The organism is Mycobacterium fragae (assembly GCF_002102185.1).
In the GTDB taxonomy this organism is placed as follows: domain Bacteria; phylum Actinomycetota; class Actinomycetes; order Mycobacteriales; family Mycobacteriaceae; genus Mycobacterium; species Mycobacterium fragae.
The window spans coordinates 1-57671 of the sequence record NZ_LQOW01000018.1; the positions used below are offsets into that span (position 1 = coordinate 1).

At 66.7% G+C, this 57671-nt stretch carries 44 protein-coding genes and 1 tRNA gene (1 of these 45 running past the window's edge); 22 read left to right on the forward strand and 23 right to left on the reverse strand.

Annotated elements, in window-relative coordinates; genetic code table 11:
• Positions 1–81 precede the first annotated feature (81 nt).
• Both AWC06_RS09490 and AWC06_RS09495 read right to left on the reverse strand, forming a co-directional pair.
• A tRNA-Ser gene (locus tag AWC06_RS09490) sits at positions 82–168 on the reverse strand.
• Between the two features lie 21 nt (positions 169–189).
• A complete protein-coding gene (locus AWC06_RS09495; protein WP_085196741.1) occupies positions 190–693 on the reverse strand; it encodes a MarR family winged helix-turn-helix transcriptional regulator in 504 nt (167 codons plus the stop codon).
• A 49-nt stretch (positions 694–742) separates the two neighbouring features.
• Between AWC06_RS09495 and AWC06_RS09500 the strand changes: the two genes are divergently transcribed.
• Entirely contained in the window at positions 743–1723 is a 981-nt protein-coding gene (locus AWC06_RS09500; protein WP_085196743.1) for an NAD(P)H-quinone oxidoreductase, read from the forward strand.
• A 72-nt stretch (positions 1724–1795) separates the two neighbouring features.
• Here AWC06_RS09500 and AWC06_RS09505 read toward each other — a convergent pair whose 3' ends face one another.
• A complete protein-coding gene (locus AWC06_RS09505) occupies positions 1796–2992 on the reverse strand; it encodes a cysteine desulfurase-like protein (RefSeq protein ID WP_085196745.1) in 1197 nt (398 codons plus the stop codon).
• Between the two features lie 110 nt (positions 2993–3102).
• Here AWC06_RS09505 and AWC06_RS09510 point away from each other — a divergent pair, with 110 nt between their 5' ends.
• The 14 genes from AWC06_RS09510 to AWC06_RS09575 all read left to right on the forward strand — a co-directional run bounded on the left by AWC06_RS09510 (position 3103) and on the right by AWC06_RS09575 (position 23734).
• A complete protein-coding gene (locus AWC06_RS09510; protein WP_085196747.1) occupies positions 3103–5073 on the forward strand; it encodes a DUF6541 family protein in 1971 nt (656 codons plus the stop codon).
• Between the two features lie 89 nt (positions 5074–5162).
• Positions 5163–5624, forward strand: a complete 462-nt coding sequence (locus AWC06_RS09515; RefSeq protein ID WP_227371126.1) for a bacterial proteasome activator family protein — start codon at positions 5163–5165, stop codon at positions 5622–5624.
• Between the two features lie 11 nt (positions 5625–5635).
• Positions 5636–6445 (forward strand): galactan export ABC transporter ATP-binding subunit Wzt/RfbE, encoded by an 810-nt coding sequence (wzt, locus tag AWC06_RS09520; RefSeq protein ID WP_085196749.1) that lies wholly within the window; start codon positions 5636–5638, stop codon positions 6443–6445.
• Complete coding sequence (gene glfT1 / locus AWC06_RS09525) at positions 6442–7335, forward strand: galactofuranosyltransferase GlfT1 (protein ID WP_085196751.1); 894 nt, start codon at positions 6442–6444, stop codon at positions 7333–7335. The genes wzt and glfT1 overlap by 4 nt, the downstream gene beginning before the upstream one ends.
• The gene (gene wzm / locus AWC06_RS09530; protein WP_085196753.1) at positions 7332–8162 is read left to right on the forward strand and encodes a galactan export ABC transporter permease subunit Wzm/RfbD; all 831 of its coding nucleotides are present in this window, start codon (positions 7332–7334) and stop codon (positions 8160–8162) included. Before glfT1 ends, wzm begins: the two co-directional genes overlap by 4 nt.
• Before the next feature lie 128 nt (positions 8163–8290).
• Positions 8291–8776, forward strand: coding sequence for a GreA/GreB family elongation factor (locus AWC06_RS09535; protein WP_085196755.1), 486 nt, complete (start codon positions 8291–8293; stop codon positions 8774–8776).
• Between the two features lie 26 nt (positions 8777–8802).
• On the forward strand, positions 8803–9237 hold the full coding sequence (locus AWC06_RS09540; protein WP_085196757.1) for a GtrA family protein: 435 nt from the start codon (positions 8803–8805) through the stop codon (positions 9235–9237).
• A gap of 39 nt (positions 9238–9276) precedes the next feature.
• Positions 9277–10659: a decaprenylphosphoryl-beta-D-ribose oxidase gene (gene dprE1 / locus AWC06_RS09545; RefSeq protein WP_085196759.1), complete on the forward strand. Its 1383-nt coding sequence runs from the start codon at positions 9277–9279 to the stop codon at positions 10657–10659.
• On the forward strand, positions 10660–11424 hold the full coding sequence (gene dprE2, locus AWC06_RS09550) for a decaprenylphospho-beta-D-erythro-pentofuranosid-2-ulose 2-reductase (protein WP_085196761.1): 765 nt from the start codon (positions 10660–10662) through the stop codon (positions 11422–11424). It begins immediately after the preceding gene.
• Positions 11425–13287 (forward strand): galactan 5-O-arabinofuranosyltransferase, encoded by a 1863-nt coding sequence (locus tag AWC06_RS09555; RefSeq protein WP_085196763.1) that lies wholly within the window; start codon positions 11425–11427, stop codon positions 13285–13287.
• Positions 13287–16583 carry an arabinosyltransferase domain-containing protein gene (locus AWC06_RS09560; protein WP_085196764.1) on the forward strand — a complete coding sequence of 1099 codons (3297 nt, stop codon included), beginning with the start codon at positions 13287–13289 and terminating at the stop codon, positions 16581–16583. The genes AWC06_RS09555 and AWC06_RS09560 overlap by 1 nt, the downstream gene beginning before the upstream one ends.
• Before the next feature lie 69 nt (positions 16584–16652).
• The gene (locus AWC06_RS09565) at positions 16653–19928 is read left to right on the forward strand and encodes an arabinosyltransferase domain-containing protein (RefSeq protein ID WP_085196766.1); all 3276 of its coding nucleotides are present in this window, start codon (positions 16653–16655) and stop codon (positions 19926–19928) included.
• Positions 19925–23146: an arabinosyltransferase domain-containing protein gene (locus AWC06_RS09570; protein WP_085196768.1), complete on the forward strand. Its 3222-nt coding sequence runs from the start codon at positions 19925–19927 to the stop codon at positions 23144–23146. The genes AWC06_RS09565 and AWC06_RS09570 overlap by 4 nt, the downstream gene beginning before the upstream one ends.
• A gap of 87 nt (positions 23147–23233) precedes the next feature.
• Complete coding sequence (locus AWC06_RS09575; RefSeq protein WP_211281940.1) at positions 23234–23734, forward strand: RDD family protein; 501 nt, start codon at positions 23234–23236, stop codon at positions 23732–23734.
• Here AWC06_RS09575 and AWC06_RS09580 read toward each other — a convergent pair.
• The 11 genes from AWC06_RS09580 to glf form a co-directional block, all read right to left on the reverse strand.
• On the reverse strand, positions 23731–25284 hold the full coding sequence (locus AWC06_RS09580; protein ID WP_085196770.1) for an acyl-CoA carboxylase subunit beta: 1554 nt from the start codon (positions 25282–25284) through the stop codon (positions 23731–23733). The genes AWC06_RS09575 and AWC06_RS09580 overlap by 4 nt on opposite strands.
• A complete protein-coding gene (pks13, locus tag AWC06_RS09585; RefSeq protein WP_372458176.1) occupies positions 25281–30515 on the reverse strand; it encodes a polyketide synthase Pks13 in 5235 nt (1744 codons plus the stop codon). The genes AWC06_RS09580 and pks13 overlap by 4 nt, the downstream gene beginning before the upstream one ends.
• Before the next feature lie 67 nt (positions 30516–30582).
• Positions 30583–32475, reverse strand: a complete 1893-nt coding sequence (gene fadD32, locus AWC06_RS09590) for a long-chain-fatty-acid--AMP ligase FadD32 (protein ID WP_085196774.1) — start codon at positions 32473–32475, stop codon at positions 30583–30585.
• A gap of 245 nt (positions 32476–32720) precedes the next feature.
• The gene (gene culp6 / locus AWC06_RS09595; protein WP_085196775.1) at positions 32721–33740 is read right to left on the reverse strand and encodes a carboxylesterase Culp6; all 1020 of its coding nucleotides are present in this window, start codon (positions 33738–33740) and stop codon (positions 32721–32723) included.
• 110 nt (positions 33741–33850) lie between these two features.
• Positions 33851–34750, reverse strand: coding sequence for an esterase family protein (locus AWC06_RS09600; protein ID WP_085196776.1), 900 nt, complete (start codon positions 34748–34750; stop codon positions 33851–33853).
• A 148-nt stretch (positions 34751–34898) separates the two neighbouring features.
• On the reverse strand, positions 34899–35936 hold the full coding sequence (gene ag85A, locus AWC06_RS09605) for a diacylglycerol acyltransferase/mycolyltransferase Ag85A (RefSeq protein ID WP_085196778.1): 1038 nt from the start codon (positions 35934–35936) through the stop codon (positions 34899–34901).
• Between the two features lie 308 nt (positions 35937–36244).
• Positions 36245–38275 carry a terminal beta-(1->2)-arabinofuranosyltransferase gene (gene aftB / locus AWC06_RS09610; protein ID WP_085196780.1) on the reverse strand — a complete coding sequence of 677 codons (2031 nt, stop codon included), beginning with the start codon at positions 38273–38275 and terminating at the stop codon, positions 36245–36247.
• Entirely contained in the window at positions 38253–39167 is a 915-nt protein-coding gene (locus tag AWC06_RS09615) for a decaprenyl-phosphate phosphoribosyltransferase (protein WP_085196782.1), read from the reverse strand. Before AWC06_RS09615 ends, aftB begins: the two co-directional genes overlap by 23 nt.
• Positions 39164–39721, reverse strand: a complete 558-nt coding sequence (locus AWC06_RS09620; RefSeq protein ID WP_085196784.1) for a phosphatase PAP2 family protein — start codon at positions 39719–39721, stop codon at positions 39164–39166. The genes AWC06_RS09615 and AWC06_RS09620 overlap by 4 nt, the downstream gene beginning before the upstream one ends.
• On the reverse strand, positions 39702–41618 hold the full coding sequence (locus AWC06_RS09625; RefSeq protein WP_085196786.1) for a glycosyltransferase: 1917 nt from the start codon (positions 41616–41618) through the stop codon (positions 39702–39704). Before AWC06_RS09625 ends, AWC06_RS09620 begins: the two co-directional genes overlap by 20 nt.
• Positions 41611–42807 (reverse strand): UDP-galactopyranose mutase, encoded by a 1197-nt coding sequence (glf, locus tag AWC06_RS09630; protein WP_085196788.1) that lies wholly within the window; start codon positions 42805–42807, stop codon positions 41611–41613. The genes AWC06_RS09625 and glf overlap by 8 nt, the downstream gene beginning before the upstream one ends.
• A gap of 295 nt (positions 42808–43102) precedes the next feature.
• Here glf and AWC06_RS09635 point away from each other — a divergent pair, with 295 nt between their 5' ends.
• Together AWC06_RS09635 and AWC06_RS09640 are read left to right on the forward strand one after the other, a co-directional pair.
• Positions 43103–44095 carry a hypothetical protein gene (locus AWC06_RS09635; RefSeq protein WP_085196875.1) on the forward strand — a complete coding sequence of 331 codons (993 nt, stop codon included), beginning with the start codon at positions 43103–43105 and terminating at the stop codon, positions 44093–44095.
• 189 nt (positions 44096–44284) lie between these two features.
• Entirely contained in the window at positions 44285–45877 is a 1593-nt protein-coding gene (locus AWC06_RS09640; RefSeq protein WP_085196790.1) for an N-acetylmuramoyl-L-alanine amidase, read from the forward strand.
• Positions 45878–45889: 12 nt separating this feature from the next.
• Here the strand turns inward: AWC06_RS09640 and AWC06_RS09645 are convergent, their stop codons facing one another.
• From AWC06_RS09645 to AWC06_RS09665, 5 genes are all read right to left on the reverse strand, one after another.
• Positions 45890–46705 (reverse strand): Cof-type HAD-IIB family hydrolase, encoded by an 816-nt coding sequence (locus tag AWC06_RS09645; protein ID WP_085196792.1) that lies wholly within the window; start codon positions 46703–46705, stop codon positions 45890–45892.
• Positions 46706–46736: 31 nt separating this feature from the next.
• Entirely contained in the window at positions 46737–47531 is a 795-nt protein-coding gene (locus AWC06_RS09650) for a lysophospholipid acyltransferase family protein (RefSeq protein WP_085196794.1), read from the reverse strand.
• 49 nt (positions 47532–47580) lie between these two features.
• The gene (locus tag AWC06_RS09655; protein WP_085196876.1) at positions 47581–48420 is read right to left on the reverse strand and encodes a lysophospholipid acyltransferase family protein; all 840 of its coding nucleotides are present in this window, start codon (positions 48418–48420) and stop codon (positions 47581–47583) included.
• 73 nt (positions 48421–48493) lie between these two features.
• On the reverse strand, positions 48494–49243 hold the full coding sequence (locus tag AWC06_RS09660) for a lysophospholipid acyltransferase family protein (RefSeq protein WP_085196796.1): 750 nt from the start codon (positions 49241–49243) through the stop codon (positions 48494–48496).
• A 3-nt stretch (positions 49244–49246) separates the two neighbouring features.
• Entirely contained in the window at positions 49247–50029 is a 783-nt protein-coding gene (locus tag AWC06_RS09665) for a lysophospholipid acyltransferase family protein (RefSeq protein WP_085196878.1), read from the reverse strand.
• 122 nt (positions 50030–50151) lie between these two features.
• Between AWC06_RS09665 and AWC06_RS09670 the strand changes: the two genes are divergently transcribed.
• A complete protein-coding gene (locus AWC06_RS09670; protein WP_085196798.1) occupies positions 50152–51702 on the forward strand; it encodes a Rieske 2Fe-2S domain-containing protein in 1551 nt (516 codons plus the stop codon).
• Positions 51699–52034: a hypothetical protein gene (locus AWC06_RS09675; protein WP_085196880.1), complete on the forward strand. Its 336-nt coding sequence runs from the start codon at positions 51699–51701 to the stop codon at positions 52032–52034. The genes AWC06_RS09670 and AWC06_RS09675 overlap by 4 nt, the downstream gene beginning before the upstream one ends.
• On the opposite strand, the gene AWC06_RS09680 is transcribed toward AWC06_RS09675, so the two are convergent.
• Entirely contained in the window at positions 52031–53608 is a 1578-nt protein-coding gene (locus tag AWC06_RS09680; protein ID WP_085196800.1) for a phytoene desaturase family protein, read from the reverse strand. The genes AWC06_RS09675 and AWC06_RS09680 overlap by 4 nt on opposite strands.
• 49 nt (positions 53609–53657) lie before the next feature.
• Positions 53658–54281, reverse strand: a complete 624-nt coding sequence (locus AWC06_RS09685; RefSeq protein WP_085196802.1) for a TetR/AcrR family transcriptional regulator — start codon at positions 54279–54281, stop codon at positions 53658–53660.
• A 68-nt stretch (positions 54282–54349) separates the two neighbouring features.
• Between AWC06_RS09685 and AWC06_RS09690 the strand changes: the two genes are divergently transcribed.
• Positions 54350–54838, forward strand: a complete 489-nt coding sequence (locus AWC06_RS09690) for a DUF2834 domain-containing protein (RefSeq protein ID WP_085196804.1) — start codon at positions 54350–54352, stop codon at positions 54836–54838.
• On the opposite strand, the gene AWC06_RS09695 is transcribed toward AWC06_RS09690, so the two are convergent.
• A complete protein-coding gene (locus AWC06_RS09695) occupies positions 54835–55209 on the reverse strand; it encodes a winged helix-turn-helix transcriptional regulator (RefSeq protein WP_085196806.1) in 375 nt (124 codons plus the stop codon). The two genes, AWC06_RS09690 and AWC06_RS09695, sit on opposite strands and share 4 nt — an antisense overlap.
• 58 nt (positions 55210–55267) lie before the next feature.
• Here AWC06_RS09695 and AWC06_RS09700 point away from each other — a divergent pair, with 58 nt between their 5' ends.
• Positions 55268–55798 carry a carboxymuconolactone decarboxylase family protein gene (locus AWC06_RS09700; RefSeq protein WP_211281941.1) on the forward strand — a complete coding sequence of 177 codons (531 nt, stop codon included), beginning with the start codon at positions 55268–55270 and terminating at the stop codon, positions 55796–55798.
• 165 nt (positions 55799–55963) lie between these two features.
• Here AWC06_RS09700 and serS read toward each other — a convergent pair whose 3' ends face one another.
• Entirely contained in the window at positions 55964–57217 is a 1254-nt protein-coding gene (serS, locus tag AWC06_RS09705; RefSeq protein WP_085196808.1) for a serine--tRNA ligase, read from the reverse strand.
• Positions 57218–57314: 97 nt separating this feature from the next.
• On the opposite strand from serS, the gene AWC06_RS09710 reads away from it, so the two are divergent.
• Positions 57315–57671, forward strand: partial view of a septum formation family protein gene (locus AWC06_RS09710; protein ID WP_085196810.1) — the 5' portion only. It continues 1017 nt past the right edge of the window; only the first 357 of its 1374 coding nucleotides appear in the window; its start codon is at positions 57315–57317; the stop codon falls past the right edge of the window.

Consider the following 57671-nt stretch of genomic DNA (forward strand, 5'->3'; position numbering starts at 1 on the left):
TCTCCAGCGGCAGACCAAAAAGAAAACCCGAACCCTAAACGAGGGTTCGGGCTATTCCTATGTCCTGAGACATCACACGCGCGGTGGCGGAGGGATTTGAACCCCCGGACGGTTTTAGCCGTCTCTCGCTTTCAAGGCGAGTGCATTAGGCCGCTCTGCCACGCCACCGCCGACAAGCCTAACGGGGTGCTAGTTCTTCGATGACCGGCCGGATGGTTTCAGCGCGGCGCTGATGCGTCGGCAGTTCTCCCCCATCGCCGCGATCTGCGGACGAGTCATCTGGCTGAGGAAATAGGTCCGCACGCCTTGGGCGTAGGTGATCATGGCTTGCCTCGCCGCCGCCCGGCCGTTGTCGGTGATGCTGGCCATCACCCCACGCCGGTCATCTTGGCTGGCTTGGCGGGACACGAGTCCCTGCATCTCCAGGCGGCGGATCTGCCGGGTGAGCCGGCTCGGCAGCGACGGCAGCGCTTCGGCCAGATCACCCATCCGCACCGATCCGTCGGGTGCGTTGTCCAGCATGTCCAACACCCGGACGTCAAGCAGCGACAGCTGGTGTGCATCCGTCAGTCGTCGGTTGAGCGTCGCCGACAGGCGCAGAGCGGAATCCAAGAAGTTCTGCCACGACTTCTGTTCCGCGATATCCAGCCCGGGCATTTCACTGGCTGTCCGGCCGGCGATGAGGCCGCCCATTACGTCATGCTATGCGACACATCGTCTTTGAAACAGTAGCGTGACGACCATGCGTGCCATTGTCGCCGAATCCGCCGACCAGCTCTTGTGGCAACAAGTTCCCGACGTCACGCCGGGCCGCGGCGAGGTTCTGATCAAAGTCAAAGCGGCCGGCGTCAACCGGGCTGATGTGCTGCAGGCTGCCGGGCGCTACCCGCCGCCGCCGGGCGCCAGCGAGATCCTCGGCATGGAGGTCGCCGGCGTCGTCGCCGCGGTCGGCGACGATGTTCGCGGATGGGCCGTCGAGCAAGAAGTCTGCGCTTTGCTGGCCGGCGGCGGATACGCCGAATACGTTGCCGTTCCCGCTGGTCAGATCCTGCCGATTCCCGGCGGCGTCGACCTGGTCGACGCGGCTGGCCTACCGGAAGTGGCGTGCACGGTGTGGTCGAACCTCGTGCTGACGGCCCACCTGAGCGAGGGGCAGCTGGTCCTGATCCACGGCGGCGCCAGCGGCGTGGGAAGCCACGGCATTCAGGTCGCCCGGGCAGTGGGCGCGCGGGTGGCCGTCACCGCGGGGACGCCGGCCAAGCTGGACCTCTGCCGCGAACTGGGCGCCGAAATCACCATCGCCTACCGCGATGAGGACTTCGTCGCGCGGATATCAGAGGCCACCGACGGGGCCGGCGCCGACGTGATCCTGGACATCATGGGCGCGGCGTATCTGGACCGCAACCTCGATGCGCTGGCCAGCGACGGCCAGCTGATCGTCATCGGAATGCAGGGCGGAATCAAGGGCGAGCTCAACCTCGGCAAGTTGATCGGCAAACGGGCACGGGTCATCGGAACCGCGCTGCGGGGCCGACCGACCGCCGGTCCGAGCGGCAAGAGCGCGATCGTCGAGGCGGTGACGAAATCGGTCTGGCCGATGACTGCCGACGGACGCGTCCGGCCGGTCACCGGCGCGCGGATGCCGATCGAGCAGGCCGCCGAGGCGCATCAACTGCTGTCGTCGGGACATGTCACCGGAAAGATCGTGCTGACCGTCGACTGAGTGCGCCGAACGTCGACTAGTTGGGCGGTAAGCCCGTTGTTTTGCACAACAACTCGACGTTCGGCGGGGGGGTTACCCAAGGGAGGCGAGGGCCCGCACCAACTGGTCGACCTCTGCCATTGTCGAGTAGTGCGCCAGTCCGACGGTGACCGCGCCGCCGACGTCGTTGACACCGATCACGTCGAGCACTCGCGAGTTGGCGTTGGCAATCGCCAGAATCCCGTTGTCCGCCAACCGTTGCACCACCCGCGCGGCCGGCACCTCATGGACCGCGAAGCTGACCACGGGTATCCGAGACTCAGGCCGGGCGATGACCATCACCAGCGGCAGCGACCGCAATGAGGTCATCAGGTAGTCGAATATCCGGTCCAGGTAGGTCATCGCCGATTGCATTGAGACAGCTAGTCTTTCGCGGCGGGTTCCACGAGCCGACTCATCGAGTGAAGCAAGGTATTCGACGCTGGCGACAAAGCCTGCAAGCAACCCGAATTGATGCACGCCGACCTCGAGGCGCGCCGGCCCGGTCGCCTGCGGGTCCGTCGACACCGATCCGAAGGAGTTGATCATCGCCGGATCGCGAAACACCAACGCCCCGATCGGCGGACCGCCCCACCCGACGGCGTTGACCGCCACCACGTCCGCGTCGATTTCTTCGAGGTCGATCAGTCGATACGGTGCAGCGGCCGAATGGTCGACCACCACCAGACCGCCGACATCGTGGATCAACTTGGTCACGGTACGCAGATCGATGACTGTTCCCAGGGTGCCCGACGCCGAGGTGACAGCTACCAGTCGCGTCGCCTGGCCGATCAGGCTCTCCCACTGCCACGACGGCAGGTCACCGGTTTCGATGTCGACCTCGGCCCACCTCACCCTGGCCCCGAAGCGGTTTGCTGCGCGCAGCCACGGCGCGATGTTCGCCTCGTCGTCCAGGCGCGTGACGATCACCTCGTAGCCCAGTCCGGCTCGCGTGGCCGACGCGTCGGCCAGCGACGACAGCAAAACCGCGCGATCGGCGCCCAGCACCACGCCACGGGGGTCGGCGTTGACCAGGTCGGCAGCCGCCTGGCGCGCCGCCTCCAGGATGGTGGCGCTGCGCTGAGCCGACGGATGCGGACCGATGGTGCTGGGGAACGACCCGCGGAAGGCCGTGGACACCGTCGTTCCGACCGAGTCGGGAATCAGCATCCCGGAGGGCGCGTCGAAGTGGACCCAACCGTCCCCGAGCGACGGATGTAGTCCGCGCACTCGGGCGACGTCGTAAGCCATGCCAGCCACCTTAAGAATCCCGCGAATTCGCCCAGATTGTGACGGTTGCGGGCGCCCAGATACGTCCCCGCCGTCCCGAGCCAGGTCACCCGGCCAGCCATACTAGTCCAGTGGGGTTGACGTTCGGAACGCTCATCGCATTGTTTTTGCTGATCATCCCCGGGGCAATCGTCGCACGCAGCGCTCAGCTAACTTGGCCCATCACGATAGCGGTGGGCCCCGCGCTGACTTACGGGGTCATCGCGTTGGCCATCATCCCGTTCGGCGCAATCGGAATCCCTTGGAACGGTTGGACAGCGCTGGCGGCGCTGGTTGTCGTCGTCGTGGTGATCGCCGGTTTGCGGGTGCTGCTGGACCGCTACCGCGACGCCGATGGCGAATCGCGAGCGGCCGGCGGGTGGCCGGCGGTGACGGTGGCCGCCGGGGTGATGCTGGGCGCTGCGCTGATCTTCTGGGCGGCATACCGCGGGTTGGTGCACTGGCAATCCATCCCCAGCACCTGGGACGCGGTCTGGCACGCCAACACCGTGCGCTTCATCCTCGACACCGGCCAGGCGTCGTCCACTCACATGGGCGAGCTTCGCAACGTCGAGACCCACCAGCCGCTGTACTACCCGTCGGTGTTCCATGCCCTGGCCGCGGTGTTCTGCCAGCTGACCGGCGCGGCGCCCACCACCGGCTACACGCTGAGCTCGCTGGCGGCCTCGGTCTGGCTGTTCCCGGCAAGCGCGGCCATGCTGACCTGGCATCTGCTGCGCCCGGTGACCACCACCTGGCTCACCGCAGGCGCGTCGGCCACCGCGGCGGCGCTGTCGGCGTCGTTCACCTCGGTGCCCTACGTCGAGTTCGGTGTGGCTGCGATGCCCAACCTGGCGGCCTACGGGGTGGCGATCCCGACGTTCGTGTTGATCACCTCGGCGTTGCGGCACCGCGACCGCGTCCCGGTGGCCGTGCTGGCGCTGGTGGGCGTCCTGTCGGTGCACCTCACCGGAGGGTTCATCGTCATCCTGTCCCTATTGGCGTGGTGGCTTTTGGACGCGGTGTGGCATCCGGTGCGCGGCCGGCTCGCCGACGTCCTGACCCTGGCCACCATCGCGGTGCCGACCGCGCTGATACTGGCGCCGCAGTTCATCGGTGTGCTGCGCCAGGCCGATATCATCGCCGGGCACGCGTTCCCCAGCTTCAAGAGCGCCAAGCAAGGCGTCATCGACGCGCTGCTGCTGCACACCCGCCACCTCAACGACTTCCCGACCCAATACGGCCTGGTTGTGCTGTCGGCCATCGGCATGGCGATCCTGCTGTACAAGAGAATCTGGTGGCCGCCGGCGGTCTGGCTGGTGCTGACCGTGGCCACCATCTACTCCGGGGCGCCCTTTCGCAACCCGGCGGGCCGCGCGATCGAACAGTTCAGCCAGTTTTTCTACAACGATCCGCGCCGGCTGACGGCTGTGGTGACGATGCTGTTGACGCCGATGGCGGGTATCGCGTTGTTCACGCTGGCGATGGTGTTGGTCGCAGGTGCCAAACGGGTGAGCGAGCGGTCGAGGCCGTTGCCCCAACCGGTCTGGGTCTCGGCCACGGCGGTACTGCTGGTGGTGGCCAGCGTGCTCACCGCCCGGCATTACCTCTGGCGGCACCTCGTGCTGTTCGGCGACAAATACGACTCGGTGATGATCGACCGGAAAGACCTCGAGGCCATGGCCTATCTGGCCAGCCTGCCCGGCGCGCGGGACACCGTGATCGGCAACGCCAACACCGACGGCACGGCGTGGATGTACGCAGTGGCCGACCTGCATCCGCTGTGGACCCACTACGACTACCCCCAGCAGATCGGTCCCGGCTACTACCGCTACATCTTCTGGGCCTACGCCGGGCGTGCCGACACCGACCGGCGGGTACCCGAGGCGGTGCGCGCGCTCGACATTCGCTACATCCTGACCAGCACGCCGACGGTCCGGGGGTTCACGATGCCCGACGGACTAGTGTCACTAGACAAGTCCAAGTCGTGGGCGAAGATCTACGACAACGGTGAAGCCAGGATCTACGAATGGCGTGGTGCGCCGACAACTCCGAAAACGTGAAAGGGCTAGACGCAAATGAGGGGAGCACCGGATTGAGTAACGGCAACAACGACGACAACATCGAGATCATCGGTGTTGACCCACGCCTGATGACCGCCAAGACGGACGAGGACTCCGACTCCGATGACCAGTCGCTGACCGACCTGGTCGAGCAGCCCGCCAAGGTGATGCGGATCGGCACCATGATCAAGCAGCTCCTCGAGGAGGTGCGCGCCGCGCCGCTCGACGACGCCAGCCGCAACCGGCTGCGCGAGATCCACGCCACCAGCATCCGCGAGCTCGAAGACGGGCTGGCCCCCGAGCTGCGTGAGGAGCTGGACCGCTTGACGCTGCCGTTCAGCGAGAACACCCCGTCGGATGCCGAGCTGCGCATCGCGCAGGCGCAGCTGGTCGGCTGGCTGGAAGGGCTGTTCCACGGAATCCAGACCGCGCTGTTCGCCCAGCAGATGGCCGCCCGCGCGCAGTTGGAGCAGATGCGTCAGGGCGCGCTGCCGCCCGGAATCAGGGGCGGACACGGACCCGGGCAGTCCGGCACCGGGCAGTACCTGTAAGCAGACCTTCGGTGAGCGGTCCGCACAGTCCTCATATCGAGACGCACAACGCGTGGGTGGAGTTTCCCATCTTCGACGCCAAGTCGCGCTCGCTGAAGAAGACGTTTCTGGGCGGCACGATCGGGCGTAACGCCTCCAACGTGGTCGTGATCGAGGCGCTGCGCGACATCACCATGTCGTTGGAATTAGGTGACCGCGTCGGGCTGGTCGGCCACAACGGTGCCGGGAAATCGACTCTGCTGCGGCTGCTTTCGGGCATCTACGAGCCGACGCGGGGCTCGGCCATGGTGACCGGACGGGTGGCCCCGGTGTTCGATCTGGGCGTCGGCATGGACCCGGAGATCTCCGGCTACGAGAACATCATCATCCGCGGCCTGTTCCTCGGCCAGACCCGGCGGCAGATGCTGGCCAAGGTCGACGAGATCGCCGAGTTCACCGAACTCGGCGATTACCTGTCGATGCCGCTGCGCACGTATTCCACCGGGATGCGGGTGCGGCTGGCGATGGGCGTGGTCACCAGCATCGACCCGGAGATCCTGTTGCTCGACGAGGGTATCGGCGCCGTCGACGCCGACTTCTTGAAGAAGGCCCAGACCCGGCTGCAACGACTGGTCGAGCGCTCCGGGATCCTGGTGTTCGCCAGCCATTCCAACGAGTTCCTCGCGCGGCTGTGCAAGACCGCGATGTGGATCGACCACGGCGTGGTCCGGATGACGGGCGGCATCGAGGACGTCGTGCGTGCCTACGAGGGCGAAGAGGCGGCACGGCACGTGCGTGAAGTGCTGGAAGAAACCACCACCGCGGACGAGGTGTCGGGGTGACTTCGGTTTGCGCCGTCGTGGTGACCCACCGCCGGCCCGACGAGCTGGCCAAGTCGCTGGACGCACTGACCACCCAAAGCCGGCTGCCGGATCACCTGGTCGTGGTCGACAACGGGCATGACGAGCATGTCCGTGATTTGGTCAGCGGCCAGCCGATCCCAACCACGTATCTGGGTTCACGCCGAAACCTCGGTGGCGCAGGGGGTTTCGCGCTCGGCATCCTGCATGCGCTGGCCTTGGGGGCCGATTGGGTATGGCTGGCCGATGACGACGGCCGCCCGCAGGACACCGAAGTGCTGGCGACGCTGCTGGCGTGCGCCGAGAAGCACGGCCTGGCAGAGGTGTCGCCGATGGTGTGCAACGCCGACGATCCGGAACTGCTTGCGTTTCCATTGCGCCGCGGTCTGGTGTGGCGTAGACGAGTCAGCGAGCTGCGCACCGGCAACGACCAGGAGCTGTTGAGCGGCATCGCGTCGCTGTTCAACGGCGCGCTTTTTGCCGCGTCGGCCTTCGAGGCGATCGGCGTCCCAGACCTGCGGTTGTTCATCCGCGGCGACGAGGTCGAGATGCACCGCAGGCTGGTCCGCTCCGGGCTGGCGTTCGGAACCTGCCTGAACGCGGTATATCTGCACCCCTGCGGGTCCGCCGAGTTCAAGCCGATCCTCGCCGGCCGAATGCACACCCAATATCCGGAGGACCCCGCCAAGCGGTACTTCACCTACCGCAATCGCGGCTACCTGATGTCGCAACCGGGTCTGCGTCGGCTGCTGCCTCAGGAATGGCTGCGGTTCGGCTGGTTTTTCCTGGTGTCCCGCCGCGACCCCAAGGGTCTGCTGGAGTGGCTACGGCTGCGCCGCCTGGGGCGGCGGGAGAGGTTCGGTCGGCCATGACGCTCATCGACGCCGCGTCGCAGTCCAAAACTCTCACCCGGGCCTGGCGTGACCTGGTCGACGGCTATCGCCGTCACGAGCTGTGGCTGCACCTGGGCTGGCAGGACATCAAGCAGCGGTATCGCCGCTCGGTGCTGGGGCCGTTCTGGATCACGATCGCGACCGGCACCACGGCCGTCGCGATGGGCGGCCTGTACTCCAAGCTGTTCCGGTTGGAGCTGTCGATCCATCTGCCGTACGTCACGCTCGGGCTGATCATCTGGAACCTGATCAACGCGGCCATCCTCGAGGGCGCCGAGGTGTTCGTCGCCAACGAAGGCCTGATCAAGCAACTGCCCACACCGCTGTCCGTGCACGTCTACCGGCTGGTGTGGCGCCAGATGATCTTGTTCGCGCACAACATCGTCATCTATATCGTCATCGCGATCATCTACCCGAAGCCGTGGTCGTGGGCCGACTTGTCGGTCATCCCGGCGCTGGGGCTGATCGTCCTCAACTGCGTATGGGTGTCGCTGTGCTTCGGCATCCTGGCGACCCGTTACCGCGACATCGGTCCGCTGCTGTTTTCCATCGTCCAGCTGCTGTTCTTCATGACACCGATCATCTGGAACGACGACACCCTGCACCAGCAGGGCGCGGAACGCTGGTCGAAGATCGTCGAGCTCAACCCGCTGCTGCACTACCTCGATATCGTGCGCGCCCCGCTGCTCGGCGCCCACCAAGAGCTTCGGCACTGGGCGGTGGTGGTGGTGCTGACGCTCATCGGATGGGTGCTGGCCGGCTTCGCGATGCGCCAGTACCGTGCCCGGGTGCCCTACTGGGTTTGACCAGCCCGTCGTGTGGAAACACCACCAAGCGCACTGGTCGCGTTATTGGATAATCAGCGAACGGTTACTGACGCACTCTCGGCGCTCGGCGGTAGGACTCGCGGTCGCGCCACGAAAGGTCGACGGTTGTGAGCGAGGAAGCCGAATCGAAGGGGCTCGCTGGTGCATCGCGAGATCGCATCAACGCGGAGCTGGCCCGGCTGCGGGAACGGCGTGATCGCCTGGAGGTCGAGGTCAGAAACGACCGCGGCAGTGTCAGCGATCACGCGGATGCCGCCGACGCCATCCAGCGCGCGGACGAACTGGCCGGGCTGGACGAGCGGATCGGCGAGCTCGACAGGTTGCTGCGGGCCGGTCCGTCGCCGTCGAATGGAACCGACACGCTGCCCGGTGGCACGGTGGTGAAGCTACGGTTCCCAGACGGTGCCGTCGTGAAGATGCAGGTGATCTCCGTCATCGAGGAGACTCCCATCGGCGGTGAGGCCGAGACGTTGACCGCGGGCAGTCCGTTGGGCCTGGCGCTGGCGGGGCGGAAAGCCGGCGACACCGTCACCTACACGACGCCGCAAGGGGAAAATCAGGTCGAGCTGCTGGACGTCAAATATCCGACGTAGGCCGCCCGACCCGTAGACTCCCGGCGATGGCCGAGATTGCCCCGTCGCGCACCCACCTGAGTTTGACCACGCAGGTGTGGCGCTTTGTCGTCACCGGCGGACTGTCGGCGATCGTCGACTTCGGGCTTTACGTGCTGCTTTACAAAGCAGTGGGCCTGCAGGTGGACGTGTCCAAGGCCACCAGCTTTGTCGCCGGCACCATTACCGCCTACCTGATCAACCGCCGGTGGACATTCCAAGCGCCGCCGAGCACGGCGCGGTTCCTGGTCGTCATGGCGCTCTACGGGATCACCTTCGCGGTTCAGGTCGGGCTCAACCACCTGTGCCTGGCTCTGCTGGACTACCGGACCTGGGCGGTGCCGGTCGCGTTCGTGATCGCGCAGGGCACCGCCTCGGTGATCAACTTCGTGGTGCAGCGCTCCGTGATCTTCCGGCTGCGCGGTGGGGGCACCCCCGCGTAGCAGGGGGAGCTGCCCGGGTAGGCGGTACCCTCTTTGACGATGTTCAGCGGTGACGTTCCGACCACCCCCGCCCGGCTGACCGGGTGGGGGCGCACCGCGCCATCGGTGGCGCAGGTTCTCTCCACCCGCGATCCCGAGGTGATCGCCAAGGCGGTGGCCCGGACTGCTGACGCCGGGGCTAGAGGTGTGATCGCCCGCGGGCTGGGTCGCTCCTACGGCGACAACGCCCAGAACGGCGGCGGGTTGGTGATTGACATGACGCCGCTGAACCGGATCCACTCGATCGACGCCGACACCGGCTTGGCCGACGTCGACGCCGGGGTCAACCTCGACCAGCTGATGCGGGCGGCGCTGCCGTTCGGGCTGTGGGTGCCGGTGCTGCCCGGCACCCGCCAGGTCACCGTCGGCGGGGCGATCGCCTGCGACATCCACGGCAAGAACCACCACAGCGCAGGCAGCTTCGCCAACCACGTCCGGTCGATGCAGCTGCTGACCGCCGACGGCGAAATTCGCCACCTCACCCCGGACGGGGAAGAGGCCGAACTGTTTTGGGCCACCACCGGTGGCAACGGGCTGACAGGGATCATCTTGCGCGCCACCATCGCGATGACGCCAACTGAGACCGCATATTTCATCGCCGACGGGGACGTCACCGGGAGCCTCGAGGAGACCATCGCCTTCCACAGCGACGGCAGCGAGGCCAACTACACCTACTCGTCGGCCTGGTTCGACGCGATCAGCGCGCCACCGAAGCTGGGCCGGGCCGCCATCTCACGGGGCTCGCTGGCGAAGCTTGACCAGCTACCCAAGAAGCTGCAACGCGATCCGCTGAAATTCGATGCGCCGCAGTTCTTCACAACGCCCGACATCTTCCCCAACGGCCTGGGCAACAAGCTGATCTTCGGTGCCATGACCGAACTCTGGTACCGCAAGTCGCGAACATACCGCGGCAAGGCGCAGAACCTGACACAGTTCTATCACCCACTGGACATGGTCGGTGAGTGGAACCGGGCTTACGGCTCAGCGGGTTTCGGACAATATCAGTTCGTGGTGCCCACCGAGGCGGTCGAGGAGTTCAAGGGCATCTTGTATGACATCCAGCGCTCCGGGCACTATTCGTTCCTCAACGTGTTCAAGCTTTTCGGCCCCGGCAACCGCGCGCCGCTGAGCTTCCCGATCCCGGGGTGGAACGTCTGCGTCGATTTCCAAATCAAGCCCGGGCTGGGCGAATTCCTGGACGAACTCGACAAGCGGGTGCTGGAATTCGGCGGCCGGCTCTACACCGCCAAGGACTCCCGCACCACCGCCGACATCTTCCACGCCATGTATCCGCGCATCGACGAATGGATCGCGGTGCGCCGCAAGGTCGACCCGGCCGGCGTGTTCGCCTCGGACATGGCCCGACGTTTGGAGCTGCTCTAAATGGTCTTTGACGCGGTAGGCAATCCTCAAAGCATCCTGCTGCTCGGCGGCACGTCGGAGATCGGACTGGCGATCTGCGAGCGCTACCTGCAGAACGCACACGCCCGAATCCTGTTGGCCTGCCTGCCCGACGACCCTGGCCGCGACGACGCGGTGGCCCAAATGAAGGCCGCCGGTGCGAAATCGGTCGAGCTGATCGACTTCGACGCGGTCGATACCGACAGCCATCCCGCCGTGATCGACGCCGCGTTCGCCGGTGGTGATATAGACGTCGCGATCGTGGCATTCGGGTTGCTCGGCGACGCCGAGGAACTCTGGCAGAACCAGCGCAAGGCGGTGCAGATCGCCGAAATCAACTACACGGCAGCGGTTTCCGTCGGTGTGCTGCTGGGGGAGAAGATGCGCGCGCAGGGCTTCGGCCGGATCATCGCGATGAGCTCGGCGGCCGGTGAACGGGTGCGACGATCCAACTTCGTCTACGGCTCCACGAAGGCCGGCCTGGACGGCTTCTACCTCGGCCTGGGTGAGGCGTTGAAGCAATTCGGGGTTCACGTCCTGGTCATCCGTCCCGGCCAGGTGCGAACCCGGATGAGCGCGCACCTCAAGGAAGCCCCGCTGACCGTCGACAAGGAGTACGTCGCCAACCTGGCGGTGACCGCATCCGCGAAGGGCAAGGAACTCGTCTGGGCGCCCGGTGCTTTCCGCTACGTGATGATGGTGCTGCGGCACATCCCGCGGCCGATCTTCCGCAAGCTGCCCATCTAGATGCGGAACGCGCTGGCCACCGTCGGCCATATGGCGGTCGCGACGGCCGTCGCCGTGGTGGTTTCGGTGATCTCACTGGTCGCGATCGCGCGCGTCGAGTGGCCGGCCTACCCGTCGTCGAACCAGCTGCACGCGCTGACCACGGTCGGGCAGGTCGGCTGCATCGCCGGGCTGTTGGCCGCCGGCTGGCTGTGGAGGCGCGGGACGGCGCGCTGGCTGGCCCGACTGGCCGCGTTGGTGTTCGTATCGGCGTTCTCGGTGGTGACGCTCGCGATGCCGTTGGGTGCCACCAAGCTCTACCTGTTCGGCATCTCCGTCGACCAGCAGTTCCGCACCGAATACCTGACCCGGCTGACCGACAACTCCTCGTTGGCCGACATGACCTACATCGGCCTGCCGCCGTTCTATCCGCCGGGCTGGTTCTGGATCGGTGGACGTGTCGCGGCGCTGGCCGGAACACCGGCGTGGGAGATGTACAAGCCGTGGGCGATCACCTCGATCACGATCGCGGTCGCCGTGGCGTTGGTGTTGTGGTCGCGGATGATCCGCTTCGAGTACGCGCTGATCGTGACCGCCGCGAGCGCCGCGGTGACGCTGGCCTACAGCTCGCCCGAACCGTACTCGGCGATGATCACCGTGCTGCTGCCGCCGGTGCTGGTGCTGACCTGGGCCGGGCTGCGCGGCGGCGCACGCGGCGGGGGATGGGCGGCGGTGATCGGCGCGGGCATCTTCCTGGGGTTCGCGGCCACGTGGTACACGCTGTTGGTTGCCTACAGCGCGTTCACCATGGCGCTGATGGCCGCGCTGATGGCCGCGTCCCGATGGGGCCAAGGCGTCCGCGCAGCGGTCGACCCGTTGATCCGAGTGGCGGTCATCGCGGTGATCGCAGCGGCCATTGGGGCGACGACCTGGCTGCCGTTCCTGTTGCGGGCGGCCCATAGCGAGGTCAGCAACACCGGCAGCGCCCAGCACTACCTGCCGGCCGACGGCGCCGAGCTGACCTTCCCGATGCTGCAGTTCACGCTGCTCGGCGCGCTGTGCATGCTCGGGACGCTGTGGCTGGTGGTGCGCGCTCGTTCGTCGGTGCGGGCGGGTGGGCTGGCGATCGGGGTGCTGGCCGTCTACCTGTGGTCGCTGCTGTCGATGCTGACCACGCTGGCGCGCACCACCCTGCTGTCGTTTCGGCTGCAACCGACGCTGACGGTACTGCTGGCCGCCGCCGGGGTGTTCGGCTTCGTCGAGGCCACCCGGGTCTTGGCCGCGCGGCATCGCGCCGTCATCCCGGTGGCCGCCGCGATCGGGCTGACCGGAGCGATCGCGTTCAGCCAGGACATTCCCAACGTCCTGCGGCCCGACCTCACCATCGCTTACACCGACACAGACGGCCACGGGCAGCGCGGTGACCGCCGTCCGCCCAGCTCGGAGAAGTACTATTCGGCGATCGACGCCGCGATCACCCGGGTCACCGGCAAACCGCGCGACCAGATCGTCATGCTCACCGCCGACTACAGCTTCCTGTCCTACTACCCGTATTGGGGCTTTCAGGGATTGACCTCGCACTACGCCAACCCGTTGGCGCAGTTCGACAAGCGGGCGGCGGCGATCAAGAGCTGGTCCAAACTCAAGCGCAGCGATCAGTTCATCCACGCGCTCGACACGCTGCCCTGGCAGCCGCCGACCGTTTTCCTGATGCGCCGCGGCGCAAACGAGACATACACGCTGCGGCTGGCCGAAGACGTCTACCCCAACCAACCCAACGTCCGCCGCTACACAGTGGACCTCAAAGCCGCCCTGTTCGCCGACCCACACTTCACCGTCAAAGACATCGGCCCGTTCGTGTTGGCGATCCGGACCGCAGGCTAATGGCCACCGGAACCGCCCAGGCCGGGCAACTACGATCTAGCCCCGTGAGCCGCGCCGTCGACGATGCAGAGCGAAGCGATGAGGAGGAGCGGCGCAAATTGAGCGGGGCCGGAGCAAACTACCGGGGAGCCAGGGTCGTCGCCGTCGTCGCCGGACTGCTCGGGGCCCTGCTGGCGCTCGCCACCCCGCTGCTGCCGGTCAAACAGACCACCGCCGAATTGAATTGGCCGCAAAACGGTGTACTGAGCAGCGTCGACGCACCTCTGATCGGCTATGTGGCCACCGACCTGTCCATCAGCGTCCCGTGCCAGGCCGCCGCCGGGCTCACCAAAACCAAGGCGATGCTTCTGTCGACGGTGCCCAAGCAGGCGCCGAAAGCCGTCGACCGGGGCTTGTTGATCGAGCGCGTGAACGACGATCTGCTGCTCATCGTCCGCAACACCCCGGTGGTGGTGGCGCCGCTGAGCCAGGTGCTCGGCCAGGCATGCCAGCGGCTGACCTTCACCGCGCACGCCGACAAGGTCGCGGGCGAATTCGTCGGGCTGCGCCAGGGCCCCAATGCAGACCATCCCGGCGCAGCGTTGCGCGGCGAGCGTACAGGTTATGACTTCCGGCCACAGATCGTCGGGGTCTTTACCGATCTGAGCGGTCCGGCCCCACCGGACCTGAGCTTCTCGGCGACTCTCGACACCCGGTACAGCACCTCCCCGACCTGGCTGAAGCTGGCAGCGATGATCCTCGGGGTGGTGTTGACCGTCGCCGCGCTGGTCGCACTGCACATCCTGGACAGGGCCTTGGAAACCGCTGGGGCCGGCCGGCACCGCCGCTTCCTGCCGCCGCGCTGGTGGTCGATCACCGGCCTCGACGCCCTGGTCACCGCGGTGCTGGTGTGGTGGCACTTCGTCGGGGCCAATACCGCCGACGACGGCTACATCCTGACCATGGCCCGGGTGTCGGAGCACGCCGGATACATGGCCAACTACTACCGCTGGTTCGGTACCCCGGAGGCGCCGTTCGGCTGGTACTACGACCTGCTGGCGCTGTGGGCTCATGTCACCACCGCCAGCATCTGGATGCGGCTGCCCACCCTGCTCATGGCGCTGGCCTGCTGGTGGGTGATCAGCCGTGAAGTCATCCCGCGGCTGGGACATGCCGTGAAGACAAACCGGGCGGCGGCCTGGACGGCCGCCGGCATGTTCCTGGCGTTCTGGCTGCCGCTGAACAACGGCCTGCGGCCCGAGCCGATCATCGCCCTGGGCATCCTGCTGACGTGGTGTTCGGTGGAGCGCGCGGTCGCCACCAGCAGGCTGCTGCCGGTGGCGGTCGCCTGCATCGTCGGCGCGCTGACCCTGTTCTCCGGGCCGACGGGTATCGCCTCGATCGGGGCGTTGCTGGTGGCGATCGGGCCGCTGCGCACCATCCTGCACCGCCGCACCCGGCAGTTCGGCGTGCTGCCGCTGGTCGCGCCGCTGCTCGCGGCCGCGACGGTGACCGTGATCCTGATCTTCCGGGACCAGACCTTCACCGGTGAGATCCAGGCCAGCACGCTCAAATCCGTGGTCGGGCCCAGCCTGAGCTGGTTCGACGAGCACATCCGTTACGAGCGACTGTTCATGGCCAGCCCCGACGGGTCGGTGGCTCGCCGCTTCGCGGTGCTGGCATTGCTCGTCGCGCTTGCGGTGTCGGTGGCAATGGCGTTGCGCAAGGGCCGAATTCCGGGCACCGCCGCCGGGCCCAGCCGCCGCATCATCGGCATCACCGTCATCTCGTTCATCGCGATGATGTTCACCCCGACCAAGTGGACCCACCACTTCGGGGTGTTCGCCGGGCTGGCCGGCTCGTTGGGGGCGCTGGCCACCGTCGCGGTGACCGCGGCCGCGATGCGGTCGCGACGCAACCGCACCCTGTTCGCGGCGGTGGTGCTGTTCGTGGTGGCGCTGTCGTTCGCCAGTGTCAACGGCTGGTGGTATGTCTCGAATTTCGGTGTGCCGTGGTCGAATGCGTTCCCGGAGTGGCGGTTCGGGTTCACCACGGTGCTCCTGGCGCTCACCGTGCTGGTCCTTCTGGTGGCGGCGTGGTTCCACTTCGTCAACAACGGTGCCGGCCCCGGGCGTCGGCACGGATCGCGGCTCACCCGAATTATCCGGTCCCCGTTGGGCATTGCGGCCTGGGTGCTGGTCTTGTTCGAGGTGGCGTCGCTGACTCTTGGGATGACCGACCAATACCCGGCGTGGTCGGTCGGGCGCTCCAATCTGCAAGCGCTGACCGGCAGGACCTGCGGAATGGCCGACGACGTGCTCGTCGAGCTGGACCCCAACGCGGGCATGCTGTCCCCGGTCGGGAAGTCGGTGAAGGACGCGCTGGCCGCCGGCTTGGACGAGGGCTTCGATCCCAACGGCATTCCCGCCGACGTGTCCGCCGATCCGGTGATGGAACGCCCGGGCGACAGCAGTTTCGTGGGCGACGACAGACTGGTCACCAGCAGCGAGGCCGGCACCGAGGGCGGCACCACCGCCGCACCGGGAATCAACGGCTCGCGCGCCCGGCTGCCCTACAACCTCGATCCCGCTCGGACGCCGGTCCTGGGCAGTTGGCGATCCGGGGTTCAGGCGCCTGCGCAGCTGCGGTCGGCCTGGTACCGGCTCCCCCCACGTGACGAGGCCGGGCCGCTGCTGGTGGTATCGGCGGCGGGCCGATTCGATCCCGGCGAGGTGCAGATCCAGTGGGCCGGTGATGACGGAAAGCCTTCCGGCGCAATGGGATTCGCCGACGTCGGGGCCGCGCCGGCCTGGCGCAACCTGCGGGCCCCGCTCTCCGCGGTGCCGCGCAACGCCACCCAGGTGCGGCTGATCGCCACCGATGACGACCTGGCGCCTCAGCACTGGATCGCGCTCACTCCGCCCCGGATCCCGCGGCTGAGCACACTGCAGAACGTGGTCGGCTCGACTCAACCGGTGCTCCTGGATTGGCTGGTCGGCCTGGCCTTCCCGTGCCAGCGACCGTTCGGCCACCAGAACGGCGTCATCGAGGTACCGAAGTGGCGGATCCTGCCCGATCGGTTCGGCGCCGAGGCGAACTCACCGGTGATGGACAAGAACGGCGGCGGGCCGCTCGGCATCACCGAGTTGCTGGTGCGCGCGACGACCGTCCCGACCTATCTGAACGACGACTGGTCCCGCGACTGGGGCGCACTGCAGCAACTGACGCCCTACTACCCCGACGCGTCGCCGGCGCGCCTCGACCTGGGGTCGGCGACACGCAGCGGGCTGTGGAGTCCCGCGCCGCTGCGGCACTAATCGCTGGCTGGGCCGCCGCGCGGGCGGCATCGTCGGAACACCTAACTGCGTCGCATACGATCGACCCTCGTGCCCCAAGACGATGGTGAGCGATCGACGTATCCGATCGCACGACTGGTTGCCATCGTCGCAGGCATCGCCGGTGTGCTGCTGTGCGGCGTGGTGCCACTGCTTCCGGTGAAGCAGACCACCGCGACGATCCTCTGGCCGCAAGGACTGACCGGTGACGGTCACGTCACCGATATCACCGCACCGCTGGTATCCGGGGCGCCGCGGGCGCTGGACATCTCTATCCCGTGCAAGGCGATCGCCACGTTGCCCGCCGCAGGTGGGCTGGTGCTTTCGACGTTGCCCGCCGACGGGTTCGAGACCGGCAAGAGCGGGCTGTTCGTCCGCGCCAATAAGGACGCCGTCGTCGTCGCCTTCCGGGACTCGGTAGCGGCGGTCGCCCCCCGCCCGGCGGTCGCCGCCGGCGCCTGCAGTGTGCTGCACATCTGGGCCGGCGTCGGCGGGGCGGGCGCGGATTTCGTCGGGATCCCCGGCGCTGTCGGCACCCTCGCACCCGAGAAGAAACCGCAAGTCGGCGGAATCTTCACCGACCTGAGGGTGCCCGCCCAGCCGGGGTTGTCGGCGCGCGTCGACGTCGACACGCGGTTCATCGTCACGCCCACGCTGCTCAAGACCGCTGTGATGACCCTGGGCGCACTCGCGGTGCTGGCCGCGATCGTGGCAATGGCCGTCCTCGACCGGCGATCGGGGCGGCGAACCCCCGCTAACTGGCGGCACTGGTTCCGCGCGGGCATGGCTACTTGGCTCGCCGACGTCGGCGTCGTCGGCACCCTGGCGGTCTGGCACCTCATCGGGGCGACCTCGTCGGATGACGGCTATAACTTGACCATTGCCCGGGTCTCGAAGCAGGCCGGATACCTCGCCAACTACTACCGGTTCTTCGGGACCAGCGAGGCGCCGTTCGACTGGTATCCGGCGGTGCTGGCGCACCTGGCGTCGGTGAGCACCGCCGGGGTGTGGATGCGCCTACCCGCGACCCTGGCCGGCATCGGGTGCTGGCTGATCATCAGCCACTACATGCTGCGGCGACTGGGCCCCGGCAAGGGCGGCCTGGCCGCGAACCGGGTGGCGGTGTGGACCGCGGGCGCGGTGTTCCTCGCCGCCTGGCTGCCGTTCAACAACGGTCTGCGGCCCGAACCGCTGATCGCCCTGGGCGTGGTCGTCACGTGGGTGTTGGTGGAGAAGGCGATCGCCACCCGCCAGTTGGTCCCCGCGGCGGTGGCGATCGTCGTGGCGATGCTGACGGCGACGCTGGCGCCGCAAGGGTTGATCGGTATCGCCGCGCTACTGAGCGGCGCGCGGGCGATCGCGCGGATGATCGCGCGGCGACGCGCGGCCGACGGCCTGTTGGCGCCGCTGGCAGTCCTGGCCGCGTCGCTGTCGCTGATCGTCGTGGTGGTGTTCCGCAGTCAAACATTGGCCACGGTCGCCGAGTCGGCACGCATCAAGTACAAGGTCGGTCCGACGATCGCCTGGTACCAAGAATTCCTGCGCTACTACTTTTTGACGGTCGAGAGCAATCCGGACGGGTCGATGTCGCGGCGATTCGCCGTGCTGGTCCTGCTGCTGTGCATGTTCGGGGTGCTGTTCGTGCTGTTGCGACGCGGTCGGGTAGCGGGTTTGGCCAGCGGGCCGGCCTGGCGGCTGATCGGCGCCACCGCAATCGGCCTGCTGCTGTTGACCTTTACTCCCACGAAGTGGGCCATCCAATTCGGCGCGTTCGCCGGACTAGCCGGTGCACTGGGTGCGGTCACGGCGTTCAGCGTCGCCCGGATCGGCCTGCATAGTCGACGCAACCTCACGCTCTACATCACGGCGTTGCTGTTCGTGCTGGCGTGGGCCACCTCCGGCATCAACGGCTGGTTCTACGTCGGCAATTACGGAGTGCCGTGGTATGACATCCAGCCCGTCATCGCCAGCCACCCGGTGACGTCGATGTTCCTGACGCTGTCGATCTTCACCGGCCTGCTGGCCGCCTGGTACCACTTCCGGATGGACTACGCCGGGCACACCGAAGTCAAGGACAACCGGCGCAACCGCTTCCTGGCCTCCACGCCGCTGCTGGTGGTGGCCGTCATCATGGTCCTCGGCGAATTCGCGTCGATGGCCAAGGGCGCAGTGTTCCGCTACCCGCTCTACACCACCGCCAAGGCCAACGTGGCGGCCATAACGTCCGGGCTTTCCAACTGCGCGATGGCCGATGACGTGTTGGCCGAACCCGATCCCAATGCCGGTATGCTGCAACCGGTTCCGGGCCAGAAATTCGGACCGGCCGGCGCACTCGGCGGCATCAATCCGGTCGGGTTCAAACCCGAGGGTGTGGGCGACGACCTGCAATCCGACCCGGTGGTGACCAAGCCCGGTGTGGTCAATTCAGACGCATCACCCAACAAACCCAATGCGGCCATGAGTGACTCCGCGGGCACAGCCGGCGGCAAGGGGCCGGTCGGGGTCAACGGGTCGCACGCGGCGCTGCCCTTCGGGCTGGATCCCGCGCGCACCCCGGTGATGGGCAGCTACGGCGAGAACAACCTGGCCGCGACGGCCACGTCGGCCTGGTACCAATTACCGCCACGGAAACCTGATCGCCCGCTGGTGGTGGTCACTGCGGCGGGGGAAATCTGGTCCTACAAAGAGGACGGCGACTTCACGTACGGGCAACAGCTCAAACTGGAATGGGGCGTCACCCGTCCCGACGGCACCACCCAGCCGCTCGGGCAGATGTATCCGATCGACCTTGGCCCCCAACCGGCTTGGCGCAATCTGCGCTTCCCGTTGGCGTTGGCGCCGCCGGAGGCCAACGTCGCCCGCATCGTCGCCTATGACCCCAACTTGAGTTCCGACCAGTGGTTCGCGTTCACGCCGCCGCGGGTACCGGTGCTGCAAAGCCTGCAGCAGTTGGTCGGGTCGCAGACGCCGGTGCTGATGGACATCGCGACCGCAGCGAATTTCCCCTGCCAGCGGCCGTTCTCCGAACACCTTGGTGTGGCCGAACTTCCGCAGTATCGGATCCTGCCCGATCACAAGCAGACAGCGTCGTCGTCGAACCTGTGGCAGGCGTCCAAATCGGGTGGACCCTTCCTGTTCACCCAGGCACTGCTGTGGACCTCCACCATCCCCACTTACCTGAGCGGCGACTGGTACCGGGACTGGGGATCGGTGGAGAAATACAACCGGGTGGTGGCGCCCGACAAGGCGCCGAACGCCCGGATCGAGCAAGGCGTCGTCACCGTGTACGGCTGGAGCCGGCAAGGACCGATTCGAGCATTGCCATGACAGTAACTCGCGAAGCGGAACCCGCCGCCACCAAAGACGCCGTCCGCGACGTGCAGGTGGCGCGCTGGGTCGCGACGATCGCCGGGCTGATCGGATTCGTACTGTCGGTCGCTACCCCGCTGCTACCTGTGGTGCAGACCACCGCAACACTGAGCTGGCCGCAACATGGCCAGATGAATAACGTGACCGCGCCGCTGATTTCGCAGACGCCGGTCGCGATGACGGTCACTGTGCCGTGCAGCGTGGCTAAGGCGATGCCGCCGAAGGGCGGGCTGGTGCTGGGCACTGCACCCAAACAAGGCAGAGACGCCACACTCGACGGTTTGTTCGTGAACGTCACCGCCCAGCGGGTGGACGTCACCGACCGCAACGTGGTGATCGCCAGCGTGCCGCGCAGCCAGCTGAGCGGCCCGGGATGTTCCCGCATCGAAGTCACCTCTACCCACGCAGGCACCTTCGCCACGTTCGTCGGACTGCCCGGGCCGGCCGGAGCGCCGTCGGGCTTCGACGACCCCAACCTGCGCCCGCAGATCGTCGGCGTGTTCACCGATATGACCGGGCCCGCGCCGCCGGGGCTGCAGCTGTCAGCCACCATCGACACCCGATTCTCCACCAGGCCAACGATTCTCAAGCTCACCGCGATGGTGCTGGCGATCGCGGCCACTATCGTCGCGCTGGTCGCGCTGTGGCGGCTGGACCAAATGGACGGCCGCCGTATGCGCCGCCTCATCCCGGCCAGTTGGCGATTCTTCACCTGGACCGACGCCACGGTGATCGTCGCGTTCCTGCTGTGGCATGTCATCGGTGCCAACTCCTCCGACGACGGCTACATCCTGGGCATGGCCCGCGTCGCCGATCACGCCGGCTACATGTCCAACTACTTCCGATGGTTCGGCAGCCCCGAGGACCCGTTCGGCTGGTACTACAACCTGCTTGCGCTGATGACCCATGTCAGCGACCAAAGCATCTGGATTCGGTTGCCAGACTTGGTCGCCGGGCTGGTGTGCTGGCTCCTGTTGTCCCGCGAGGTACTGCCTCGGCTTGGCCCGGCTGTGGCGTCCAGCAAGCCCGCGATGTGGGCGGCGGCCATGGTGTTGCTGGCGGCGTGGATGCCGTTCAACAACGGTCTGCGGCCCGAGCCGATCATCGCGCTCGGCTCGCTGATCACCTATGTGCTGATCGAACGGTCCATGCGGTACAGCCGGCTGACGCCGGCCGCGCTGGCCGTCGTCACCGCGGCGTTCACACTCGGCGTGCAGCCCACCGGGCTGATCGCGGTGGCGGCGCTGGTTGCCGGCGGTCGACCCATCCTGCGAATTCTGGTCCACCGGCATCGTTTGGTCGGCACCTGGCCGTTGGTGGCCCCGATGCTGGCAGCCGGGTTCGTGGTGCTGACCGTGGTGTTCGCCGACCAGACACTGCGAGCAGTGTTGGAAGCCACCAGGATTCGCGGCGACATCGGGCCCAGCCAAGCGTGGTACACCGAGAACCTGCGCTACTACTATTTGATCCTGCCCACGGTGGACGGCTCGCTGTCGCGCCGGTTCGGGTTCCTGATCACCGCGCTGTGCTTGTTCACTGCGGTGTTTATCATGTTGCGACGCAAGCGGGTTCCCGGCGTGGCTCGCGGGCCGGCGTGGCGTCTGATGGGCGTCATCTTCGGCACCATGTTCTTCCTCATGTTCACCCCCACCAAATGGGTGCACCACTTCGGGTTATTCGCTGCGGTGGGGTCGGCGATGGCCGCGCTGACGACGGTGCTGGTGTCGCCGGCCGTGCTGCGCTGGTCGCGCAACCGGGTGGCGTTCCTTGCCGCGGTCATGTTCGTTCTGGCGCTGTGCTTCTCGTCCACGAACGGCTGGTGGTATGTGTCCAGCTACGGTGTGCCGTTCAACAGCACAATGCCGCGGATCGATGGAATCACGATCAGCACAATATTTTTCGTATTGTTTGCAATCACTGCGTTGTATGCGGTCTGGTTGCACTTCGCGTCGCGCGAAGCCGGGGAGGGCCGCGTGGCACGCGCACTGACCGCGGCGCCGGTGCCGCTGGCGGCCGGCTTCATGGTGTTGGTGTTTGTCGCATCGATGGTGATCGGTGTGGTACGCCAGTACCCGACCTACTCCAATGGCTGGGCCAACCTGCGGGCCTTCACCGGTGGCTGCGGCCTGGCGGATGACGTACTGGTCGAGCCCGACACCAACGCCGGCTTCATGACGTCGTCGCCCGGTGACTACGGCCCGCTGGGCCCACTGGGCGGAGTGAATCCGGTCGGGTTCGCTCCCAACGGCGTGCCGGATCACACTGTCGCCGAGGCGGTTCGGATAGTGAACCCGCCGCAGCCAGGGACTGACTACGACTGGAACGCGCCGACGAAGCGGAAAACACCCGGTACCAACGGATCGACGGTGCCGCTGCCGTACGGTCTGGATCCCAACCGGGTTCCGGTGGCCGGCAGTTACACGACCGGTCCGCAGCAGCAAAGCATTCTCAAGTCAGCCTGGTACCAGTTGCCCCGCCCGGACGACGGGCATCCGCTGGTGGTGGTGACCGCGGCGGGCAAGATCGCCGGCAACAGCGTGTTGCACGGCCACAGCGACGGTCAGACTGTGGTCCTGGAATACGGCCAGCCTGGCCCCGGTGGGCAGCTGCTGGCCACCGGGCGGCTGGTGCCCGACGACCTGTATGGCGAGCAGCCCAAGGCGTGGCGCAATCTGCGCTTCCCCCGCGCGAAGATCCCCGCGGACGCGACCGTCGTCCGGGTGGTGGCCGAGGACCTGTCGCTGACGCCGGAAGACTGGGTCGCGGTGACTCCGCCGCGGGTGCCGGAGTTGCGCTCGCTGCAGGAGTACGTCGGCTCGTCGCAGCCGGTGCTGATGGACTGGGCGGTGGGGCTGGCCTTCCCGTGCCAGCAGCCGATGCTGCACGCCAACGGCGTCACCGAGATTCCGAAGTTCCGCATCACGCCGGACTACACCGCCAAGAAGCAGGACACCGACACCTGGGAGGACGGCGTCAACGGCGGTCTGCTCGGCATCACCGACGTGCTGCTGCGCGCGCACGTGATGGCGACCTACCTGTCCCGCGACTGGGGCCGCGACTGGGGGTCGCTGCGCAAGTTCGACACGATCGTGCAAGCCCGCCCGGCCGACCTCGAGCTAGGGACAGCCACCCGCAGCGGGTGGTGGTCACCGGGCAAGATCCGGATCAAGCCTTAACCGGTCGAACGTCGAGTTGTTGCACGGTTTTTCGCGTTTGCGTGCAATAACTCCACGCTCGGCAGTCATCGCGCGTAGTTTGCGGCAATGACCGAACAACCGGCGGCGGGCGAGGCCCGGCGTCAGTGGAGGGAAGCGCACGGGGTACTTGGGACGCTGCCGAAAGACGCGTATACCCCGTGGATCAGACGTGTCGCGGCCTGGATCGTCGACTACGTTCTGTTCCTTGTAGTCGCTGCCACTTGCGGGGTGATCGTCGGCCTAATCGACTCTGCGACGGGCGGCTCGGCGCCGGAACGCATTATCCAGCCGCTCCTTTATCTGCTGGTGGTGGCGTTTTTCATCTGGAACTGGGGCTACCGCCAGGGGACCACCGGCTCGACGATCGGCAAGTCGCTGCTGAGGTTCAAGGTGGTCGGTGAACGGGACGGCCAGCCCATAGGCTTCGGCAGGTCGATAGTGCGCTATTTTGCACACTTCCTGGACGCGATCATCTTCAACATCGGCTACCTGTTGCCGTTGTTCACCGCCAAGCGCCAGACGATCGCCGACATGGTCATGGACACCGTCTGCCTGCCCACCGGTTAGACCGGGATCAGGCCGTGCTTGCGGCCGACGCGCCAATACAACTGCTTGTCACGCAATATGTGCAGCGACTTGCGCAGCAGCAGGCGGGTGTCGTGCGGTTCGATGACCCCGTCGATGTAGCCGCGCTCGGCGGCGGTCCACGGGATTGCCATGTTGAGGTTGTAGCCCTCGATGAAGTCCTTCTTGATCGCCTGCGCCTCGGGCGTGGTGGGGTCGGGGAACCGCTTCATCAACAGCTGCGCAGCCCCCTCCGCGCCGATCACCGCGATACGCGCGGTGGGCCACGCGAAGTTGAAGTCGGCCGTCAGCTGCCGGGATCCCATCACGGCGTATGCGCCGCCGTAGGACTTGCGCACCGTGATCGTCACCTTGGGCACGTCGGCTTCGACGACCGCGTAGAGGAATCGTCCGCCGCGCTTGATGATGCCGTTCTTCTCCTGCTGGACACCCGGCAGGAATCCCGGGGTATCGACGACGAACACCAGCGGGATGTCGAACGCATCGCAGAACCGGACAAACCGCGCCGCCTTGTCGGAGGCCTCGTTGTCGATCGAGCCGGACAGATGCATGGGCTGGTTGGCCACCACCCCGACCGGGCGCCCGTCGACGCGGGCATACCCGGTGATGATCGCCGGCCCGGCTTGCGCTGCGACATCGAGGAAGTCGCCGTCGTCGAAGATGCGCAGCAGGATCTCATGCATGTCGTAGGCCATGTTGTCGGAGTCCGGCACGATCGAGTCGAGCTCCAGATCGGTCGGCGTGATCTCCGGCTCCAGCCCCGGGTTGACGATCGGCGGCCGGTCGAAACAGTTCGACGGCAGGAACGACAAGAAGTCACGCACGTACTGGAACGCCGCTGCCTCGGATTCGACCACCTGGTGGATGTTGCCGTAGCGGGCCTGGGCGTCGGCTCCGCCGAGCTCGTCGAGACTGACCTCTTCACCGGTGACTTCCTGGATCACATCCGGACCGGTGACGAAGAAGTAGCCTTGGTCACGCACCGCGACCAGGAGGTCGTCCTGGATGGGCGAATACACCGCTCCCCCAGCGCATTTGCCCAGGATGATGGAGATCTGCGGTACCAAGCCGGAGAGCATCTCGTGACGGCGGCCCAGCTCGGCGTACCAGGCCAGCGAGGTGGCGGTGTCCTGGATGCGAGCCCCCGCGGAGTCGTTGATGCCGATGATCGGGCAGGCCACCATCGCGCACCACTCCATCAAATGCGCGACCTTGCGGCCGAACATCTCGCCCACCGAGCCTTGAAACACGGTCTGGTCAGTGGAGAACACCCCGACCGGCCGACCATTGATGGTGGCGCGACCGGTGACCACGCCGTCGCCGTAGAGCGCGTTGGGGTCGCCGGGAGTGCGGGCCAGCGCCCCGGTCTCCAAAAAACTGCCCGGGTCCACCAGTTCGTGGACGCGGGCGCGGGCGCTCGGGAGGCCCTTCTTGTCCCTCCTGGCGATCGCCTTCGGATCGCCGGGTTCCTTGGCCAGTTCCAGCTTTTCGTGCAGTTCGGCCAGCAGTTCGGCCGTGGTCTTGGTGGTCACCTGGCCGCTTTCTCCTCAGCTTCGATCTTGTTGAGTGCCTGGGTCATATGCGCGCCGACCTTGGCGATGATCGGCTCGTCGATGGCCTGGATGTGCTCTCCGCCGATGTGCACGATCTCCAAATCCGAGACGTAGTCGCCCCAGCCGCCGTCGGGTTGGCGGGTGGCGTAACGCGGCTCGAACATGATCGCGTCGTCGTGGTAGCGGTCGGCCATGTAGAGCGTGACATGACCGTCGTAGGGCTGGATTCGGGCGGTGTCGATCGCCCGGTTGTCCAGATACGACGTGCGCTGGTGCTCGATGATGCCGCCGGGGATCTGCACGCCGCTCTGTTTGACCGCCTCCAGGACGAACTTGACCTGACCCTCGTCGTCGAGTTCTTCGAGTTGCTCGTAAGGGATTTCGGGGATCTCGACGTTGAAGGTCCGCTCCGCGAAGCGGGCGTAGCGCTCCCAGCGCTTGCGGATCTCCTCCTTGGTCTGCGGGATCTCCTCACCGGCACGCACGGCGTCGATGAGCCCGACGAATGGCACGTCACAACCCTGTTGCTTCAGCCCGATCGCGCAGGCGTAGGCCAGCACCCCGCCCAGCGACCAGCCGACGAGGATGAACGGGCCGTCTCCCTGCAGCTCGCGCAGTTTGGGAACGTACTGGCGGGCCCGTTCCTCGATGGTGCCTTCGACGCGCTCGAGGCCGTACATCGGGATGTCGGGCGGCAAGCGATTCAGCAGCGGCTCGTACACCACGGTCGACCCGCCGGCCGGATGGAACACGAATACCGGCGGCTTGGTGGAACCCTCGGGTCGCGCCCTCAGGGTGCGCACGAAGCCGTCGATCTGACCGGCCTCCAGATGTTCGCGGACCGTGGTCGCCAGCTCCTCGATAGTGGTGGCGGCTTTGACGTCCTCGGCGGTGATCGGTCCTTCAGCGCGTTCGGAAAGCCGCTGCGCCATCTTGGTTGCGGCGTCGTCGTCCAGCTTGGGCAACGGGTTGAAGATGCCGCCCGGGGACTTTCCGGTGACGATCGCCCAGGTGGCAAAGGTGACCCGCTCAGCGGCATCACGCGGCGGCACATCGGAACCCAGCGCTTCGGCGACGGCCTGCTGGTTGAGCGCCTGCGCGGCCGCGACCAGGTTCGGTTGTGCTGCAGGGCCTTCCGGCCTGGTCGGCGGCGGCGGGATCGGGGCGTCCGACGGCGGCGCCTGCGGATCGGGCGCGGGCGCCACCACCGAAGCCGGTGTCGCGCCGGACAGCAACGCAGCCTGCTCCTTGGCGATCTCCTCGGCCGTCTGCGTCTTCTGGTGCTCGTGCAACTGCTCGACCTCGTCGCGGTGCTCGATCGCGTAGAGGATCAGCTGCTCGACGTTGTAGAGGTTGGCGTCGCGGACGGCCTGCAGCTGGATCGGCGGCAGGTCGAAGTCGTACTCGACGCGGTTCTTGATCCGCACCGCCATCATCGAGTCGAGACCCAGCTCGATCAGCGGCACCTCCCATGGCAGATCCTCGGGCTCATACCCCATGGCCATCGACACGATGGCGGCCAGCCGATCGTGCACGGTTTCGCCGGAATCCGGTGACCACCTCTGCAAGCCCCCACTGATTTGCCGCGCGGTGAGGCTGTCGGTCAGCGTGCCGGCATCATCCTCGGGCTCGGCAACCTCTGGCTCGGCGGCCACAACGGGAGCCGTCGCCGTGACTGCGGCGCCCGCACCGACCGCCGTCGGCAACACTGAGGCTTGCCCGGCCCGCGATACCAGCGCGTCGTAGACCAGCGTGAAGGACTCGTCGATGCGGGCGTGCACCTGCACGGCCGCCCCGCCGGGATGCCGCGTCAGCGTCGTCACCAGACGGGCACCGTCGCCCGGCACCGCCCGCTGCTCGGAAGCCGTCAACTGGGCATCCGGGAACACCTGTGCCGCAGCCGCTTTCACCAAGGCAGCCAGGTCGGTCTCGCCGCGGGGCGCGTATTCCCACACGTGCCGGCCATCGGGCGTCGCGACGTGGTTACCGGGCATCATGACCGACGCGTCACCGGAGAAGTGCGCGTCCAGCCAATGCTCCTTGCGACGGAACCGGGTCGGCGGGATGTTCGCGTAGTCCTCGGGTCCCGACGCGCGGCTGAACAGGGTCCGCACGTCGAGGTCGTGCCCGTACACGAACAGCTGCGCCATCGCCGAGGTCATCGCGTCGACCTCGTCTTGTTTGCGCGCCAGCGTCGGAATCAGTTGCGCATCAGGCAAACCCGCGGCGGCGGTGGTCAAGCCGACCTGCATCAACGCCACCGGGTTGGGCGCGAGCTCCAAGAACGTGGTGTGGCCGCTCTCGACAGCGTTGCGGATGCCGTGCGTGAAATACACCGAATGCCGCAGGCCCTTCTTCCAGTACTCCACGTCGTGGATCGGCTCACCGCCGGGGCGGATGTAGCTGCCCTCGTGCACGGTGGAGAAGTAACCGCAGGTCAGCGGCATGGGATGGATGCCCTGCAGGTCCGCGGTGAACTCGCCGAGCAGCGGGTCCATCTGCGCGGTGTGGCTGGCGCCCTTGGTCTGGAACTTGCGGGCGAAGCGGCCCTCGGCTTCACAGCGGGCGATGATCGCGTCGACCTGTTCGGGCGGCCCGCCGATCACGGTCTGAGTCGGAGCGGCATAGACGCAGACCTCCAGATCCGGGAAGTCGGCGAAGACCGTCTTGATCTCGTCGGCGGAGTACTCCACCAGCGCCATCAGCCGGATGTACTCACCGAAAAGCATCGCCTCGCCCTCGCCCATCAGCCGTGCGCGCGGGACGATGATGCGGACGGTGTCGCGCAGCGAGAGCCCGCCGGCGAAGTAGGCGGCTCCCGGTTCGCCCAGCGACTGGCCAACCACCGCAGCGGGTTTGGCGCCGTGATGGCGGAGCAACTCGCCCAGCGCGATCTGGATTGCGAAGATCACCAGTTGGACGGCTTCAATGGGGTATTCGACGGTGTCGCCCGTGTAGTCCACCGCGTCGTCGAGGATCATCTCGAGAATGGAGACGCCGCGCTCGTCTTGGATCAGGGCGTCGATCTTGTCGATCCACTCGGCGAAGACCGGGTTGCGCAGGTACAGGTTCTTGCCCATCTTGCGGTGCTGCGCACCGAATCCGGCCAGCACCCACACCGGGCCGTTGGTCACCGGCCCGTCAACGCTGTACACGTTGGGCCGCGACTTGCCTTCGGCGATCGCGCGCAGCCCCTTGATCGCTTCCTCATGGTCATGAGCCAGCACCACCGCTCGTGAGCGGCCGTGATTGCGCCGCGACAGCGATCGGCCGATCGACTCCAGCGACGACGCCTGGCCTTCAGGGCTTTCCATCCAGTCGGCGAGCTCCGCGGCGGCGGCCTTCTTACGGGACGTCAAGAACGCCGACACCGCCAGAGGCACCAGCGGGGTGGGCTGCTCGGAGGCCGCCAGCTCTTGGGCCGCTGCCTCTTTGAGCCGCTTGGCTTCCTCGGTCATGCCGGGCAGTTCGGGTTCGGTCTCGACCGCCGGCACAGCGCCTTCTTCCTCGATGAATTCGCCGTACTCGTCGAAGCGCACCCCGCCGACATACTCGACATGCTTTTCCTCGGCGGGCGCTTCGGGCGCGTCCGACGACTCCGGTTCGGGCTCGCGCTCGATGACGTCGCGCGGCAGCACTTCGCGCAGCACCAGGTGGGCGTTGGCGCCACCGAACCCGAAGCTCGACACGCCCGCGATCGCATAGCCGCTGTAGCGGGGCCAATCAGCAACGGTATCAAGTACTTTCAGATGCGAGGCGTCGAAGTCGATGTACGGGTTGGGCCCGGCGTAGTTGATCGACGGCGGCAACTTGTCGTGCTGCAGCGCGAGCACCATCTTGGCCAGGCTGGCCGCGCCGGCCGCCGACTCCAGGTGTCCGATGTTGGTTTTGATCGCGCCCAGCAGCGCCGGCTTGTCGGCCGGACGTCCGCGGCCCACGACCCGGCCCAGCGCCTGCGCCTCGATCGGGTCACCCAGCACGGTGCCGGTGCCGTGCGCCTCGATGTAGTCGACGGTGCGCGGGTTGATGCCGGCGTCCTTGTAGGCCCGGCGCAGCACGTCGGCCTGCGCGTCGGGGTTGGGGGCGATCAGCCCGTTGGAGCGGCCGTCGTGGTTGACCGCGCTGCCGGCGATCACCGCCAGGATCTGGTCGCCGTCGCGACGGGCGTCGTCGACCCGCTTGAGCACCAGCATCCCGCCGCCCTCGGAGCGGGTGTAGCCGTCGGCGTCGGAGGAGAACGACTTGATCCGGCCGTCCGGCGCGAGCACCTGGCCGATCTCGTCGAAACCGAGGGTCACCGCCGGGGTGATCAGCGCGTTGACGCCGCCGGCGACCGCCACGTCGCACTCTCCGCTGCGCAGCGCCTGCACCGCCTGGTGGGCCGCGACCAGCGAGCTCGAGCAGGCGGTGTCGATCGCCACCGACGGACCGTGGAAGTCGTAGAAGTACGAGACGCGGTTGGCGACAATCGAACTCGCCGTCCCGGTGATCGCATAGGGGTGCGTGACGGTCGGGTCCGACATCGCCAGGAAGCTGTAGTCGGCGACGGACGTGCCGATATAGACGCCGACGGCCTCGCCGCGCAGGCTCGACGCGGGGATGCGGGCGTGCTCGAGCGCCTCCCAGGTCAGCTCCAACGCCATCCGCTGCTGCGGGTCGATGTTGTCGGCTTCGGTCTTCGAGAGCGCGAAGAACTCGGAGTCGAAGCCCTTGATGTCTTTCAGGTAGCCGCCGCGGGTGCGGGCCTTCTTGATGAGTTCGGCCAGCCGCGGCTCCTCCATGAACTCCGACCAGCGGCCCTCGGGCAGATCGGTGATCGCGTCGCGACCCTCCAGCAGCGCCTGCCAGGTCTCCTCGGGGCTGTTCATATCGCCCGGGAACCGGGTGGCCAGGCCCACCACGGCGATGTCGACCCGTTCGACCGGCCCGCTGCGGGTCCAGTCAAAGTCGTCCGCGTCCGCGGTATCTTCCTCGGGGTCGCCCTCGACGATCCAGGTGGCCAGCGATTCGATCGTCGGATGCTCGAACGCGGCGGCAATCGACACCGTCACACCCGTGCGGTCCTCGATGTCGGCGGCCATCGCCACCGCGTCGCGCGAGGACAGACCCAACTCCACCATCGGCGTGGCCTCGTTGATGGTGTCGGGCGACTGCCCGGTGGCTTTCGCGACCCAGTTGCGCAGCCACGCCCGCATCTCGGGGACGCTCATGTCGGTGCGGGCGGCCTTGACCGCCCCGTCGGTTGGTGCCGAATCGGTGTCGATATCAGTCATACGGTCAGTCCGCCTGGTCGGGGAAGGCGTTCGGGGATGAGGTGCCGCTGCGCAAGCTGCCGTCGATGTAGGCCGCCCGGCAGGCGCGCCGCCCGATCTTGCCGCTGGAGGTACGCGGAACCGATCCCGCCTGCACCAGCAGCACATCGCGCACGGTGACTCCGTGCCGGACGGCGATGGCCGCGCGGATGTCGTCGGCGATCGGCTGGTAGTCCAGCTTGTGCGTTCCCGGCGCGCGCTCACCCACGATCACCAGCTGTTCGGAGGTGTCCTCGGGGTCGTACTTCAGCCCGGCGTGCGCGTTGTCGAACACGGCCTGGGGCAGTTGGTTGGCAGGCACCGAGAATGCGGCCACGTAACCGGTGCGCAGCGCGCGGGTGGCTTCCTGCGCCGAGTACTCCAGGTCTTGCGGGTAATGGTTGCGACCGTCGATGATGACGAGATCTTTCACCCGGCCGGTGATGTAGAGGTTGCCCTTGTAGTACGTCCCGTAGTCGCCGGTGCGAACCCACAGCCCGTCGTCGGGTGCGCCCTCGGCATGCGACGGGCTGGTCCGCGACTTGAGGATGTTCTTAAAGGTCTCCTGGCTCTCTTTTTCGCGGTTCCAGTAGCCCAGTCCCATGTTGTTGCCGTGCAACCAGATTTCGCCGATCTGGCCGTCGGGCAGCTCGGTGGCGGTGTCGGCGTCGACGATGACCGCCCACTCGTCGACACCGACCTTGCCGGCGGAGACCTGCGTGACAGCGTTGGGCGCATCCTTGTCGACCTCGACGAACCGGTGATTGTTCAGCTCGTCCCGGTCGACATAGATGATCGTGGGACCCTCGTCCATCGGGGTGATCGACACGAACAGCGTCGCCTCAGCCAGCCCGTAGCACGGCTTCATCACTTTTTCGTCCAGACCGAACGGCTTGAACGCCTCGGTGAACTTGCGCATCGACGCCACTGAGATCGGCTCGCTACCGTTGAGCAACGCCTTGACGTTGGACAGGTCCAGCGGCGGCTCGTCTTCCTTCGGCAACCCACGCACCGCGGCGTGCTCGTAGGCGAAGTTGGGCGCGACGGAGTAGGTCGGTCCGGTGTCGCCGTCGGTGCCGGCAAGCGCACGCATCCAGCGAATGGGCCGGCGCACAACGGAAGCCGGCGTCATGAAGGTGTTGTGGTAGCCGAGCACCGGCGACAGCATGATCGCGATCAGGCCCATGTCGTGGAAGAACGGCAACCAGGTCACCCCGCGGTCGCCCTCCCTGCCCTCGAAGGAGTTGAGCACCTGAACCACGTTGTGAGCCAGGTTCAGCGCGCTGATCTCGACGCCGGTCGGGGTGCGGGTCGACCCTGAGGTGTATTGCAGGTAGGCGATCGTGTCGACGGTCTCGACCGGCATCTCCCAGGTGGAGGCGACGTCGTTGGGCACCGCGTCGACGGCGATGACACGCGGCCGCTCCTTGGCGGGGCGGCTGCGGAAGAACTTGCGGACGCCCTCGGCGGAGTCGGTGGTGGTCAGGATCGCCGCGGGGGCGCAGTCGTCGAGCACCGCGTGCAGCCGGCCGACGTGGCCCGGTTCGCTCGGGTCGAACAACGGCACCGCGATCCGACCGGAGTACAGGACGCCGAAGAACGACACCAGGTAGTCGAGGTTCTGCGGGCACAGGATGGCGACCCGGTCGCCCGGTTGGGTGACCTGTTGCAGCCGCGCGCCGATCGCCCGGTTACGGGCGCCGAACTCGGCCCAGGAGATGTCGCGCGCGACGCCGTCGCGTTCGGTGGAGAAGTCCAGAAACCGGTAGGCCAGCTTGTCGCCGCGCACCGACGCCCAGCGTTCGACGTGACGGACCAGGTTGGCGTTTTCGGGGAACCTGATCTTTCCGTTCACGACGAACGGGTTGTGGTACGCCATTGCCGGTTTCTCCTGTCACCGCACTGCTTGGGTTGAGTCTGTGTGAGCTGCGCCGTCGGGGGCGGCCGGACTGCTGCCGGCCGCGCGTCGCCGAACGCCAAACCTTACAGATGGTACAGAAGCAAGCCGGGCAATCCGCAACGCATCGACTCGATAAAGTCGACCACAGCTCTTCTTATTTTCCTCTTAATGTTAAGGGGCGCTGCGGCGCGGACCAAATCGAAAGGCACCGCTTGACGGAACCGTTACCCGTGCTTGGGATGCGGCGCGTTTTCGATGAGATCGTGCGTCCAATGCAGGGTCCACTCGGTGGCGGGCTGCCCATCCAAATTCCAGAACTGCGTGGTGGCGTACAGCGCATGCACAGGCTGGCCGGCGCCGCCGGCCAGGGTGTTCAGCGTTTTGGGCAGGTTGACCACGCTGAACGCCTCCTGCGGTGCGGCGCAGATCAGATCGCCCGCCGCGCAGATCTCGTTGGTGCGGGCGTTGAGCGCCCCGAAACCGCCCGGCCGCGCCCCCGTCATGGTCAGGCCGAGATCGGCCAGCACGGGTACCTCGTGCAGTGTGACCTCGGCGCCCTGGCCCGGTGGATTGGGACCGATGTCATTGCCGACCCCGTCCTGGCGACGGCCGTCTGCGATCAATGTCACACCGAGCACCAGATCCTCGTCGACCGGTCCACGGCCGTTGCCAATGTCGCTGGCGATGTCCCCAGCGATCACCGCGCCCTGCGAGAAGCCGACGAGCACATAGCTGGTCAACGGGCACTTGTTGTTCATGTCGGTCATTGCCTTGACAGCCGCGCGGGTTCCCTCCGCGCGGCTGTCGTTGTAGGACATCTGGTTGTCGGTGCTGAACGGGTTGTGGAACTGGGCGGTGTAGGGCACCGTATAGACCTCGACCCGGCTGGGGTCGAACTGCTCGCGGATCGGCCGGGTGACGTTGAGCAACAACGCGTTCGGGAAATCGACCGGGTTGAGCGGATTGTTCTGCAGTGACGACTCCCAGGTGCCGGGAATCGAGATCAGTTGCACGTCGGGGCAGCTGGCGTCTTGGAAGGCGGGCCGCGGTTTCTTCGGGTGCGCCGAACCGCTGGTCGGCGGCACGATGCTGGGCGGCACCGCGGTGGGCGGGGATTCCCGCTGCCGCAGAATGGACACCACGGCGAAGATGAGCAGCCCGACGACGAGTGCCGTTGCGGCGGCGGCGATCAACGCCAGGATGCGGCGGCGTTTGCGCCGGGAATTAGCAGCCTTTTTAGCCATGGTCTCCTGCTAGCAGAGTCGGTCGATTGCACGGTCGACGTGCCGTGCAGTGGCCGTCGCACCCCTGCTTCACGGTACCGGCTGCCGGCACCGACCTACCGCGGGCGCGGTTAGCGGATGGCGCCGACGATATCGCCGGACATCGCGCCCAGCTGCGAGGACCACGCCCCCCAGTCGTTGCTCCCGCCGGTCGGGAAATCGAAGTGGCCGTTGTGCCCACCGACGTTGCGGTACTGCTGGTAGAACATCCGGTTGTTGCCCATCGCCGTGTCGGCTTGGCCGATCATGGCCGCGGCGTCACTGGGAGCCCCGTAGGCCGGGCTGTAGACCCAGATCCGGGAGTTGTTCTGCGCCAGCATCGACGCGTGCACATAGGGGTCGTGCCACTTCCACCGGCCCAGCTGCGCCGCACCCCACATACCTTGCGTGTCGACCCCGCCGAATTGCGCCATGCCGGCGGTGATGGCGCCGTTGGTGGTGGTCTCCGACGGGTACAGGAAGCCGGACAGCGAACCGGCGAAGCCGAACCGGTCGGGGTGGAAGGTGGCCAGCGCCATGGCGCCGTATCCGCCCTGTGAGGCGCCGACCGCAGCGTGACCCCCGGGTGCCAGGCCCTTATTGGCCGCCAGCCAGTCCGGCAGCTCGCTGGACAGGAACGTCTCCCATTGCTTGCTGCCGTCCTGCTCCCAGTTGGTGTACATGCTGAAGGCGCCGCCTGCCGGCGCCACCACCGAGATGCCCTTGCCGGACAGGGTGTTCATCGCGTTACCCGCGGTCACCCAGTTGCTGACGTCAGGGGCCGCGTTGAATGCGTCCAGCAGATACACCGCGTGCGGGCCGCCACCCAGGAAGGCCACCGGAATGTCACGGCCCATCGCGCCGGAGGGAACCATCAACGACTCGTATCCCGCGGCGCGGGCCGAGCCGACGTTGGCGGCGGTGATGCCCCCGACCCCGACCGTCAACACGGCGGCGCACAGCAGGCGTGACAGCATCGACAGACCTCTCATAACCACCTCACTCGTCAATCGCTCAACCACCAAGCGATGGCCCCGGTTCCGCAAGGTAGCTAACCACACCGCGGGAAACCGGACGCCGGAAACGGCTAACGGCGACGACCCCGCAAGGTCGTCGCCGTTAGTCGTGTTACTGCAACCCTTAGGTGTGCTGACCGGCAGGAGAGGCGGCCGGGGCGGCCGGGCCCGCGCCCGGTGTCGCACCCAGCACCCGCTGCAGGTCGGGCTTCATGGCGTTCAGCTGTGCGCCCCAGTACTCCCAGCTGTGCGTGCCGCTCTCCGGGAAGTTGAACACCGCGTTGTGACCGCCGCCCGCGTTGTAGGCGTCCTGGAACTTGATGTTGCTGGTCCGCACGAAGCCCTCGAGGAATTTCGCCGGCAGGTTGTCGCCACCGAGCTCGGACGGCTTGCCGTTGCCGCAGTAGACCCACAACCGGGTGTTGTTGGCCACCGTCTTGCCGACGTTCAGCAGTGGGTCGTTGCGCTGCCAGGCCGGGTCCTCCTTCGGGCCCCACATGTCCTTGGCCTTATAGCCGCCGGCGTCACCCATCGCCAGGTTGATCAGCGACGGCCCCATCCCCTGGGAGGGGTCCATCAGGCCCGACATCGCGCCGGCGTAGATGAACTGGTCCGGGTGGTAGTTCGCCAGGTTCAGCGCCGACGCCCCGGCCATCGACAGGCCGACTGCGGCGCTGCCGGTGGGCTTGACCTGCTTGTTGGCCTGCAGGTACTGCGGCAGCTCGCTGGTCAGGAAGGTCTCCCACTTGTAGGTGGAGCAGCCCGCCTTGCCACACGCCGGGCTGTACCAGTCGGTGTACCAGCTGGACTGCCCGCCGACCGGCATGACCATCGACAGGCCGGACTGGTAGTACCACTCGAACGCCGGGGTGTTGATGTCCCAGCCGTTGTAGTCGTCCTGCGCCCGCAGTCCGTCGAGCATGTACACGGCGGGCGAGTTGGCTCCGCCGCTTTGGAACTGGATCTTGATGTTGCGGCCCATCGCTGCCGAGGGCACCTGCAGGTATTCGACCGGCAGACCGGGCCGGGAGAACGCTCCCGCGGTCGCGGGCTGGCCCACGACACCGATCAACCCCGGCAGCAGGGCCGCCCCGACGGCCCCTATCAGGAGTCGGCGCGGCATCCTCATTGCCGCGCCGCGAAACCTGTCAACAAGCTTCATTCTTGCTTCCTCATCCTTTGTCGGGCCCACCTTAATGTTTGGGTCGGACTGCATGCGCCAGATGCGCCAGGCGCAGATGTGCCCGTGTAGTCAACCACACCTTGGGGCGTGCTCTCATCTTGGGAGTGGGCCATCACCGCGCCATCAGTCGGCTCTCGGGGCGCCCGGCACCGCGGCGGCTCGCCGCACCGCAAACGTCTCGACGAGGGGTTGTACCCCGGTAAGCAGGCATATTCGGCGTTGCTGGGCGAACGGTATCGGCTGGGTGCGCTGCCCCGTTGGACGGGTGAGAAAATTCTTGTGAATTCTCACGGTCCGGCGGCAGGCAGGCCGGTGTAGGGAGGACGGCCGGATTCGGGGACCTGCAGGCCACATCTGATCAGTTCGTATCGCGGGACGCGGTCGATTCGGTACCGGGTGAACTCAAACGAGTGCAGGAAATTCGAAACAAACCGGTGCAAGTTCATCGGGCCGCGTACCGAGTTCAGTACCGCCTGGGTTCCCTGGCACCGCAGAGCCGCCTCGGCCTGAGCGACCCACTGCGCGTCGAGGTATCCGGGAACGCCCGGATACCACTTGACCCATGGGCCGTCGGCGATCACCCAGTCCGGGAAGAGGTTCTTGTCATGACCGATCCGTCCGTGCTGCAAACGGGCCGTGTGCGCGGCGATCGGGTTCGCCAACCCGATTTGGTCGATCACCCGGACATCCAGGCCGACATTCATGCCCAGCATGCCGAGGTTGGTGAAAAAGACTGTGTGCGGGCCTTTTTGAGGCGCGCGGGATGGGGCGGGCGGGCGCGGCGCGCCAAGAGGGTCAGGTATGTACGGCCGCGACGGCGACGGTGGGATCACCGGCACGAGATCCCACTGATCGTAGTTGCCGGACGGCAGTAACAATGCGCCCTCCGGAGTGTTGTTGAGCGCCACCAGAACTGCACGCATCCGCGGATAGTCAAGGTAGTCGGCGGCGGTCAGCGGGTGCGCGTGCCCGGTCGCCTGGGCGTAGAACCGGCGTTCGTCGACGATGCCCGAGTACGTGACCCGGGTGGCGTCGTCGCCCATTCCGGGCGAGTTCGCCGCCCACAGCGACCAACCGGCAACCGCCAGCCACAGCGCGCTCACCCCGCCGGCCAACCAATAGCCCGTTTCCCGCGAGATTCTGGTCCCGCCGGGAAACACCACGGGCACCACGGCCACCGGTGCGAGCAGACAAAACAGCGGCGTCAGCAGAACCCGGCCGTGCATGAAATCTCCGCCCTGCCGAATCCAGTACAGCGCCTGCAGCAGCCCACTGAGGACGAAGAAGACCACGACGGCAGCCGGACTCTGCACAGAGCGGGCCAGCTGCCCATATCCGGATGGGGGCCGATGACGGGTCCACCAGGGCCAGGTGCGAGTCGAAAACAGCACCAGGGCAAGTGCTGTCAACAGCATCGCAGGCACCCACAGCAGGTATGGCCGGTTGAAGTTGGACAGATAGATCACGCCCTGCGACCACTTGTCGCCCGCCGCATCCTTGGCCAGCGCGGTACCGGGGACCAGCAGCCCGTAGTAGCCCATCCGGAAGATCTCATAGCCCACCGGAAACAGCCCGCCGGCCACCACGATCAGCACCCGGCGCCGCCAGCCCCGTTCGGCGACCAGCATCATGATCAAGGCCAGCCCGCCGATCAGGGCCAGCTCCGGGCGCACCAGGACACTGCACCCGGCAACGAACGCCAACGCGGCGGTGAACACCCGACCGGACGGACGAATCCGCAACGCCTGCGACCAGCAGACCATCATCCACCAGAGCAGCCCGAGATAGGACATCACCAGCCCACTTTCGAGCCCGGACGTGGCGAAATCACGCGCCGGCGGCACCGCGATGTAGACCAGCGCACCCGCAGGCAACACAACGGCGCGGCGACCCACCAGGCTGGGGGCGTACAGCCGGCCCGTGCCCAGCATCAGCAGCGCGAGACCTGAAACGCTGAGCACCAACGCCAAAACCAGCGCGACATACTCCAGCCGCATCGGGCCGCTGAGCCAGCTTGCCAAATACACCAGGTAGGTCCACACCACTGAGGTGTTGGCCTCCACCCGCTCGCCCGGATTGAACACAGGGCCGTTGCCGGCCAACAGATTACGCACGGTGCGCAACACGATCAGCCCGTCGTCGGCGATCCAGCGCCGCTGCCAGGCACCCCAACCGAACAGCACAGCGACGACGGCCACGCTCACCCACAGACTGACCCGAGCCGTGGTGTCGTACGGGAATGCCGGCCACCCAGCCGGCCTGGTCACGGGCCGGCGAGAGGAAGAGACCGCCGGGTTAGCCGAAGATAGCCGCAGCACCGACGGTTCCGATCCAAACCAGGAACAGCAGCTGCAACACCCGGTCACGCAACGCGATGTCTTCGGGTTCGCCCGCCAGCCCGCCGTCGACGTCGACCGCGTAGCGCAGAATCGCGATGGTGAACGGGACCATCGACACCGCGAACCACGAGCCCGAGTAGCGGTCACGCTCGAAAGCCCACAGCCCGTAGCACACCACCAGCGCGGTTGCCGACATGGTCCAGACGAACCGCAGATACGTGCTGGTGTAACTCTCCAACGATTTGCGGATCTTGGCGCCGGTGCGTTCGGCCAAATGCAGTTCGGCGTAACGCTTCCCGGCCACCATGAACAGTGAGGCGAAAGCCGCGGCCAGCAAGAACCACTGTGACAGGTGGATGCCGGTGGCCGCGCCGCCGGCGATGGCGCGCAGCAAATACGCCGACGAGACGATGCAGATGTCAATCACCGCTTGGTGTTTCAGCCCGAAGCAATACGCCAGCTGCATGGCGAGATAGACGGCCATCACCAGCGCCAGGTTCGGGGTCAGCCACCAGGAGACGACCAGCGAGGCCACTCCTAATACCGCCGCCAGGGTGTAGGCCAGCCATTCGGGCACCACACCGGCGGCGATCGGCCGGAACCGTTTGGTGGGATGCTCGCGGTCGGCTTCCACGTCGCGAACATCGTTGATCAGATACACCGACGAGGCCGCCAGGCAGAACACCGCGAACGCGACGGCCACCTTGCCCAGCACGTCGAGGTAGTCGTAGCGGACGTCGGTACCCAGCGCCGCCAGCGGCGCGCCCAGCACCAGCAGGTTCTTCACCCATTGCCGCGGGCGGATCGCCTTGACCACACCGACGATCAGGTTGGCCGGCGGCCCGGTCACCGGCACCACATCCTCACTCACGACGGCCGCCCGCCTGCCGCAGCTGGAAACCGGCGGTCGATCCGCGCGGCGATGGCGGCGACGGCCGCGCCCACCGCGACGCCGATGGCCACGTCGCTGGGGTAATGCACGCCGAGCAACACCCGGGAGAGCGCCATCGGCGGAACCAGCATGAACGGCAGCGGCGCCCCGGTGGCCCTGGCCAGCAGGATGCTGGCCGCCGTGGTCGAGGTGGCGTGCGCCGATGGGAAGCTCAATTGGCTTGGGGTGCCGACGTTTACCGCGACCGACGGGTGATCCGGGCGGGGACGGCGCACCACACGCTTGATCAGTACGGCGGTCGCATGCGCGACGAACGCCCCGGCGCCGGCCAGCAGCCAGGCCCGGCGCCGGGCCGGCTGCACAATCGCACCGATGGCCGAGACCACCAGCCAGCCGATGCTGTGCTCACCGAAATGTGACAGGCCCCGCGCCGCCGCCAGTACCCCGCGACGCTCGGCCAGCGCCGACTGAATCGCCACCAACACAGCCACTTCGCCTCGTGGCAGTGCCGACTCAGCCGCGATGTCGGCCATGGCCCGGCGCGTTGTGCGGAGCCGGCAGAAGCACCGTCTCCCACTTCTGCTTGCTGGACAGCACCGGCAGCGCCTCCCGGTAGATGCGGCGCATCTGGCCGAAACGGGTGAGTAGCAGGCGCTGACGGCGCAGCGACTGCCACAACAACGCGAACATCTTGGCGCGGTCGCGCTGCCGGTAGACGACGCCGCGGCCGTCGGCGGTGGTGACGGTGGCACCGTCGAGCGTGCACAGCCGAAACCACCGGGCGTCCTGAGTGGGCACGTTCAGCTGCGGGCGCCAATGATGCTCTGGGTCTGCTCGCTGGAGTTGGTGCAGCGTTCCGCGGGTCAGCCGATACCCGATGGCCAACGGATGCACCGGCGGCCTCATCTCGCGGTTGCGCCGCGATGGCGCAGGCAGCTTGTCCGACGACGGCAACACCACCGCGTCGGGATATGCGTTGCGGATGCGGCGCACCTCCGGCATCGCACTTTCCAGGATCGAGAAGATGTGCTCCGGGCCGGCAAGGAAGTCGTCGATGGCCTTGTTCTGAATCGCTACCGTCGAATATTCCATGCAGGCAAGGTGTTTGAGCGTCGCCTTGAGGTGGCTGCGTACCAAACCCGTGACGTCGTGATCCCAGTGCATCGCCGCGACCACCAGCCGGTTGCGCAGATGAAAATAGGCCTGCCAGTCGATCGCGTCGTCCTTGTCGCTCCACGCCATGTGCCAGATCGCCGCGCCGGGCAACGTGGCGGTGGGATAGCCGTGCTCGGCGGCGCGCAGCCCGTAGTCGGCGTCATCCCATTTGATGAACAGCGGCAACGGCTGGCCCAGCTCCTCGGCGACCTGCCGCGGGATCATGCACGTCCACCAGCCGTTGTAGTCGACGTCGATGCGACGGTGGAGCAGGTTGCTGCGTGGATTGTTGTCGCTCAGTGGATATTTGGCGAAGTCGTGGTCGTATTCGGTATAGGGCGCCGCGGTCCACATGAAGTTGTCCCGATCCACCACCTCGCCCATGATGTGCAGGTGCGACGGCTCCTGCAGGTTGAGCATCTGACCGCCGACCAACATCGGTGTCTTGGCGAACCGATGCATCGCGAGCACCCGCAGAATGGTGTCTGGTTCGAGCCGGATGTCGTCGTCCATGAACAGGATCTGTTGGCAGTCAGTATTTTTCAGCGCCTCATACATCACCCGGCTGTATCCTCCGGAGCCGCCGAGGTTGGGCTGGTCATGGATGGACAGCCGATTGCCCAGCGGCGCGGCGGCGGCGGCGAAATCCGGGTGCTCGCGGACTTTCGCGGCGCCCTGGTCCGGAACAATCACCGCGCCGACCACTTCGTCCACCAGGGGATCGGAGGTGAGGTCGCGCAGCGCGTTGACGCAGTCGGCCGGCCGGTTGAAGGTCGGGATGCCGACGGCGATGTTGGCGACGCCGGGCGCGGGCTCCGCCGCGTACCAGCCTGCACTGCACAGCGTGACGTCGGTGTCAGTGGTGATGTCGAACCAGATCCATCCGCCGTCCTCGAATGGCGTTAGCGCCACTGGGAATTCGAGCGTCACCGGCTGGTCGTCGGTGCTGGCGAATCCCCGGCCTTCCACAAAGATGCGTGCGCCGGTCGCCTTGGTCCGATACACATCGACCCGCCCGGCGCCGGTCAACTCGGCGCGCAGCACCACCGACGTGAGCGTGGTCCATCGCCGCCAGTAACTGGCCGGGAATGCGTTGAAATAGGTCGCGAACGACACCTCGGACTCGGCGCCGATTTGCAGCGCGGTGCGGGCCGTCGCATGTGCGCGCCGGGAGTTGGTCGTCGACTCCTCCAGGTAGAGCTTGCGCACGTCGAGTGGTTCGCCCGGGCGCGGCAGGATGACACGGGCCAGCAGGCTCACGGCGGTTTCACTCATTCTTGTTGCCTTCGGCTAGCGGCAGCCCATCGCGTAGATGCGGCACGAGCACGTTGTCGTACATGTTCAGCGCGCTGGCAATAGCCATGTGCATGTCCAAGTATTGATAGCTGCCGAGCCGTCCGCCGAACAACACCTTCGACGAGGCGGTTTCGGCCTTCGCCCTGGCCCGGTAGGCGGCCAGTACCGCGCGGTCGGCCTCGGTGTTGATCGGATAGTAGGGCTCGTCGTCGTCGGCGGCGAACCGGGAGTACTCCCGCATGATCACCGTCCGATCGGTGGGGTAGTCGCGCTCGGGGTGAAAATGGCGGAACTCGTGGATACGGGTATAGGGCACGTCGATGTCGTTGTAGTTCATCACCGAAGTGCCCTGGAAATCTCCGGTCGGCAACACCTCGACCTCGAAATCCAAAGTGCGCCAACCTAACCGGCCTTCGCTGTAGTCGAAGTAACGGTCCAGCGGGCCGGTGTAGACCACGGGGGCGTCCGGGCTGGCGGCGCGCAGTTCTTCACGGACGTCGAACCAGTCGGTGTTCAGCCTGACCTCGATACGCTCATCGGCGGCCATGTTCTGGCACCACGCCGTGTAGCCGTCGACCGGCAGACCTTCGTAGGTGTCGTTGAAGTAGCGGTTGTCGAAGGTGTAACGCACCGGCAGCCGAGTGATGATCGACGCGGGCAGCTCCTTGGGATCCGTCTGCCACTGCTTGGCGTTGTAGCCCTTGACGAATGCCTCGTAGAGCGGGCGCCCGATCAACGAGATCGCCTTCTCCTCGAGGTTTTGCGCATCGGCGGTGTTGATCTCGGCGGCCTGCTCGGCGATCAGCTCGCGCGCCTGGTCGGGCGTGAAGTATCTGCCGAAGAACTGGCACACCAGACCCAGCCCCATCGGGAACTGGTAGGCCTGCCCGTCATGCATCGCGAACACCCGATGCTGGTAACCGGTGAACTCGGTGAACTGCCGCACGTAATCCCACACCCGCTTGTTGGAGGTATGGAACAGGTGTGCACCGTACTTGTGGACCTCGATACCGGTCTGCTCCTCGGCCTCGGAGTAGGCGTTGCCGCCGATATGGGGGCGCTTCTCGAGGACCAGGACACGCTTGTCGAGCTGGGTTGCCACGCGCTCGGCAATCGTCAGGCCGAAGAATCCGGAGCCGACGACGAAGAGGTCGAAACGAGCGGTCATCGGTTGCCTAGGGTATCCGACCGCGCGAGCGCAGCCTGCCTCGCGGCGGCGTTGGCGGGCGGTTTCTCGCGGTTTCTGGTCAACTTATTTCCGCACAGACGCCGATACCAGCGTCGCGTATGGGGAATGAGCGCCCATCGGGTGACGAAGGTCGCGATTGGCTCACAATTCGATCTCGTCACACTAGCCTCACTAATCACGCCAGTACCATCGATCACGTGGCCTGACCACACGGCACCGTGCCCGCGTCATCGGCATGGGACCGCGACCTGTAATCCAGATTGAGGAGACTTCCGTGCCGAACCGACGTCGACGCAAGCTCTCGACAGCCCTGAGCGCAGTCGCCGCCCTGGCCGTCGCAAGTCCATTTGCCTATGTTGCTTTTTGCGACCTGGACACCCAGCCCGCCGCCGAGCATCACGACTTCGTCCGGGCAGCGGTAATGACCGACCTGCCTAACGAGCTGATGTCCGCCCTGTCGCAGGGCCTGTCGCAATTCGGCGTCAACCTGCCGCCGGTGCCGAGCCTTACCGGTACCAGTAACCCGAGCCTGACTTCGCCTGGTCTGACCAGTCCGGGCCTCACCTCACCGGGCCTGACAACGCCCGGGGTGACGACGCCCGGCCTGACGACACCTGGTGCAACCACCCCCGGACTCACCACCCCGGGCCTGACCACTCCGGGCGCCACCGCCCCGGGCCTGACCACTCCGGGCGCCACCGCCCCCGGTCTGACCACTCCGGGCGCCACCGCCCCGGGCCTGACCACCCCGGGCGCCACCGCCCCCGGTCTGACCACTCCGGGCGCCACCACTCCGGGCCTGACCACCCCGGGCGCGACGCCCGGCGTGACGACACCCGGGGCGGCTCCATCGCTGACGGACCCCGCGCTGACCGATCCGACGCTGGCCACCCCGGGGCTGACCAGCCCGGCCGGCATCGATCCGTCGCTGACCAGCCCGGCTGGTACCGGCGCAGCCCTGCCCGCTCCCGGTGAAGTGCCGATCGGCGCGCCGATCGGACTGGACCCTGGTGCCGGCGGGACCTACCCGATCCTCGGCGATCCGTCGCTCGGTGCCGCGCCAGCGGCGACGAGCAGCGGCGGTAGCGGCGGGCTCTTCAGCGACTTGATGAGCACCGCCAACCAGCTCGGCGCCAGCCAGGCCATTGACCTGCTCAAGGGCGTGCTGATGCCGACCATCATGCAGGCAGCTCAGGGCGCCGGCCCGGCCGCGGCTGCCGCTGCGCCGGCCGCTGCCCTACCGGCGGCGGCTGCGCCGGCCACCTGACCTGGCCCGGCCTTAGGGACTTGCACCCAGACGGCACCGCAGAAGTGGGACCGCCGCAATCGGCGCCACCCAAACTCTGCGGTGCCGTGCCGTGCCGGCTCACTGGGCCAACTTAGCGTGTCGAATCATCTGTAACACTAGACACATACGTAACATCGGGTCGTGCCGCCCCGCCGTCCCGCGCCGAGGATGCTGTTCACCGCTATCGCGGCGACCGTCGTCATCCTGCCGTGGGCAACCGACCCGTCGCCGACCCATCGCAGCGCGCCACCGGATCGTGGCGATACCCACCTCACCCAACGACCGCTGATCGGCCTCGGCGGCGGCGTCACAGTTCGCGAAGTCAGCCAACTTGCACCGTTTTCCATGGTCGCGTTGACCGGAGGAGACCTGACCGGCACCACGGCGCGGGTGCGCGCCCGGCGCGCCGACGGCTCGTGGGGTCCGTGGCATGACACCGAAACGCTGAGCGACGTCGGGGCGTCGACGGGTCTGCACGGCACCGATCCGGTGTTCGTCGGGAAGACCACCACTGTGCAGATCGCGGTGACCCGGCCCGCCGGCGCGCCGGTCACATCGGCGCCACCCGTCACCGCATCGGCAAGCCGGGAGCTCGGTTACCGCCCGGCGACCGTCGAACAACCGCTCGCGCAGAACATCTCGGCGATCCTGATCTCGCCGCCGCAGGCACCGGCCGATACCCAATGGACACCGCCGGACGCGGTCCTCGCCCCGGGTCAGCCCCCCAACATCATCAGCCGGGCGCAGTGGGGCGCGGACGAATCGATACGATGCGGTAACACCTTGTACGACAATTCAATTCGTGCAGCGGTGGTTCACCACACCGCGGAGAGCAACGACTACCAGCCACAGGATTCGGCCGCCATCGTCCGGTCGATCTACGCCTACCACACCACGACGCTGGGCTGGTGCGACATCGCCTACAACGCGCTGGTCGACAAGTACGGCCAGGTGTTCGAGGGGCGGGCCGGCGGCCTCAGGAGAGCCGTCGAGGGATCGCATACGGGCGGATTCAACCGCGACACCTGGGGCGTGGCGATGATCGGCAACTTCGACGACGCGCCACCGACTCCGATCCAGCTGCGTACCCTGGGCCGGCTGCTCGGCTGGCGGCTGGGCATCGACCACGTCGACCCACGCGGCACGGTGACGCTGACGTCAGCCGGCGGCCCCAACACCAACTTCCCGGCCGGCGCCGTGCCGACACTGCCGACCATTTTCAGCCACCGCGACGTCGGCGCCACCGATTGCCCCGGCAACGTGGCCTACGGCCTCATGGACGAGATCCGCAGCATCGCAGCCCGATTCAACGAGCCACCTAGCCCGGAGGACTTGGCGGCCGCACTGCGGGGCGGCGCGATCTATGACCGATGGCAGGCGATGGGCGGGATGACCAGCGTGCTGGGCGTGCCCACGTCGCTGGAGGCGACGGCAGCCGGCTCGGCGCACTACGCCACCTTCGACAAGGGCGCGATCTATTGGTCACCCGAAACCGGTGCCCAGCCGCTCACCGGCGCGATTTACGACGCCTGGGCCTCGCTCGGTTACGAGCGCGGCGCCCTGGGCCTGCCGACCAGCGGGGAGATCCAAGAACCCCAGTGGGTCAAGCAGAACTTCCAGCACGGCACGTTGAACTTCGACCGGGAGAGCGGTCGCGTCACCCGGGTCATCGACGGCATCGCCGAGGAACTACCGCCGCCGTCGCCCGATGGCCCGCCGGTACAGCTCGAGCGGTTCTCACCCGTGCATCCGGCTGCGTAAACCGTTCGCGCCCTAAAGCCACCAGCGTTCCAGCACCCGTGCCACACCGTCGTCGGTGTTGGGGGTGGTCACCTCATCGGCCGCGGCCACCGCATCAGGATGCGCATTGCCCATCGCCACACCGTGCCCGGCGCGCAACAGCATCGGCACGTCGTTGGGCATGTCCCCGAATGCGACCACGTCGTCATCGGTGATGCCGCGTGGCCGCGCGAGCTCGGCGATACCGGTGGCCTTGCTGATGCCCAGCGGCACGATCTCGATCAGCCCGTTGTTGGTGGAGTACGTGATATCCCCCTCGAGACCGACGTGCTTGGCCAGCTCGGCCGCCATATCGGAGCTGCGGGCACCGGCCTTTCGGATCAGTAGCTTGATCGCCGGTGCGCTGAGCAGGTCTTCCAGGGATACCTCGGTGTTGTCGGGGTTGAGCCAGGCGTGTTCGTAGCCCGGCGAGCTGACGAACTGCGGCGTCGCCGCGTCGTGCGCGCTGCTGCCGACCCGCTCGACCGCCAGCCCGGCACCGGGGATTGCGCGGGTGGCGATCTCGGCCAGCTCGCCTAACGTGTCGGCAGACAACGTGCGGGCGGACAACACCCGGTCAGTCGCCGGGTCATAGATGACTGCGCCGTTGGCGCACACCGCTATCGGCGCGAACCCGAGCTCGTCGACCACCGGTTGCACCCATCGCGGCGGACGCCCGGTGGCCAGGACAAACTGCGCCCCGGCATCGACAGCGGCGCGTATGGCGTTGCGGGTGCGCGGGGTGATGCTGTCGTCGTCGGTGATCAGGGTGCCGTCCACGTCGCACGCGATAAGTGCCGGCAGGGTCACCGGGACGCTCCGCCGCCGTTGTCGGGCGCTGTCACAAGCCGCGCACGCCCGGTTTGCGTCGCCGCTCAGCCGATGCAGCTTCACGCAGCGCCGCTTTGCGAGCCCGCTCAGCCAGTTCCGCTACCCGGAGTTGCTTCGACTCGTCCGGGTTCGGTGCGCTGCCGCCCAGCCGTCGCGGCACCCAGAACTCCCCCGCGGGATGCGGGTACTCCTCCTGGACCCGGTAGAGCAACGAATTCATCGCTTCGCGAAGTGCCGCGTTGAGTTGATCGGCGTCGCCGCGCGGCGGCAACGGCCGGCCGACGGCCACAGTGATCGGAACTTTGTTGCGAACCAGCTTTTTTGGATGGTCCTTAGGCCAAATCCGCTGTACGCCCCAGACAATCACGGGAATGATCGGTACCTGCGCCTCCAGCGCCATCCGGGCTGCCCCGGTCTTGAATGGCCGGAGCTCGAAACTGCGGCTGATGGTGGCCTCGGGATGCATTCCGATGAGTTCGCCCTCGCGCAGCCGCTGCACGGCCAGCTCGAATGCGTCGTGCCCCTGCCTACGATCAACCGGGATGAGCCTGACGTGCTTGATCACGAAGTGGACCGCCTTCACGTCGGCCATCTCAGCCTTGATCATGTTGTACATGCGGCGGCCGCGCTCACGCACTGCCAGATATGTCGGAAGCCAGTCCAGGTAGCTGGTGTGGTTCTGAGCAAGCACGGCGCCGCCCCGTTCGGGAATGTTCTCAAGACCCTGGAACGTGAATTTGTTTCCGTTCATCGCGACGACCGGCGGTACTACCCACTCCGCGAACCGGTAAAGCGGCTCTGCCATGCTCGTTGCTCCTTTCGCGCAGCCCCGCGCCGTCGCTCGTCGAGCCTGATCAAGCGATCCGCTTGGGCTGTTCGCCCGAGGCGTGCGGGACCATCCGGCGCCAGCGTCGTGGCGAGAGGTCAATCAGTTTACGGGCCGTTTTGTCATGGTCTGCGCGTCGCTGTTCCCGCTCGACGAGTTCGGCCCGGTCGAGTGCCTCCGCCTCCGCGGGAGTCGGCGCCGCGCCGCCCAGCCGCCGCGGCACCCAGTACGCTCCCGTCGGATGGGGGTAGGACTCCTGCGCCTCGTAGAGCAATGTGTTCAGCGCTGCACGCAGCGCGGCTTGGGTCTGCGCCAGAGTTCCGGTCGCATACATCGGCGGCCCGATGTTCACGGTGATCGGGATCTTCTTGCGGCCCAACGACTTCGGGTGTCCTTTGGTCCAGATGCGGTGGGCGCCCCAGACCACCAGCGGGATGATCGGGACCTGTGCCTCGTGCGCCAGCCGGACAGCGCCGGACTTGAATTCCCTGAGCTCGAAGCTGCGGCTGATGGTGGCTTCGGGATGCAATCCGACCAGTTCGCCCTCCCGTAGCCGCTGGACCGCCAGCGCGTAAGCCTCGGCACCAGCGCTGCGATCGACGGGAACGAGCTTGACGTGCTTGATCACGAAATTGATCCCCCGCACCTGCTGTAGCTCGGCCTTGATCAGAAACCGAAGCCGACGCCCTCGGTTGACGGCTGCCAGTTCTGCCGGCAGCCAGTCCACATAGCTGGTGTGGTTCATGGCGATCAACGCGCCGCCGCGCCCTGGAATGTGGTGCTGACCGTGAATCGTGATCTTCGTTCCGGTGGCGGCGATTGCACTCTTGAGGATGATCTCCAACGTTCGGAAAACGGGCTCGGGCACGCCCATCACCCCTCTCGTCCAGCCGCCCCGACCTCGACGGTCTGTCCGTCTGCGACCTTAGCTGCTCACGGCGTCACCGACCGTGCTTTGCCCGCTTGCGGGCGCGCTCGGCGAAGAAGGTCTCCTGAATAATCTTTGCCTCTTCCACTGTGGGTGCCATCCCCCCTAGCCACGCCGGCACCCACCACGCGCCTTGCGGATGCGGATACTCCTGCTGAACGCGGTGCAGCAACGAGGTCATCTCCTCCCGCAGCGCAGCGACGAGGTGTTCGGCATCGCCGGTCGGCGACAGTGGCGCGCCAGCCGCCACAGTGATCGGGATCTTCTTGCGGCCGAGGTTTCTCGGGTGACCTTCCGTCCACATCCGGTGTACTCCCCAGACGATCAGCGGAACGATAGGCACCTGCGCTTCGAGCGCCAAGCGGGCCGCCCCGGTCTTGAACTCCTTGAGCTCGAAGCTGCGGCTGATACCCGCTTCGGGCATCAGGCCCACGATCTCGCCGTCGTTCAGTAACTCGACGGCGGCGGCATAGGCGTCGGCCCCGGCCGCGCGGTTCACCGGGACGGTCTTGGTGTGCTTGATCAGGAAATTGACGATCTTGACCTCTTGCATCTCGGCCTTGATCAGGTATCGGATGCGCCGCCCGCGGTAGTGCACGGCAAGAGCGGCGGGCAGCCAGTCCAGGTAGCTGGTGTGATTGATCGCCACCAATGCTCCGCCGCTGGCGGGAATGTTCTCCAGGTTCTGATAGGTGATCTTGGTGCCGGTGGCCATGACGACTGCCTTGGCGGCGATTTCGAGAGTGCGGAAAACCGGCTCCATGTGCTACTCCGAGGCGCCCGCTGGATCGGTCCGCTGGCGGGCCGCCCGGGCGGCGGCTCGCTGGCTGGCCTCCTCAGCGTCCAATCGGGCAGCCTCTGCGAGGGACGGGGCGCCACCGCCCAGTCGGTGCGGCACCCAGAACTCACCGGCTGGGTGTGACCCGTAGGCGTTTTGCACCCGCTCGAGCAGATGCTGCATCCGCGAGTGCAACAACGTGGTCAGCTCCGATGCGGGCAACGTCGGGGGAATCGGTTCACCCACCGCCACCGAGATGGGCACCTTCGGGCGGTACATCTTCTTCGGATGGTCCTTGGTCCAGATCCGCTGGGCACCCCACACGATGTGCGGGACGATCGGGACGCCGGCGGCGATCGCCATGCGGGCCGCGCCGGACTTGAGCTCCTTGATTTCGAAGCTGCGGCTGATCGTTGCTTCCGGATAGACGCCGACCAGTTCGCCCTCTTTGAGGATCGTGACGGCGGCTTCGAATGATTCACCGCCGCTGCCCCGGTCCACCGGGATGTGGCCCATCTTGCGCATCAGCGGTCCGGCGACCTTGTGGTCGAAGACCTCCTGTTTGGCCATGAACCGCACTTTGCGCCCGAGGCCCTGTTTGTAGGCGGGCAACCCGGCGAAGGTGAAGTCGAAATAGCTGGTGTGGTTGATCGCGACGACGGCGCCGCCGGTCTCGGGCAGGTTCTCCACCCCCGTGACGGTGAACCGCAAGCCTTGTAATCGCCAGACCAGGCGTGCGAGCTGGATGACAGTTCCATACACCGGTTCCACGGTCACCAACCCTAATCCCGCGATATGCGACGTGGCTGTGAGAACCACAGTCCGGGTAGAAGGCCAGGTGTACCGCGCCCTGCATTCGCCGCGCTCGCGATCGCCGCTAGGCTGGGGCGGCGATGCAGGTCACCAGCGTCGGCCATGCTGGCTTTCGGATCGAGACCCAGGCGGGCAGCATTCTGTGCGACCCCTGGGTCAACCCGGCCTACTTCGGCTCCTGGTTCCCCTTCCCGGACAACAGCGGGCTGGACTGGGACAGCCTGGGCAACTGCGACTACCTATACGTCTCGCACCTGCACCGGGACCACTTCGACGCCAAGCTGCTGCGCGAACATGTCAACAAGGACGCGGTCGTGCTGCTGCCCGACTACCCGGTGCCTGACTTGCGAGATGCGTTGGAGAAGCTGGGCTTTCACCAGTTCTTCGAGACCACCGACTCGGTGAAACACCGGGTCCGCGGGCCCAAGGGCGACCTCGACGTGATGGTCATCGCGCTGCGGGCCCCGGCCGACGGTCCGATCGGCGATTCCGCGCTGGTGGTCTGTGACGGCGTGACGACGGCATTCAACATGAACGATGCACGCCCGGTCGACCTCGAAGTGCTGCACGCTGACTTCGGTCACGTCGATGTGCACATGCTGCAGTACTCCGGCGCGATCTGGTATCCGATGGTCTACGAGATGCCGGAACGCGCCAAACAGACGTTCGGCACCCAGAAGCGCCAACGCCAGATGGACCGCGCTCGTCAGTACGTCGCCCAAGTCGGCGCCACCTGGGTGATCCCGTCCGCCGGTCCGCCGTGCTTCTTGGACCCGGAGCTGCGTCACCTCAACGACGACCACGGCGACCCCGCCAACATCTTCCCCGACCAGATGGTCTTTCTCGAACAGATGCGCGCGCACGGCCACGACCGCGGTCTGCTGATGATCCCCGGATCCACCGCTGATTTCACTGGTGCACAACTGGACTCAGTGCACCACCCGCTGCCCACCGACGAAGTCGAGGCCATCTTCACCACCGGAAAGGCCGCGTATATCGCCGACTATGCGGAACGCATGGCGCCGGTGCTGGCCGCGGAGAAGGCCGGCTGGGAGCCTGCGACCGGCGAACCGCTGCTGGAGCCGCTGCGGGCGGTCTTCGAGCCGATCATGCTGGCCGGCGACGAGATCTGCGACGGCATCGGCTACCCGGTCGAATTGGTAATGGGCCCACAGCGGGTCGCGCTCGATTTTCCCAAACGCACTGTGCGGGAACCGATTACCGACGAGAAGTTTCGCTACGGGTTTGAGATACCACCAGAGCTGGTTCGCACCGTGCTGCGCGAGAAGGAGCCCGACTGGGTCAACAGCATCTTCTTGTCCACCCGCTTCAAGGCGTGGCGAGTCGGTGGCTACAACGAATACCTGTATACGTTCTTCAAGTGTCTGACCGACGAGCGGATCGCCTACGCCGACGGCTGGTTCGCCGAGACGCACGACGACACCACGTCGATCACGTTGGACGGCTGGGAGATCCAACGCAGGTGCCCTCATCTGAAGGCCGACCTGTCTAAATTCGGCGTGGTGGATGGCACCACGTTGACCTGTAACCTGCACGGATGGCAGTGGAATCTGGAAACCGGCCGCTGCCTGACCGCGCGGGGTCACGAGCTTCGGTGCTCCCGGCGATGAGCGCCGCGGTCTACGACGACGGGCTTGTCCAGCTGGACCGGAAAGCCATCACGCTTCGCCGTTACCACTTTCCGTCCGGCACTTCGAAGATCATCGCGCTGGATCGGATTCGCGGATACAAGGTTGAACCGCTGGGGCTGTTCATCCACCGGTTCCGCTTCTGGGGCAGCTCAGATCTGCGCCGCTGGCTGCCGCTGGACATCAAGCGACCGCTGCGGTCCACGCTGATCACCCTCGACGTGCCGGGGACCAGACCGAGTCCCGCGTGTACGCCGGCGGACCCGGACGAGTTCACCGCGCTGCTGGACAGGCTGTTGGAGAAGCGCGGTTAGCCCTTGGGCCGCGAGCACCCGGCGTCGACGAGTGCTTGATGCGCCGCGTTATAACCCGGGATGAACGTGATCCCCGGCCCGCCGTGACACCCCGCGCTGCCCAGGTAGAGTCCGTCGATTGGGATGGGTTGGTGCAGAAAGCCTTTCGGGCCGGGCCGGTTGGGCCCGATCTGATCCGGGTTCAGCAGCCCATGGCAGTAGTCTCCGCCGGGGGCACCGAACATCACACCCATGTGCCTGGGCGTGAAGGTGGTGTGCCTGATGATGCTGGCTTCGAAATTCGGCGCGAGGCGGGTGATCTTGTCGATCACCCGCTGACCCATTTCAACCTTCGCCTGGCCGTAGTCGGTGTTGCCCTCGATCGGGAACCACAGCGCGAACGCCGATGCGGCGTGCCTGCCTCGCGGCGCCAGGCCCGGATCGTTCTGCGACGGGATCTGCAACACCACAGTAGGGTCGGCCGGAACGATCCCGCGCCTGCTGTCCTCCCATTGCTGTTGGACTTCCTCCGGCGTGCAGAAGAGGCCGATCGACGCCTGCATGGCCGGGTCGTTGAGCGCCTCGTAGGGTGCGGCGAAGACCGGTGCTTCGTTCAGCGCGAAGTGCATCTGCAGGTAGCTGCCGCGGTGATCGATGCGCGCATAGCGTTCCCGGATATCGGCGGGCAGCGCGCCCGGGTCGATCATTTCGTTGAGCGTGACATCGGGCGCGATGCCGGACACGACGATCGGGGCAGTCAGCGTGTCACCCGCTTCGGTGCGTACTCCGCCCACCCGGCCGTCGGCGACGAGGATTTCGCTCACCTTGGTACGCAACCGCACTTCGCCGCCGTGACTCTCCAACACTCGGCACAGATGCGCGGTCAGCGCGCCGATGCCGCCGCGCAGCTTCTTCATCTGGATGGTGTCGCCGTCGGGAACACCCAGTCCGAACGCGAGCGCCGCCGCGCTGCCCGGGGTGGCCGGCCCGCGGTAGAGCGTGTTGACGGCCAGGACGGTCATCGAGCCGCGCAGCGCACCGTGCTTCTCGCGGTCGGGAAGATAGCGGTCCAGCACATCGGTCGTCGAACCGAACAGCATGTCGTCGATGGCCGAGCGTTCGAATTCACCTGTGGCACAGGCATACATCTCGTCGAGGCTCTTGGGCGGCGTGCCGGCCTCGAACCGGCCCAGGGCGCGCGTCGGCGCCTGACTCCACGCCATCAGCCCCGCCATTCCGTTGACGGCGTCGGCCCCGTGCACCTCGTTGAGGTGAGCGAACAATTTGATCGGGTCGCTGTACTGCACCAGGGGAGCGTCACCGACACCGCGCAGCGCTACCGACATCACCTCCAGGTCGATCGTCGGCAAAGTGTCCAGTCCAAGCTCTGCGACAACCACCGACGCCGTGGGGAACTGCACGGAGCCGGCGATCTCGAACTGGTAGCCGTCGAAAAGCTCCACGGTAGATGCCATGCCGCCGGCATAAAGCTTCGATTCCAGGCATAGCGTGCGCAGCCCGGCCTTCTGCAGCAGTACCGCGGCGGCCAGCCCGTTGTGGCCGGCACCGATAACGATCGCGTCAAAGCTAGTCATGTCCTGCCCTCCAGGAATGCAGGCTGGCATGCGCTCAAAGTTTTGTCAATTATGACGAAACTGCGGTGGCCCAGGTTCCGGATATACCGGCCCGAAGCGATTCGAGCGCCACATGCGACATCCGTGCCAACTCGCCGAGCGATCGATCGTCGCCGACCATCCAGGCTTCCATGGCCCCGAAGACACCGGCCGCGATGCAACGGGCGGTCACCGTAATCCGTAGCCGCGCATCGGCCGTTTGATCCGCCGCGCAGCTATGCTTTCGCAACTGCGCCTCGATGGCGTCGGCCAAGTCGGCTTGGACGTCGCGAATGTGGCGGACGATGCGGCCCTGGTCAATGTCGCCGCCACGCATAGCGGCGATTTTCGTCACGGCCTCAACGTCATACGGAAACGCGAAGATGGCCGACTGGACGGAATCGATGACCGGTTCATCGGCAGGTCGGGCGTCGAGCGCGGCTCGAAACCAGGTGAGTCCGGTGTAGTCGGCAAACAGCAAATCGTGCTTGGACCGGAAGTGCCGATAGAACGTCCGCAACGACACCCCGGCGTCGCCAGCGATCTGCTCGGCCGAGGTCTCCTCCACTCCCTGGGCCAGGAATCGCACCATCGCAGCCTGGACCAACGCCTCCCGGGTGCGTTCGCTGCGCGCCGTCTGCGCGGGCCGGACCATGGCTGTAAGGTACTCCTTTCCATTGTGTCAATCTTGACAAAACTTGCGAGCGCGGTGAGACTTCGCCCATGATCTGGCTCTACGTGCACGCAATACTCGGGCTCGCCGTCATCGGCTGGATTATCGCGTCGAACCCGAAGATCTACGCCAAGCCGGCCGACGGGCCGTGGCTGTCGCCGCTGGAAATTGTGTATTACGCGTCCGGGATCGCCTCGATCGCGCTGGGCTGGTACTTCAACATCCATTTTGTGCTCGACGCGGCCGGCCAGGGCAACCTCGTCCACGGACCAGCCAGCTATCCGCACTTCCTACAGCAGCAGTTCGCCAACCCGGCCGCCGGTTCGGGCGACCAGGACTACCTCATCGCGAATGTCATTCTGCTGCCGGTGTTTACCATCGTCGACGGCTATCGGCGTGGCATCCAGCGTCCGTGGTTGTTCTTCCTTGCCAGCTTTTTCACCAGCTTTTCCTTCCCACTTGCCTGGTACCTCGCCACCATCGAACGGCAACGTCGGCATGCCCAAACCGCCGCCGTGCCAACGCCGGCGGACGCCTAAGGTGTGGTTGTCTCCGCCCAGCGACGAGCCCATTGGTCCAATGGGATTAGCGCCTTGTCGAGCGACCGGCCCACGTCGCTCAATTCGTAGCACTGGTCATCGCGCTGGACGATGAGGCCCGCGTTGGTCAGTTCACCAAGCCGGACGTAAAGGACGCTGGGCGACATGCCGTCGCAGCGTTCGCGCAGCGTCCTTGCTCCCAGCGGCCCGTCCCGCAGCTCCCACAGCACGCGCAGCGACCAGCGCCGCCCGAGCAGATCGAGCGCGGCCATCAGCGGACGCCCCGTGGTCGACCCGCGTACCGGTCGGCCGGGCCCAGGCCCGACCGTCGGTTGACGTTTCGATTTCCGTAACGTAGCTTTCTCGTTCATGGTTACGGAAATAGTAACGCCTCGGATCGGCGCTCTCGAACCTCCCTATGAGCCGGCGGTGGCCCTGCAGCTGCAGACGATGATGCCGCCGAACGTTCCACCGATCGCGCTGTTTCGCACCATGGTCAAAAACCTGCCCATGACCGAGGCCATGACGGGCTGGGGCGGCTACGAGCTCAGCCGCGCGCTGTCGCTGTCGCTTCGCGGCCGCGAGATCGTCATCGACCGAACCTGCGCCCGCTGTGGCTGTGAGTACGAATGGGGCGTGCACATAGCGTTTTTCGCGGACAAGGCGCGCCTTGATCGCGACCAGATCAGATCGTTGACCCACGGCAGCGCGGACGATCCATGCTGGACGATCGACCGAGATCGCTTGCTGATTCGGGCCGTCGACGCGCTCTGCGACCACCGAGACATCGACGACGCCCTGTGGGAGACGCTGAGCGAGGAGTTCGGCGAGCGTGAAATCCTCGACCTCACCATGCTCTGCGGCTGGTATCACGCGATCAGCTTCACCGCGCGCGCCGCTCGCGTCCCACTCGAGGCCGGCACCCCCACTTTCGCGAGTGTGGCTCGCGGCCACATGTAAGGCAGCGATCCCAGCGGCATTACAGCGCTGCGAACGCGCGCCGGTAGCTCGACGGCGGCAGGTGTGAATTACGACGTCCACCGCCTGCGCGAGGTGGTGTCGTCGGAAACGAAAGTCACCGGCCTGGTCTACGACCTCGAGTCCGGCTGGGTTCGACGCTTCCGGCTAAGGCTCCAGGAGCTCGGTGCCGACGAACGGGACTAGCGCCTCGGGCACCCGCACGCTGCCGTCGGGCTGTTGGTGGTTTTCCAGGATGGCGACCAGCCAGCGGGTGGTGGCCAGGGTGCCGTTCAGCGTCGCGGCGATCTGCGGCTTACCCCCCGCGTCCCGGTAGCGGGTGGAAAGCCGACGGGCCTGGAACGTGGTGCAGTTCGACGTCGAGGTCAGCTCACGGTAGGCCTGCTGGGTAGGCACCCAGGCTTCGCAGTCGAACTTGCGGGCCGCCGACGAGCCGAGATCGCCTGCGGCGACGTCGATTACGCGGTATGGCACCTCGATGCGGGCCAGCATCTCGCGCTGCCAGCCGAGCAGCCGCTGATGCTCGGCCTCGGCGTCCGCAGGTACGCAGTAGACGAAGCCCTCGACCTTGTCGAACTGGTGCACGCGGATGATGCCGCGGGTGTCCTTGCCATGGCTGCCTGCTTCGCGGCGAAAACACGACGACCACCCCGCGTAGCGCAGCGGGCCGCCGGACAGGTCGAGGATCTCGTCGGCGTGGTAGCCGGCCAGCGGCACTTCGGAGGTCCCGACCAGATAGAGGTCGTCGGCGTCCAGGTGGTACACCTCCTCGGCGTGGGCGCCGAGAAACCCGGTGCCCGACATCACCTCCGGGCGCACCAGCACCGGCGGAATGACCGGGATGAAGCCGTTGTCGACGGCCAGCCGCATCGCCAACTGCAGCAGCCCCAGCTGCAGCAGGGCCCCCCTACCGGTCAGGAAGTAGAACCGCGAACCGGACACCTTGGCGCCGCGCGCCATGTCGATGAGCCCCAGCGACTCGCCGAGTTCCAGATGGTCTTTGGCGTTCTCGATCGCCGCCGGCTCCCCGACGACGTCGAGAACTGTGTAGTCGTCCTCGCCGCCGGCCGGCACACCGTCGATGATCACGTTGGAGATCGCCATGTGGGCGGCGGTGAACGCCGCCTCGGCATCGGCCTGCTCGGCTTCGGCGGTCTTGACCTGCTCCGCCAATTCCTTGGCTCGCTGCAGCAGGGCCGGTCGCTCGTCGGCGGATGCGGCGCCCACCTTCTTGCTGGCGGCCTTCTGCTCGGCGCGCAGCGAGTCGGCGGTCGAGATCGCGGCCCGCCGCTTGGCATCGGCGGCCAGCAGCGTGTCGACCAGGGCCGGGTCCTCGCCGCGGCTGGTCTGGGAGCGACGGACGGTGTCCGGGTCTTCGCGCAGCAGCTTCAGGTCGATCACGGGCTAAAACCCTAGTCGGCCGACATCTCGCCCGTCGGGGGCATCCACACGAGGAACATGTGCATCAATGGTCACGCGGTGCTGCGGGCCTGTCAGAATGGAGCGGATGATTGACGTGCCCGAGCAGGATGAGTCACCGGCCGACCGGTCGCGATTCCGGCTACCGCGGGCCGACTGGCTGAGCACCCTGCAAGCCTCGGCTACCCGGCGTGCGCTGCTGCTGACCGCACTGGGCGGCCTGTTCATCGCCGGGCTGGTCACCGCGCTTCCGGCCATCGGCGGCGGTCCCGGCAGGCTGGCCGGATACATCGACCCTGTGCCGAGCACCGGCTCGAAGGGCAACGACGCGTTCAACCGCGCCACCGGCGGCGACTGCCTGATGTGGCCGGACCGGACGCCGGAGGCCGCGACCATTGTCAACTGCAAGGACGAGCACCGTTTCGAGGTCGCCGAG

Bases quoted from the DNA above. Each gene is read 5' to 3' on its own strand.
- AWC06_RS09495 (WP_085196741.1), bottom strand. From the start codon at position 693: ATGGGCGGCCTCATCGCCGGCCGGACAGCCAGTGAAATGCCCGGGCTG.
- AWC06_RS09500 (WP_085196743.1), top strand. From the start codon at position 743: ATGCGTGCCATTGTCGCCGAATCCGCCGACCAGCTCTTGTGGCAACAA.
- AWC06_RS09505 (WP_085196745.1), bottom strand. From the start codon at position 2,992: ATGGCTTACGACGTCGCCCGAGTGCGCGGACTACATCCGTCGCTCGGG.
- AWC06_RS09515 (WP_227371126.1), top strand. From the start codon at position 5,163: ATGACCGCCAAGACGGACGAGGACTCCGACTCCGATGACCAGTCGCTG.
- wzm (WP_085196753.1), top strand. From the start codon at position 7,332: ATGACGCTCATCGACGCCGCGTCGCAGTCCAAAACTCTCACCCGGGCC.
- AWC06_RS09540 (WP_085196757.1), top strand. From the start codon at position 8,803: ATGGCCGAGATTGCCCCGTCGCGCACCCACCTGAGTTTGACCACGCAG.
- dprE1 (WP_085196759.1), top strand. From the start codon at position 9,277: ATGTTCAGCGGTGACGTTCCGACCACCCCCGCCCGGCTGACCGGGTGG.
- dprE2 (WP_085196761.1), top strand. From the start codon at position 10,660: ATGGTCTTTGACGCGGTAGGCAATCCTCAAAGCATCCTGCTGCTCGGC.
- AWC06_RS09555 (WP_085196763.1), top strand. From the start codon at position 11,425: ATGCGGAACGCGCTGGCCACCGTCGGCCATATGGCGGTCGCGACGGCC.
- AWC06_RS09560 (WP_085196764.1), top strand. From the start codon at position 13,287: ATGGCCACCGGAACCGCCCAGGCCGGGCAACTACGATCTAGCCCCGTG.
- AWC06_RS09570 (WP_085196768.1), top strand. From the start codon at position 19,925: ATGACAGTAACTCGCGAAGCGGAACCCGCCGCCACCAAAGACGCCGTC.
- AWC06_RS09575 (WP_211281940.1), top strand. From the start codon at position 23,234: ATGACCGAACAACCGGCGGCGGGCGAGGCCCGGCGTCAGTGGAGGGAA.
- pks13 (WP_372458176.1), bottom strand. From the start codon at position 30,515: ATGAGCGTCCCCGAGATGCGGGCGTGGCTGCGCAACTGGGTCGCGAAA.
- fadD32 (WP_085196774.1), bottom strand. From the start codon at position 32,475: ATGGCGTACCACAACCCGTTCGTCGTGAACGGAAAGATCAGGTTCCCC.
- culp6 (WP_085196775.1), bottom strand. From the start codon at position 33,740: ATGGCTAAAAAGGCTGCTAATTCCCGGCGCAAACGCCGCCGCATCCTG.
- AWC06_RS09600 (WP_085196776.1), bottom strand. From the start codon at position 34,750: ATGAGAGGTCTGTCGATGCTGTCACGCCTGCTGTGCGCCGCCGTGTTG.
- ag85A (WP_085196778.1), bottom strand. From the start codon at position 35,936: ATGAAGCTTGTTGACAGGTTTCGCGGCGCGGCAATGAGGATGCCGCGC.
- AWC06_RS09620 (WP_085196784.1), bottom strand. From the start codon at position 39,721: ATGGCCGACATCGCGGCTGAGTCGGCACTGCCACGAGGCGAAGTGGCT.
- AWC06_RS09625 (WP_085196786.1), bottom strand. From the start codon at position 41,618: ATGAGTGAAACCGCCGTGAGCCTGCTGGCCCGTGTCATCCTGCCGCGC.
- glf (WP_085196788.1), bottom strand. From the start codon at position 42,807: ATGACCGCTCGTTTCGACCTCTTCGTCGTCGGCTCCGGATTCTTCGGC.
- AWC06_RS09640 (WP_085196790.1), top strand. From the start codon at position 44,285: ATGCTGTTCACCGCTATCGCGGCGACCGTCGTCATCCTGCCGTGGGCA.
- AWC06_RS09650 (WP_085196794.1), bottom strand. From the start codon at position 47,531: ATGGCAGAGCCGCTTTACCGGTTCGCGGAGTGGGTAGTACCGCCGGTC.
- AWC06_RS09660 (WP_085196796.1), bottom strand. From the start codon at position 49,243: ATGGAGCCGGTTTTCCGCACTCTCGAAATCGCCGCCAAGGCAGTCGTC.
- AWC06_RS09670 (WP_085196798.1), top strand. From the start codon at position 50,152: ATGCAGGTCACCAGCGTCGGCCATGCTGGCTTTCGGATCGAGACCCAG.
- AWC06_RS09675 (WP_085196880.1), top strand. From the start codon at position 51,699: ATGAGCGCCGCGGTCTACGACGACGGGCTTGTCCAGCTGGACCGGAAA.
- AWC06_RS09680 (WP_085196800.1), bottom strand. From the start codon at position 53,608: ATGACTAGCTTTGACGCGATCGTTATCGGTGCCGGCCACAACGGGCTG.
- AWC06_RS09685 (WP_085196802.1), bottom strand. From the start codon at position 54,281: ATGGTCCGGCCCGCGCAGACGGCGCGCAGCGAACGCACCCGGGAGGCG.
- AWC06_RS09690 (WP_085196804.1), top strand. From the start codon at position 54,350: ATGATCTGGCTCTACGTGCACGCAATACTCGGGCTCGCCGTCATCGGC.
- AWC06_RS09695 (WP_085196806.1), bottom strand. From the start codon at position 55,209: ATGAACGAGAAAGCTACGTTACGGAAATCGAAACGTCAACCGACGGTC.